This window comes from Clostridium sp. Cult3, assembly GCF_021655115.1.
Classification (GTDB): domain Bacteria; phylum Bacillota; class Clostridia; order Tissierellales; family Tepidimicrobiaceae; genus PPXY01.
In genome coordinates, this window is the sequence record NZ_PPXY01000009.1 from 1 (window position 1) to 57,671 (window position 57,671).

Consider the following 57,671-nt stretch of genomic DNA (forward strand, 5'->3'; position numbering starts at 1 on the left):
TAAATAAGCAAGACCATAGGCAACAGGTACACGGATGACAACTGTGGTAATCAGTGAAATCCACATAGGAGTAATAGTATCACCTGCACCACGCATAACTCCAGACAAACATTGGGTTATAGCCATTGCAATATAGCCCAAGGCAAGAATTCTCATCATATGCATACTTAGGTCAACCAATTCTTTTGTATTGGTAAAAACACCCATAAGATGTTTGCCAAAGATTAAGATCAATATCGTTATAGTAGTAGAAACTCCAACAGCAATTTTAATGCCATCTTTAGTTCCCTTTTCTACTCTATCAAATTTTTTAGCTCCTACATTTTGTCCAGTATAGGTGGTCATTGCACTTCCAAAAGAAAAGTTTGGCATCATAGCAAATCCATCTACCCGCATGATAATTACATTTGCAGCGATAACCATTTCTCCAAAACTATTAGTTAGAGATTGTACAACGATCATTGCAAGGGAAAATATAGCTTGAGTTAAGCCTGAAGGCAGTCCTAGCTTTATAAGTTTATAAGAATATTCTTTTTTTAATTTTAGCATTTCCCAGTTTAAAGTAAAGTTACTTTTCATATTGAGCAATTTCATAATACAAAGTATTGCTGATATTGATTGTGCTATAACAGTTGCTAAGGCAACGCCTGGAACTCCCATATTAAATCTTGCAACAAACAAAATATCAAGTCCTACATTTAAAGCTGTAGAAATTAGTAGAAAAATAAGCGCTGATAAAGAATCTCCAAGGCCTCTCAAAACACCAGCTAAAATATTATAATAAGCAAGACCAGCAATCCCAACAAAATATATAATAAGGTAATCTGTACACCAGTCTATAATAGAGCTCGGTGTGTTAAGAAAAGAGAGTAATGGGCGAGTGACAGTAGGCCCGATAATCATTATAATTGCTGATGAAATAGCAGTAAGTGTAATACATGTACCGATGGTACGGGAAAGTTTTTCCTTATCTTTAGCTCCAAAGTATTGGGATACCATTATACCAGCACCTACAGAAATTCCTACAAATAATACGAGTAATAGATTTAATATAGGACCTGCACTGCCAACTGCAGCAAGAGCATTATCTCCTATATACTTCCCAACAATAATTGAATCTGCAGTATTATAGAGTTGTTGAGCAATATTACCAATCAACATAGGTATTGCAAATTCAACAATACGTTTCCAAGGTGGCCCCTCAGTTAAATCCTTGGGAGCAAATAGTTCTTTAAATTTTGCCATAAACATTCCCCCTAAATAATTTAATATTTTGTATAATTTAAATATGCTCATACCTATATATTGTACTCTTTAAGAAGAAACTAATCAAGATTAAAAGATATATAGTAAGAATAGGTAATAGTTTACATATGGGACAAAAGACCTATGTGTGATATAATATTAGGTACATAGATGCTATAAGGAAGGTGCAAATATGCCTTTATCAAAAGTAGGTTATTCTGAAAACAATAAAACAGATAGGCTGTCTAATGCTAATGATCATCCCGTAGAAATATTAACAGATGAACAATTGAAATCATTTGAAAAGTTTATTGACATCCCAATGATTCTTTTCAATGAAAAAGAGATACTATATTTGAATGATTTTTGCAAGAGGATGTTGGGTTATGAAGAACTATTAAAAGGTAAAACCTTAGATATATTCGACAGTTTTGAGAAAGAATTTATCGAGAATACACATCATATTTTAGAGGATGGTACGTATCGTATAAGGGATGAAATTTCTATACTTAATAAAGATAATGAAAAGTTGTGGGTTGAACTTATAGGAAGGACTGTTATATATAATTGCCAAAAATGTATTTTTGCAAGTCTAAAGGATATTTCTGATGTAAAACAACTTAAATCAAATCTATCCAGAATTACTAAAGTTAGGGCTTTGATGTTAGAAACTACTAGGTTTGCATTGAAGATAGAAGATATAAGTGAATTATTTCAACTTATTTTAAGAAATGCATTATATTCCATTGAAAATGGGACAATAGGAACAATATTAATAAAAAAGGGCGACTATTTTACTGTGGCTTCCCAAATAGGATTTTCTAGGGATATTAAAGATTTTCAATTGCCAATTGAAGAGGCATTTCTATATAGAGCAACTAATGGCAGAATGGATGAAATTGCAAATATTCCAGATTTGGTGCCCTATAGAAGATATTATCCCATTGAAACAAAGCATGGAGAAAAAAAGTATATTAAATCAACCCTTACAGCTCCAATCTATATAAATGGCAGTTTGTTCGGCATGATTAATATAGATTCCATTGAAACTAACGCTTTTGATGGAGAAGATGTTAAATCTATGGAATTTATACGAAATTATATTGAAATAATAATAACTAATTATCTACTATATGAAGAGAAATCTCACCTAGCAAGGTATGATCAATTAACTAATGTTTGCAATCGATCTTATTTTGAAGATCAAGTCAAAAATATAATAGATAAAGCTTTATGCTATAAAGAAACCTTTAATTTAGTTATTTGGGATATAAATAATTTAAAGACTATTAACGATTCTTTTGGACATTTAACGGGAGATGAGGTTATTAAAAAATTTATTTATGAACTTAAAAACAATATTAGAAAGACCGATATTATTGGAAGATATGGTGGGGATGAATTTGTAGGTGTTTTTTTTGAAAGTGATATGAAGAGTCTTGATAAAAGATTTCAGAATCTCCTTCTACATATGGAAAACAATCCACTACGTATCAATGGGAAAGAAATAATATGTGGGTTTAGCTATGGTATAGCAAGTTTTCCTAAAGAGGGAATTTGTCTTAAAGATTTGGTTAGAGTTGCAGATGAAAGAATGTATATTTTCAAGAAAAATTATAAAAAACGAATAGGTAAATAATGAAAAAGGATGACTAGTCTAGGCCAATCATCCTTTTTCATTATTATTTAAAGTAAGATGAAATTTTGTATATCATGAATATATCGCTGATGCCGCTTAAAATCATCCCTAAACCAATAACTATGGAAAAGGCTGGAGATATGGCAGAAGGATTCATTACTCCATAAAACCCAAATCCAATGGCTATAATTCCAAATATAGCAGATACCCACCATTTTTTGTAGTCCATACCCTTTAAGTTAAATGCGTGTTGGAAATTAATTGCTCCATGGAAGAATAGGAAGAATCCTAATATAGCACCGAGTATAGATACTATGGTTTCTGGTTTTATTAAAAAGAACAATCCAATTAATAAAGTGATGATACCCGTTCCAAGATCGAATCTCTCAATTCGTTGAGAGGTTTCGGATTTTATATGAGCGAGTATTTTAGAAATGCCAAATAGAGCTATAATTATACCCAAGATAATAACTATTAGTCTATTGGTGGTATCAGGGCGAATCATAAACATAAGGCCAAATACAATGTATATTATCGCCATGATGATAAAATTTAATTTAGCTTGTTTTAGTATACTATTCATAGCATGACCCCCTACTTATATTATCTTATACTTATATATTATAAATACCCATTTATCTATCATAAATCTACAAATAATAAATAAGTATTTATCGAATAAAATAATAAATCACTTAAATTGTTTTTTGAATAAATATATTTGTGCTATACTAAGCTAGTAGAACAAAAAATTTGGAGGATATGTATAATGAATAATAAAAAAGATGACAGTTTATCCATAGGAATAGGGGTGGGATTGGCTTTAGGTACAGTATTTGGTATTTTAACGAATAATATTGGTACAGGGGTAGGTATTGGATTAGCTATTGTATAGCTATGGGAAGTAGTTCAGGCAACAATAATTAGAGAGAAAGATAGTAGCATGAAATTAAATAATATTAGGAGGCGAAGTTTGTATGAAAGAAGAAGAAAAGAAAGTAAACTTTTCTAAAGTTGTGAGAGTACTATCAATACCTTTATTAGCTTTTATTTTGTGGTATATATTTTTACCAGCGATCAACTTACATTCTTTTGAATTTTGGATTTATTTGATAATTAATCTATTATTTACAGTAGTTATACTAATTACCTTTGATAAGAAGTATTATAAATTATTTATAGTACCGGGGATTTTATTGGCATTACTAATTGTGTTAAAATTGTCATCAACAGTGATATTTCATTCAACAAAGTATGCAAATTTAATAAATAGGGAAAATAGTTCTTTTGAAGAAGATATAAAGGAAGCCTCCTTTGAGCAAGTCCCTACAGTTGATAGGGATACAGCCCAAAGATTAGGTAGTAGAAAGATGGGAGAAATGTTGGATTTAGTCTCTCAATACAATGTATCTGATGCTTATACTCAAATTAACTACAATGATAAGCCGGTAAGAGTTACACCTCTTGAATACAATGGATTTTTAAAGTGGATAGGCAACAAAAATGAAGGTATACCTAATTATATTATAGTGGATATGATAGATGGAAAAGTAGAGCTAACCAAACTTGAAAACAATATTAAGTATTCTAAGTCAGATAAATTTTCAAGGGATATCTATAGACATTTAAGGCTAAAATATCCTAGGGATATGTTTTTTGAAGTTAACTTTGAAATTGATGAGGAGGGAGTTCCTTATTGGGTGGCACCAGTATATCACAATACCATTGGCTGGTTTGGTGGATTTGATGTAAAGGAAGTAATACTAACCAATGCAACAAATGGTGAAACGAAAAAATACGGTATAGAAGATGTGCCAAAATGGGTTGACAGGATCTATGATGCAGAGGAAATAATCAGGCAGCTTAATTGGAATGGTGGACTTCAATCGGGATTTTTCAACTCTTTATTTGCTCAAAAAGGTGTGTTGCAAACAACAGAAGGGTACAATTATTTAGCTATAGATGATGATGTTTATCTGTATACAGGTATGACCTCTGTAGGTGCTGATGAATCTAATGTTGGATTTGTACTCGTAAACATGAGAACAAAGGGTACTAAATTTTACAAGATGTCATCGGCGGAAGAATTTTCAGCTATGGAAAGTGCTGAGGGAGCGGTGCAAGAAAAAGGATATATATCAACTTTCCCAATTCTATTAAATATAGGTAATAAACCAACTTATTTTATGTCCTTAAAAGATGAGGCAGGGCTAGTTAAAATGTATGCATTAGTTGATGCTGGGAATTATCAGCAGGTGTCAATTGGTACAACGGTAAACAATGTGGTTAGTACTCATTTAGGCAAGGATGTAAGCAATCTTCCAGCTGAAGAAGAGGAAGAACCAACGGAGTTATTAAATATAGAGGGAAAAATCATGGGTATTGAATCCGTGGTTATAGATGGAGATACTCATTACTACTTCCTATTAGATAATAGGGATAAAATATTTATAGCTAATATTGGAGTATCGGAAAAGTTGCCATTTATAAAGATTGATGATGAAGTTAGTATTGAATACTATGAGAAAAACAATTTAAATCAAGTAACGAAAATAGAATTAAGATAAATAGGTTTGCCTCAAAGTGATTATCAATAATCATTTTGAGGCAAACCTTAATAAGGATAATTTAGTTTAATTTTAATATAGATCTTACTGCGTCGTGAATTTCCTGATAGCTGGTGCATCTACATAGATTAGACTGTAGCCATTCTTCAATAGTATACTCATCTGCATCGGGATGATGTATGGAAAGACTGTGGCATACCATGATAAATCCTGATGTACAATACCCACATTGAAAACCCCAGTTTTCTACAAAAGCCTTTTGAATGGGGGTATTATTTAGTCCTTCTATGGTGGTGATTTTTTTACCTATGGTTTCTACTGTAAGCATAAGACAGGATTTAACAGGCCAATCATCTATTAAGACAGTACAGGCACCACAGTCTCCATTTTCACAGCCAGGTTTTGCACCAGTTAATCCTAAGCCATTTCTAAGGGTATATAATAATGTGTCTGAAGGCTTGACAACAACCTCTCTATCTTCTCCATTGATATTTAAAACTAAAGTAGTATTGCCTGAAATATTGAGCATTTATATGACCTCCTGAAAATTTTCTAAGGTTTCATTTAGCATAGTGTGGAGCAGAAATTTTCTATATTCAGACGAACCTCCCAGGTCATCTAATATTTCATAGGGAATATTTTTAATAAGCTTTTTAATCCTTTCGTCCTTGGGAAGGGATTTATCATTTAGGATATCTTCTAGTATATTAGATCTAAAGGGAAATTCACATAGACCACTAAAGGCTATATTAATTTTACCTTGATCTACCAGTGCTACTAAGGTAATTAGTGGATAATCTATTTTTTCGTTTTTAGTCCTTTTCACATGTATCGATGGAAGATTTAAGTATTTTTCATCAATAATGGCTTGAACTATCAATTCCTCCTTGGAAATTTTCAATTCCTTAAAAAACACATCCATTATGGGAATTGTTCTACTGCCCTTTATTCCTTCTAGAACTATATTCGCATTGGCCACCATAAGGGGGAGCATTGCCTCCTTGTATATGATGGTTCCTGCTAAATTTCCTCCTAGGGTGATTTTGTCCTGTATAGTATGGTCAGAAATTCTATTAACTGCTAGGCTAAGTAGGGGAAATTGGTTTTGGGTAGCAATATGGGTAAGGGTTAGGGCAGAGCCAATGGTCAGTTTATTGTTTTCCAATACATGGATATTACATTCTGGAATAGCCTTTATGTCTATCACAGCTTCAGCGTGGACATTGTGAACTCTTGCCATACTGATAAATTCAGTACCACCACCATAGTAGATAGGGGATTTTCCTAAGGAATCCAATTGGGCATATAAACTAACTGCTTCAGCTAAAGTATTTGGTTTATAATAATCAAAATCAAAGGGAATCATACTTACCTCCAGTTTTAGTTTTCCATATGGTTTCAGGGGATATGGGTAGTATATCAAGATCAGCCTGGGAAGCAATAGATATTGCATTGGCAAAGGCTGCTGGTATTCCAATAATCCCATGTTCTGCTAAACCTCGAGCTCCAAAGGGGGCATCTATTTGTTCTGTTTCTAGAAATTCTACTAGATATTCTGGTTGTTCTCCAAAATGGATTAGTTTATAAGTTCTAAGGGAGGAGTTTTCCAATTTACCTTGGGAATTGTAAAGGAATTCTTCTCTAGTGGCTAAACCTAATCCCATGCTCATGCCACCCATCAGTAATCCCCTTGCTGCACAAGGATTGATTAATTTCCCTACATCTACAACAGTAGCTGCTTTCAATAATCTATAATCGTATTTTACTGGATCATATTCTATTTCTACAGCTTGAGCCCCTACGGTTATGGATGGTCCTGTTCTCCCTTGACCAGTTTCTGGGTTTAAGGGGATTAAATGTTTCATTATGTAATTGCCATGGCCTATAATCTCCCCGCCAATGGAAGGGCCATCGGGGTATTTATATCCATGAGCTATATCCTTAAAATGGATAAATATACTAGGATCATCCCTAAAAAATACTTTTTGATTTGCCACTTCTAAATCATCAGGAGCACATCTAAGCACTATAGAACCTATGGATTTAATCTGTTTTATAATGGAATTACAAGCTCTTATGGCAGCAGTTCCTGCCATAAAGGTTGTCATACTGGCCACGGTTTTCCAATGTTTTGGACTAACTTGAGTATTCACCTCCATTAAGGGGTGCACCTTGTTTATATCCATCTTCATCTTCTCTGCTACTATTTGACATATGGTGGTTTTCATTCCAGGACCAATTTCTACTGCACCAAAGTTTACATCTACACCACCATCGGAGTTTAATTTTAATATTACTCCAGACATAGCATCTGGTGCAGAATTAGAGGTTTTCCAAAAACAAGCCATACCTTTAGCTTTTATGGTGCCATCGATATTTTGTATTATTTGACCTTCTTCCCAATTGATGAGGGTTTTTAGCTTATTTATACAGTTTGATATATTCCCAGTATTGCTGAAAGTCACTTTAGTTTGTGTAGGCGTTGTATTTCCTTCTTTTATGGCATTTTTTAGCCTAAGCTCTAAGGGATCCATATCTAATGCTATTGCTAGCTTATCTATGGATCTTTCTACAGGAAAGGCAGCAGATACATGGCCAAATCCTCTATAGGAGGTTACATATATATGATTTGTGTATACAGCTAAGGCATCGCAGTAAACATTTTCTATATTGTAGGGACCAGTACAGGAACTGGCAATGGCCTTAGCCATACGAGGCCCTGTGTCGGAATAGGCGCCACAATCTACCAAGTAAGTGGCTTCTAATGCTTTTATTATTCCATCCTTAGTAGCTCCTATCTTAATCTTTGCGTCTACACCTATTTTAGATGGAGAACTAAATATATCCTGTTCTCTGGTATTGGCAATTCTAACCTTGCGACCACCTACAGCTAAAGAGGCAATATAGGCTATAAATTCTAGTTGAACTGTAGCTTTACCACCAAAGGCGCCACCTACCAAGGGAGTTCGTACTATTATTTTACTTTTAGAAATCCCAAATACTTTACTTAACTCTTCTTTTACTGCAAAGGGGGCTTGGGATGAAGTATTTATTATAACTTCTCCGCTAGGTAGTATTTCTGCTGTGGCATTTCTAGTTTCCATAGCTATATGGTCCGATTGGGGTAGGGAATAACTATGTTCTAAAACTATATAGGATCCACTAAAGGCTTTATCAACATCTCCTTTTCTGATTTTAGTGGAACCTGCAATATTAGTGTTCAGTTGTGGATTAGCTTCTACACTGGGATGATGATATTGGCTTAATTTTTCGTGTACCAATATTGAATCTTCTCTTAAAGCATCTTGAACAGAATTAACAACTGGTAATGGATCATATATTACATCAATTAGTTTTGTAGCATAGGCTGCTTCCTGCTCTGTATTTGCAATAACTACAGCCACAGGTTCACCGAAATACCTTACCTTATCTTTTGCAATAGGAGGTCTATCTTCTATAATAGAACCAGTTAATATGGGGAGAAATTCTCCAGTAATTATTGCCTGGACTCCACTATACCTTTCTGCTTTTCTTGTATCAATGGATTTTATGATTGCATGGGCATGGGTACTAGTTAATATCTTTGCATGTAAAGTATCTACTGTAATATGATCTCCATTATATTTTGCACGTCCAGTAACCTTATTCCAGGATTCTTTTTTAGGTATGCTTACTCCAATTTGTGGTACATAGTCCATAAAAATTCCTCCAATACATTTGATTAAAGATAGTTTGCCCAAAGGAAATTTGATTAATCAAATAAATTCTTCATAAAAATAACCATAGCTTATTCTATTAATAAACTATGGTCGAAAGGTTTTAGTAATTCTTTTAGTATTATTGGATTTTTAATGTTTTTATCCAGCCACAATTCTTCCTTATCCCTAGGTAATATTACAGGCATCCTATGATGGATGGATTTCATCTCTATATTGGCTTCTGTTGTAAGTATGGTAAAAGCATGGTATCTAACTCCATTATCATCAGTAAATATATCATATAGTCCAGCTATTGAAAAGATATCCTCCCCTTTGAGGGAGATTTTTCTCTTTATCTTATCTTCTCCTACCTTTTCCCATTCGAAAAAACTTGTTGCTGGTATTAGACATCTCCTATTATAGAATGGGTATTGAAAGGTAGGCTTTATATCTACCGTTTCGCTTCTTGCGTTTATTATAGGCTTTTTTGTAAAGCTCGGCATAAATCCCCATTTTACCATTCTGAGTTCTTTATTTTTCCTATTTATGATTATTGGAGATAGATCTGTTGGGAAGATTTCATCTTTGGGATTGAATGTATCTATTCCTTTTATTGCCTTATATCTATCTAGTAAACTATCTATATCCATATCCAATGAAAATCTACCGCACATAGTTTTCATCCTTTCATCATTTAGTTATACATCTTGTATAAATATATTATATAATGATGATAGATTGTTTGCTAGTACAATATGGTAGTATATGTGAAGATGGAGGATATAATTAATGGTATAGGTTCCCAGATGGGAAAGGTAAAGGAGACAATTGGAAGGTGATAAAATGAATATGAAGAAAATTTTAGCTTTGATGGGTAGTTCGAGGATCAACAAAAACACCGATAGATTATTAGATCTAACGCTTAAAGGTGCTGAGGATAAGGGACATAAAATAAATAAGGTGTATATTTCTAGAGAAAATATTTCTCCCTGTACTGGATGTAACTACTGTGGCAGCAAAGGTAAATGTGTCATAAAAGATGATATGGTAGAAATATATGATTATATCGATAATAGCGATATTTTTATATTGGCATCGCCTTTATACTTTAATACCGTAAATGGGATTACCAAAAATCTAATTGATAGATGCCAGAGATACTGGTCTATTAAGTATCAATTGGGAAAGGACTATAAAAGGCAATCTAAAAGGGTGGGTATATTTCTAGCTGTTGGAGGGGCTAGCTATTCCCAGGAGCATTTTCAGGCTACTGTCCCCACTATTGATCTATTTTTTAAGGCTATAAATGCAGAATACAAGGGTAATTATTTTATTTCGGGAACGGATGATACTCCTATATGGGAGAGGGAAGATATAAGAGAAGAATTATATGAAATAGGTTTCAATATAGATAATCTTAAGAATTTTTATATCCATAGATAGAATTTCTTTTCCTACATAGGAAGGAAAAACATAATATTTGTAGAATATTTTATATATAGTAATAAATTTATAAGGGGGAATTTTATGCAATATAGGAATTTTACCAAAGATAATATTAAAGTATCAGCTCTTGGTTTTGGGTGTATGCGCTTTCCCATACTAGATAATGATTCTAGCAAGATAGATGAATACAAAGCCATAGAAATGCTTAGATATGCCATAGATAATGGTGTGAACTATATTGACACAGCTTACCCTTACCATCAAGGAAATAGTGAATACTTAGTAGGTAAAGCTTTAAAGGATGGATATAGGGAGAAAGTACATCTTGCTACAAAGCTACCGGTTTGGTTGACTGATAGCTATGAGGATTTCAATAAATATTTAGATGAGCAATTAGAAAAACTTGATACCGACCATATCGATTTCTATTTACTACACGGATTAAATAAGGAACGTTGGGACAAGATTAAAGGTCTAGAGATTTTGAAATTTGCTGATGAAGCTAAAAAAAGTGGCAGGATTAAATACATTGGGTTCTCCTTTCATGATGAGCTAGAAGTGTTTAAGGGGATTATCGATTCCTATGATTGGGATTTTTGTCAGATACAATTAAACTATATAGATAGGGATTATCAAGCTGGAGAAAAAGGTTTGAGATATGCTTATGAAAAGGGTATATCTGTAGTCATAATGGAGCCAATAAAAGGTGGAAAGTTATCAAACCCATCTGATGAAATTCAATCCATATGGGATTTAAGTGATGTGAAGAGAACTCCTTCTGAATGGGCTCTTAGATGGGTGTTAAATCACGAGGAAGTGTCAGTTTTACTAAGCGGTATGACTACCCTTGATCAAGTTAAGGAAAATATAAAAACTGTTTCTGATGCTAGGGCTAATTCTTTAAGCAAAGAAGAGATGCAACTAATAGATAGGGTTACAGATATTTATAATGAAAAGATAAAAGTTGGATGTACTGGCTGTGAATATTGTCTTCCTTGTGAACAAGATGTTAGGATTCCAGATATCTTTCAAATATACAATGATCTACACGTATTTGGAACAGAAGAGAATTCCAAAAGGATATATAGATCTTTTATAGAAAAGGAAGTAGATGCTTCTAGATGTATAGAATGTGGGAAATGTGAATCCGCCTGTCCACAAAACATTGAAATAAGAGAATACCTAAAGGAAGCTCATAAAGCTTTAACTAAGTGAGATTAGGAATAGTATTTAGGGATTCAAGTAAAGGAATATACGGTGTAGAAGAGATAGTTAAACCCCTTTGGAAGTGTTTTTCACCCTATTATGTTCAAATTAATATAATATATTGAACAATATAATAATGGTGGTGAAAAGCATGAATGAAAATAGATGTTTGACTTTAGGGATGAGAGCGCCAGATTTTCAAGCCCAGTCTACCTTTGGTCCTTTGAGATTATCTGATTATATGGGAAAGTGGGTGGTGCTTTTTTCTCATCCAGGAGATTTTACTCCTGTGTGAACTACTGAGTTTATTGCTTTTGCAGAGCAATATAATTCTTTCGTTGAAAGAAACACTCAACTGATAGGTATAAGTTTAGATAGCAATTCCTCACATCTAGCTTGGGTTTACAATATATATCAAAACACTGGGATTCATATTCCTTTTCCAATTGTAGCAGATAAGGATATGAGTATAGCCAATATGTATGGTATGATTGCCCCAGATATTAGTACCAATACTACGGTGAGAAATGTATTTATCCTAGATGAGAGGCAGATCATAAGGGCTATTCTTGTATATCCATTGTCTACTGGAAGATACATTCCAGAGATAATTAGACTGCTTACTGCATTGCAGACTGTAGATAGGGAAAGAGTGGCTACACCAGCAGATTGGTTCCCAGGAGATCCAGTAGTAGTACCAGCACCACAAACCTACGAAGAACTTTTACGAAGAGTAAGTGGTGAAGAAGGTTATTGTTGTATAGATTGGTATTTATGTTATAAAAACATATAGTCTTTATATTTTCTAAACACCTTTAAAAGGTGTTTTTTCTTTGTAAATAGAGGTCTCTTTATTACACTATATTAGGTAGTATATCAGCTAATGATATACCCCTAGGGTTCCAGTATCTATGTTTAAAATCCAATACTTTATAGGGTTTATTGAAACTATCTATTAATTGAAAGAAATTATGATCTAACCAAGGTGGCGTCCAAGCTCCAGAACGGGCAATGTGTATAATGGAAATATTAGGTGGGTTACATATTTTATCTGTATCTATATATCTTATATCAAATTTGTCGTTTATTTCTTTAAATTGGCTGCTATTTTCAAAGGAAAAAGGGCTTAAAAGAATGTAGGCTGTTTTTATAATGGAATCGTCTAAAAGCTTCCCTAACCAGTTGGCGCAATTTACTTCAAATTGGAGGGACATTATTCCTCCATAGCCTAGATCAGTGTGGGCATCAAAAGAGTAGATAGTATCACATGAAAATTTTTTTGCTATATAATAGCTGAATTTATGGGAATCAGATACATATAGTTTAGCATTTTTTTGTATATGAAATTTTAAGGATAAGGTTGCTAGAAAACGTTGCATAAGTTCAACATCCATTATTATGGAGGATTCTAAATCCTCTCCTTTTTCCTTATATTGAAAATATCTTTGATACCATATGAAATCCTTATTTCTACTATTTTCAATATAGGAGCCAGACCAATCCTTTTTTAAAGGTACAAAATAGTCCCAGTCAATACTCAAGATATTGACCATCTATAATCCCTCCTATAATCCTATTATATCACTAAAGTATTAAACAAAAGAAGGGAAAAGCAAATTTTTGTAGAATGTTAGAATATAAGGAGTATATGAAATCATGAATAGATTTCAGATTCATTCAGAATAAAATAGGACATATACCTGAAGGATTAATAAGAAATACCAGGCTTGGTGGTGAATATTATTATGACAAAAATGATAAAACTAAATAGGATTTAATAAGATGAAATATTTTGTTAATCTTATTTATTGATTCTACAAATAAAAGATATGGAAAGAAGGGAAATCATGTATAGTCCAACTTATGGTAAGGTAACATATGAGGAAATGATAGATATAATTAAAAATTTTATAAATAAAGCTCCTCAAAGTACCTACAATATTTCCGTAGGTACCGATAGCCAAAACTTTGATTATACAAAGATAGTAGTAGTTGTAGCAATCCATAGAATAGGCAACGGAGGGATATTTTTTTATGATATAAAAAATGTCAAAAGGATAACCAATATTAGTCAAAAGCTATTTTATGAGACTAGCAACAGTTTATCCGTAGCTATGAGGTTATCGGAGGCATTGGAAAAGGAAGGTATAGATTTTGGTATAAGTATCCACGTAGATGCTGGGAAGAATGGCCAATCATCTAAGCTAATACCAGAAATAGTAGGATGGATAAAGGCCTGTGGATTTGGTTGTGAAACCAAGCCAAATTCTTATGCTGCCTCATCTATAGCAGATAAGTATACAAAGTAGGAAAAATTGTCTACTATGCCTAAAATATTCATGCAAAGCTATCAAAAAGGTGTTAAAATATTATTTATTAGTGCCATATTATCTAAGACTAAATATAACAACTATTGGAGGAGATATATGTGAAAAAAATTAGCACTAGAATCATAATAATAGTTTTAATCTGTTCTATATCCATGGCTGGAATAGTGGGGGCCACTAGCATGTATAGGAGTATGAAGGTTATAGAACATGAAGCTAAAGAGAATCTTGTTGAGAAGGCGCAAGTATATGGTGGAAATATAGATAATAGACTAGTTATATATGAGTCCACGAACAATAGTATTTACCAGTTAGTTGATGCAATTATCGATGTAAACAAGCTAGGGGAAGAGGATTATTTGGAGTATTATATTGATAATATCTTGGATCCTACCATTAGAAGAACTATCACAGAAGTTGAAGATTGTATCGGAATTTCTGTAGCTTTTGATCATCGATTTACAGGAAAAACCGAGGGTGCTTGGTGGAAGGTGAATGAAAAGGGACATATAGAGCGTACAGCACAAAGCGATGTATCTAAGAAGGACAAGGATGATCCATCGGCAAAATGGTATTATGATGCCCAAAAGGCAAAGGGAGGAACTTGGAGTGATCCTTATATAAATGATGCAGGGTTAAATGTAATTACTTATTCAACACCTTTATTAATCAATTCTATCTCCATTGGAGTAGTAGGAATAGATCTAAATGTAGAAGGAATTAAAAGGGATGTTGAAAATGTAAAATTATATGACACAGGCTATGCTTTCTTACTTAGTAAGGATTTTGATTATCTAATCCATCCCACATTGGATAGCAGTAGTAATTTCAAAACCATAAACGATGGAAAGTATAATGAAATAGCAGAAAAAATACAAAAAGAACACTCAGGTATAATTGAGACGGATTTTGGTGGAGAAAAAAAGCTCATGGCTTTTGAAAAATTAATGGATGGAAAGATTTTAATCTTAACTGTTCCAAAACCAGAGATATTAAAGAATATGTACAACACCATATATATTATCCTTTTGGTTATGGCTATAGCAGCTATAATATCTATATTTGCTTCTTTGACGGCTGGCAGAAGAATTTCTAAACCTATAAGTATGGTCACTGATATACTAAACACTACAGCTAAATTAGATTTAAGGGATATAGAGGAGACAGGGGAGATAAAGCATATATTAAACAGAGGAGATGAGATAGGTTCAATTTTGAGAGCAACGGCTATGGTGAGGGAAGAGCTGAGGCTTATGATCAAAACCATAGAAGAAGCCACTTTAAATGTTGTAGAAAATACAAATCATCTAAATCAGGCAACTACTGAGACTAGTCAATCCATCAACGATGTAGCTCGAACTGTAGAGGAATTGGCTCAGGCTACTATGGGACAAGCGGAAGATGCGGAAAATGGTGCCACTAAATTGATAAAATTGGCTAAGGAAATAGCTAATGCAGTAGCTAATGGAGAAATAGCTACAGATAATTCTATGGAAGCGGGAAGGATGACGAGAGAGGGAAGTAAGGCTTTAAATAATATGGCAGAAAGAATCAGTATAACAGATAAATCTACTGCTATTGTATCTGAAAACATCAATTCCTTACTGGATAAGTCTAAATCTATAGGCAATATATTGAATTCCATAAAGGATATTTCTGAACAAACGAATCTATTAGCGTTAAATGCAGCTATTGAAGCAGCTAGGGCAGGAGAGGCTGGTAGTGGATTTGCGGTGGTAGCAGAGGAGATTAGGAAACTATCGGAACAAACAGGACATGCTACTGAAAACATAGAGGATATATTAAAATCTATTCAACATGAGATTGAAATAACTAAGGAAAATATGGATGTTTCAGAAGATGCTATGAAAGATGTAAACAATTCTTTACAAATTTCTAACAAAGCTTTTGAGGATATATATTCTACTACTATGAAGGCCATCAAGGCTATAAAGGAATTAAGTGAAGGATTAGAACAAATAGATGAGGATAAAGAAGGCGTAATAATGTCTATAGAAAGTATATCTTCTGTAACAGAAGAAACAGCTGCATCAACGGAGGAATTATCTGCTTCTATGGAGGAACAGGCAGCTACTATGGAAACCATATCTAACAATACGGATAATTTAGTTAAGACTATAAATAATTTGAATGAATTGATAGATAGATTTAAAATATAAATAAACCAGGGCTTAAGCCCTGGTTTATGCAAATGCAATAGCATATCGCCTGTTCAAGGTGGAATATTTTATCTGATCTAATATATGGAATTTATCGATACTCTTTTCTCCAAATTTATCCTTTACTATTTCCTCAATGGATACAGGTTCATAGTCATTATGATCTACGGCTACGTTAAAGTATTTCTGTTTTTGATACTTTGAAGGTATTAGTTTTCTATGGTGATGACCGTGAATATTTATAGTATCTTCTGGTATCTTCTTAATTGGCTTGTGGGTTAATAGAAAACGATGGTTATCTAAGAAGAATTCCATTTTATTATATATTTTTACTCCTTTTTCTTCTAATAGTTTTTTATATCTAAATTTGAAATCATGATTTCCTTTGATTAATATTTTTTCTCCGTTCAAATTTTTCAATAGAAATCTCAGAAATAATCGACTCCCTGCAAAAAAATCTCCTAATATAATTACTAGATCATCATTTTTTATTCTGTTGTTCCAGTTGGAGATCAGAGCCTCGTTCATATCTTTAATATTTTCAAAAGGTCTGTTCCAGAACCATACTGCAAACCAATGGCCAAAGTGGGTGTCTGATATAAAGAAAATATTTTGCAATTTATTAAAACCTCCCTTAAATATAACGTTTTAATATTATAAACTAATTGATAATCATTTTCAAGGCTTTCTTAAAATTATTTATATCAAATAAACTATTAAATTTCTAAAGAAATTCAAAAAGAAAAGAGGATTATTAAATCTAATGTAGAAAACTGTATAATAGGGACAATTATTAAAGGAGGGGTGGGTTTGCAAAGTCTCGTGATGGTTTTCCTACTTATTATACTTATGTTTGTCATTGATTATCCCAAAGTATTTATCCCAATTTTATTAATAATAGGTAGCATATTATTTATTAAGATAAAATTGGATAGGGACCAAATATTGAAAGAAGAAAGAGAAATAGCTCAGGCAAAAGACAGAGCATGGGAAAAATATTTTAATATTAAATCCAAAATAACTTTTCCAGTTGAAACCCATATCGTCCAATATAGAGGAGGAGATGCCAACATAGTAAAGGGAAATCTTCAGATGTGGGTACAGGAAGGTAAGCTATGCTTCTTTCCTTTTATTACTGCAATAAACGAATCTATGGATATACAAGATGTTGGGCTATTTAAGATACTAATTGATGATATTGAGCATTATTTTATGAATCCAGATCAAGAGACTGTTCTAAACTATTATCATGAAGGTAAAAACTATTCCATGATTTTTGCAAATAGGGATTACAAAATATTTAAAAAGCTACTACCAGAAAAAGCCTATTCTTCTGGGGAAGGGGAGATATTATGAAACGGTTTTGACATAAAACAGTTGTTGAAGTTTAATAAGGGTATGTTAGGGAATATATAGTTTATAGTTATGTAAAGGGGTGGATGGAATTGATTTTAATCATAGCCTTAAACCCTTCAATTGACAGGAGGTATTTTATCAACGATTTTGAGGCAGGCAAAAGTTATTCTGCTTATGAGGTGGAATATACGCCTGGAGGGAATGGATTAAATACGGCAAAGATTATCAAATCCTTCAATGAACCCATAAAAGTAACGGGCTTTTGTGGAGGTAGAAGCGGTGAATATGTGAAAGAAACCTTAGATCATATGGGTATAGAACACGATTTTATTACCATTAATGATGAGACTAGAAGTCGTATTGCTGTTCTATCGGATTATGGGGTACAGACGGAGATCGTAGAGAAAAGTCCCTCCATATCTGGGGAAGAGGTGCTCAAGCTTTATGAATTGTATAAGAATATGATACAAGATGCAGAAATAATCTGTGCCTCGGGAGAATTACCTAGGGGTCTGCCGGTAGATATTTATAGGGATTTAATATTGATGGCTAAGGATCAAGGTAAGAAGTTTATTTTAGATACTAGTGGGGAGGCTTTGAAGCTTGGTATAAAAGCATCACCTTTTTTGATAAAGCCCAGCAGGAATGAATTGGAAGAGTTGATGGGTTTTATAATGACTTCTGAGGCAGAAATGGTTAAGGCAGCAAGATATATTACGGAAAACGGTGTAGAAATAGCAGTTATTTCCTTAGGAAAAAATGGAGCCATTGTCCTCTATGGAGATTATTATTATAGGGTTAATGTTCCAAGTATTAAAGCTGTAAATCCAGCGGGAGCTGGAGATGCTATGATGGCAGGCCTTGCTGTTTCTCTGTTTAGGGATTACGATTTTGAATATGTGTTAAGGATAGGGGCTGCTTGTGGTGCTGCCAACGCTATGGAATCGGAGATGGGAAAAATTGATATGGCCCTTATGAAAAGTATAATGAATGAAATAGAAATTGAAAAAAGGTTGATATGGTAGAATCCAAATTTTAAGATTAAAATTTGGATTCTATTGATATAATATAGGATTTTTTTATATTTTTAAATACATATTCACCATGTTCTGCTATTAAAAATTCCTTAAGGAATTCTTTCAAGATTACCTTTTCCTCTTGAACATCTATATGGAATCTATCCATGAAAAAAGTTAATGCTTCATCAAAACTTAAGAAGTACTGAGAAAATTCGTATTCAATCTCCTTATAGTCATAAATGTATTCTAAATAATCTAACATTCTTAATGTATCAGCTAATGTACCCTTATGGGTTCTCTGTTTATGGATAGGTCTATCCAACCTTTTATATAGAATATCTCTTTTAAAATTTTCATCTTGATTCTCGAAAGAAGATATAATGAAACAATATTCATTGGTCAAATCCTTCATCTTTGCAATGCCTTCTATGGTTTTGGTACTGCCACCGCTAAATGCGGATATGGATATATCATGTCTATTGGTTTTTGCCCTATGGAAAGGGGAAATAATACAGTTTAGATTTTCTAACCCGTACTCTTGAGTTTTATCTACTAGAGAATGGATCATATGAAAAGAAGAATCTATAGCTGTTACATGAGCTCCTTCTTTCAATAAAGGTATGGCAAAAGCTCCTGTACCTGCCCCTATATCCAATGTTTTTTTACCCGCTAGGCTTCCTGTATACTTTTTTATTTCTTTTAAAAAGGCATAAGGGTAAGCGTTCTTTGGATGTTCCAAAGCATCATTATACCAATCTATTCTATCTTTGCTCCAGCTAAAGCTAGTAGTTTTTTTAAAAGGTACACCAAAGTCTTTAAGCATATCTATTATTTCCTGGTAAATATAATTCCTATTTTTCTCAGTAATCTCTATGACTAAAACATCATCCCTAGCTCTAATACTATTTAAAAAATGACAATCATAATCTTTTAAAACCCCTAATATTATTTTGTTGCTATCTAGTAGTTCAAATACCTTTGAAGTAAAGGGGTCTATATCCTGTTCCATGAAGCCTAACTCATCCATCACTATTAAATCCCTATTTTTCAAGCTTTTATCTAGAGTAGATGTAATGCCATATTTGAAATTATCTATAAATATCTCTTTTGAGAAGGTTCGTCTATCTACTTTGGCAATAGGATATTTTTCTATATAGTTGTATAGTGATCTTATGGTAAAGGTTTTTATGTGTTCTTCAATCCTCTTTTCTGTAATATACCCTCCTATGGAAAGATCAATTTCTTCAAGTATCTTCTTTAAAAGAGTAGATTTTCCTACACCAATTTTTCCTGTTAAGAAAAGATTATTCATATTTTACCACCCTTCTGGGACAGCAGGGACTGTTTTCCCTGTCCCAAAATTTAAATATTATAGTATATTTCTTTTATATCATATTCTATTCAAAAAATCACCTCCCCATAAGGAATAGCCTGCTTAAAATCCCCTAGATTGTAAATAACGTTTTGAAAGTAATCAATATCACACAAGGATGAAAGCTAATAATGGTAAGAAAATGAATTAAATGTTATAATTGTATGTAGTAAATTTTTAATTGCTATAGAAGGAAATATAGGAAAAGAGGCGATAAATATGCAAATAGTAAAATGCATATCAACCATAGAAGAATTTTCACCAGTGGAATTTGAAACCTTAAATATAGGTGTAGAGATACAGGAGTTTGTTGAACCAAATTTAAAAGATGATGAAATAGAAAATTTAGTATATGAATACGAAAAGCTACTAAAAAATTTTTCCCATACAAAATCTTTACATGGACCCTTTTTAGATCTAAAGCCAGCTAGTCCAGATAGGGATATTAGAAATATAAGTTACAAAAAATATCTTAGAACTTTAGAAATAGCTAGGGAATTAGATATGGATTATGTAATATTTCATAGTCAAATAAATCCATGGCTTAATGAACCCTATATTAAATCTTTAAATAATAATCAAAACAAGGATTTTTGGCATCATATATTAGAAGATATAAAAGGATTTAAAGGGCAGATCGTACTGGAAAATATATTTGAGGACGATCCGTTGATTTTAAAAGAACTTATAGAAACTATAGATTTTCCCAATATAAGGGTTTGTTTAGACATAGGCCATGCTAAGCTTAGAACCAGTAAGCCTTTAGAAAAATGGGTAAAAGAATTAGGTCAATATGTAGAATATGTTCATCTTCACTGGAACGAAGGATTATATGATGAGCATGTAAGACCAGAGGATGAGGATATTAGCTATGTTAAAGAATTGTTATCAAAATACAATACAAATCCTATAGTAGCATTGGAATATAAGGTAAATGATCTCAAAAGAGAAACTCAACGAATAAACAGATTATAATAATTTTTCGGGGAATTAGTATAGTGGAATGAAAGATTTTTATTGTAAGGTTTATAACTATGACGAATAATTTTGACTATTTTTTACTATTATAAATTTGTTTTATGATATAATATTAATATCATAGAGGATTGGGGGTATTAGAATGACCAATGAAGAATTCCAAAAAATAGTATTAGAAGAAATTAAGGCATTAAGGAAAGACGTCATAGAATTAAAGGAAGGGCAATCGGAATTAGAGCAGGGGCAATCGAAATTAGAGCAGGGGCAATCGAAATTAGAGCAAGGGCAATCGAAATTAGAGCAGGGACAAGAAGAGATAAGGAAGGATCTAAAGGCTGTAATCGAACAGACCGCTGATTTGACTGAATTTAGACAAGAAGTTAATGAAAAATTAGATACATTGATTGAAGAAAATGATATAATTAAAGAAATAAATGGTAGACATGAAGTAGATATTAGAAGGTTGAAAAGAAGAATAATATAATTAGATATTATCTAAGTAATTATACAATAGAAAGGAATACAATAATATATGTAAATTTATAAACTGTTGGCTTATATTGAAATAATCATAATAATAATGTGTATTGTTTTTCACAATATTTTATATAACGGAAATGGAGATGATTGTTGTTAATCATCTCTTTTTTACATTAAAAAACAGCATGGACAAATATATCCCACTGCTTTTTTGGTAGTTATCTATTTCCTAACAGCCCCTTTATTAAAGCCTTTTTTACTATATAATAAAAATGTACCGACAGTATTTACTATAGAGGTGATATTTTTGAAAAAAATCTTATTAATTAAGGATGATGAAAATATATCCTTTGGAATAAAGAAAAATGTTGTATTGCTTAAATAATGATATAATATTTAATGTAAACTAAAGGATATGTTATTTTTTTAGTTTCCTTTCTTATTGAATGGATTAGATAATAAGTTAAAAATAAGCAGTAGTACGCAAAATACAAAATTCTAAAAAATAAACAGAGGATGATATTATGGGGAAAATTCTTATTGTAGATGATGAAAATGAAATAGCTGATTTATTAGAATTTTATCTTTGTAATGAAGGATATGAAGTAACAAAAGCAAATAATGGTAAAGATGCAATTCATATAATAAATAATAGAGATGATATAGACTTAGCTTTACTAGATGTTATGCTTCCTGATATTGATGGCTTTACTATTTTAAAAAAAATAAGAAAAGATAGCTACATTCCTGTAATCATGGTAACTGCAAGAGTAGAGGATATTGACAAAATAAAAGGGCTTACCATTGGTGCAGATGATTATATTACAAAACCATTTAATCCACTGGAGCTAATTGCAAGAGTAAAGGCCCAACTTCGTCGAACAAAATCCTATAATAAAACACAGGAATCTGAATCTATAGATATTAATGGATTACATATTGATTTGCCATCTCATAAAGTAAGTGTATATGAAAAAGAAATAGATATTACCCCATTAGAATACGATATACTATTATATTTAGCTCAAAATAGAGGCAGGGTGATATCCTCCGAAGAATTGTTCACAAATATTTGGGATGAAAAGTATTTAGGAAATAACAATACTGTTATGGCTCATATTGCTAGATTAAGAGAAAAGATGTCAGAGGATGCCAGAAAACCAAAGTTTATTAAAACTGTTTGGGGGGTAGGCTATATCATTGAGTGAACATATGAGAAATAAAATTAAGAAAAGATGCTTTATTTGGTCTATATTATATACTATAGCAATAATATTCATGTTTTTTGTATTTAAATCAGTATTGGGTACAAGGATTTATTATGGAGATGAATTTTTTTATCCATTTTATCATTGGGCCAATAACAATAAGGCTTTTGTAGTATTTTTAACTTTAACACTTGGATATTTTACTATAATTTTAATCTATTTTAAAAAGACATTAAAGCATATGGATGAGATTTTAAATGCAATGGAAGAAATATATGCGAAAGATGATGAGCCAATATTTCTTTCTAGAGATTTAGAAGAAGTAAATGAGTATATGAATAAGATCAAATTTAATTTAAGAGAAAATGAGAGAATAGCCAGGGAATCAGAAAAAAGAAAAGAAGATTTAATAGTATACTTAGCCCATGATTTAAAGACACCATTGACATCAATTTTAGGCTATTTAAATATTCTTAAAGATGAAGATGATCTTAGTGAAAGATTTAAAAAGAAATATCTTCAGATTTGCCATGACAAGGCATTAAGGCTTGAAGAATTAATAAATGAATTTTTTGATATTACTCGCTATAATCTTAAGGATATAGTATTAGAAAAAAGTCTAGTAGATTTTAGTTTTATGATGGAACAAATAATATATGAATTTAAACCATTATTAAAAGAGAAGAATTTAAATATAAATAGTAGTATTGAATCGGAAATCAAATTAACTATTGATCCAAATAAAATTGAGAGAGTTATAGACAATATCATAAGAAATGCAATTAATTATTCATATGAAGATAGTAATATAGATATAGTAGTAAATAAGGACAAAGAGGATTTCGTAAACATTTTTGTTGCTAACAAAGGAGCTACAATACCAGCTGAAAAACTAGATCATATTTTTGAAGAATTCTTTAGAATAGATCCTTCAAGAGGTAGCAAAACAGGTTCTGCAGGCCTAGGTTTGGCAATTGCAAAATCCATAGTAGTAGCTCATAATGGAGAAATTGATATAAAAAGTGAAAATGAAACAACAAAAATGCTGGTAAAGCTCCCTATGTAAGATTTTAAAAAAATCGTAAGAAAATCGTAAGAATTTCTCTATAAAAAACGAAAGAACTATGTTTTAAATCTTGATATCATATTATTAAGATTTAAACATAGTTTTTATTATTTATGGGAGGTAAATTAAATGAAGAAAAAATTTGTTAGATTTATGGTATTTGTAATTATAATAGCTGCTTTTATTATGGATAGAGGCTATTTAGGAGCACTGCATATAGATGGAATAAGTAATTATTCAAGTAAATATATCTATGTAATGAATAGAGAAAACAAAAATATAGAATATGAAAAGAATTCTAATAGTAGGACATATCCAGCATCCCTAACAAAGATTATGACCACAATTGTGGCTCTTGAACATATCGAGAATTTATCCGATATAGCACCAGTAGATACAGATACATATCAAACTATGGTGGCTAAAAATTCATCTATGGCAGGCTTTTATGGCAAAGAAGCAGTAACATATAGAGATTTACTCTATGGTACCATGTTACCATCAGGAGGTGAGGCTGCCAATTCTCTTGCTATTCATGTGGCAGGAAGTATAGAGGCTTTTATTAAACTAATGAATGAAAAGGCTTTGGAGCTAGGAATGGAGAATACCCACTTTACCAATGTAGAAGGCCTGGACGATGATAAACAATATACTTCTGCACAGGATATGGCTAAATTATTGGATTATGCATTAGGAAACGGAGATTTTAGGGCAATTTTCACTAAAAAGGAATTTGTAACTACAAAAACTTTAGATCATCCAAATGGAATAAACTTAAAATCTACAGTATTATCCAAATTGGAGGGTATTCATCAAGAGGGGTTTGAAATCATAGGTGGAAAATCAGGAACCACTTCCAAGGCTGGACAATGCTGGGCAACTCTCGGAACAAAGAATAATCAGGAATATATATGTATAGTTATGGGTGCACCACTAAATGATATTAGCAATCCAGATATGAAACAGAGGGAAGACACTATTAAGTTATATGAGAGAATTAAATAATTATAGATATTGAAAAATTTTACAGAATAATTTAGTAGATGGAATAGTTGAGGGATTAGGCAATTATATTAAATAACAGAATTAATATATTATAGAATTTTTAATTAAGGCTATCTATCATAGCTATTAAGTGAATGATATTTATATATTAGTATTACTAAATTTGTAAAATCAAGAATTTAATATTATTAATTGAAAAACAGGGGTAGCATTTAAGCCTAGAAAAATGGATCCAAATGTAAGCTTTTCTATGGAATACAAGGGAATACCTAAAGAAGAAGCTAGGGAAAAGGGAAAAAAGTATTGAACTCCATTGGAATAGATGAGGACAAACAGTCTAGATATCCATCTAATTTATCAGGTGGAGAACAACAAAGGGCAGCCATAGGCAGAACCTTAGCCACAGGAGCAAAGGTAATCTTAGCTGATGAGCCTACAGGAAATCTAGATGATGAAAATGGCAGAAGTCTCAGTTCATGTATGGAGAATAAAGGATGGTACTATTGAAAATGTAAAATAAAATAAATAATTGCCTGTCTATATTTATATTATGATATAATATTATAACTAGGAAATTGAAGTTGGGGGGTATTAATATGACCAATGAAGAATTTCAAAAAATAGTGTTAGAGGAACTTAAAAAATTAAATGAAAAAGTAGACAATTTGGAACAAGGCCAAGCAAAACTAGGGCAGAGCCAAGTAAAACTGGAGCAGAGTCAAACAAAACTGGAACAAGGCCAAGCAAAACTAGAGCAGAGTCAAACAAAACTGGAACAAGGGCAAGCAAAACTAGAGCAGAGTCAAATAAAACTGGAACAAGGCCAAGCAAAACTGGAACAGAGCCAAACAAAACTAGAACAGGGGCAAGAAAAACTAAAACAAGGGCAAGGTAATTTAGAACAAGGACAAGAAGATATAAGAAAAGACCTAAAATCAATAATTGAACAAACTGCAGATTTAACTGAATTTAGGGAAGAGATTAATGCAAAAGTAGATAGAGTAATAGAGGAGCTAAATACAATTGAAATAGTTACATCAAAAAATTGGAATGATATAGCAAGGCTAAAGTCAATAAAATAGGTAGTTTGAAAAAGAACCCATATTCAGAGGGTTCTTTTTGTGTTCTACATACTAAATATGGATTGCTTCCTATTCAATAAAGCCTACATATAACTCCACAAGCCATCCTCTTCCCAGCATTTCCAGCAGGTTGTGTTCTATAATCATCAGGATTCTGATGAATTATTACCGACTTTCCAATAACATCCCTGGGTTTAAACTTATCTGTAAAAAAACTCATTCTAGCGTAACCATTATTTGAAAATATTACAGGAAAATCTCCTGCGTGGTTTCCATGGGGTTGATTTGTCGGGTTGTAATGCTCCCCAGCAGATTGAAAAGGATTCTCCGGATCTGTAATTTCACAGATTCCTATCTCATGTATATGGAATCCGAAAGGACCTATAGGTTGTTTTCCATCTTTAGCAGGTTCATATAGGGGTAATCCCCATACTTCTACATATACTTCAGTACCGCCAGGTACATCATCAAAAAATATATTACCATACAAACTAGGAGCTAGATTGCCTCCTGTGATTTTAGCAAAAGCAGTAGTTTTAGTTTCATAAGGCATAGATTTATCCCCCCTCAAATACATATTATGCAAAAAGGGAAAAAAGGTGTAAAATATTTATAGATAATATGTTAAAATTTATATAGAGGTGATAGTATGAGGAATAATAAGATAGGTCTTGTCCTTGAAGGTGGCGGTATGAGGGGAGCATATACATCAGGGGTTCTTGCTGCTTTTATGGATGAAAATATTAAATTTCCATACGTAATAGGAGTATCAGCTGGTGCAAACAATGGAGCTAATTTTGTGGCAGAACAACGGGAGAGAAATAAGAAAGTATTTGTAGACTATGTAAATCACGAAGATTATTCTGGTTTTAAACACTGGGTAGCTGGTAGGAGTTTCTTTAATATGGACTTTCTATTTGACACATTGCCAAATGATTTGGTGCCTTTTGATTATGAAACCTTTTCAAAATCTTCAACGACTTTTAAGGTTTGTGTAACAGAATGCATGACGGGTCAGCCAGTGTATTTTGAAAAATCCCAGTTTGATGGGGGGGAGTTTATGAGAGATGTGTTGAGAGCATCTAGTAGTTTGCCGATTATATCCCAACCGGTAAGAATAAACGGAAAACTATATTTTGATGGTGGGATTACAGATTCTATACCATTGGAAAAATCCATAGAAGATGGGAATAAATACAATGTAGTGGTGTTAACTAGAAATGAAGGTTATCGAAAGGAGCCTCAAACATTAGGTTTATACTCTAGACATTATCTCAAACAATATCCTAAGATTTTGCATGCTATAGAAGCAAGACATATTAAATACAATATAACTTTGGAAAAGGTTAAGGATTTAGAAGAAGAAGGATTTGTCTATGCTTTTAGACCAATAGAGGATATATCGGTAGATAGATTAGAAAAGGATACTGAAAAACTAAATGAACTATATGAACAAGGCTATAGGGAAGCTATGGAACAAATGGACAAGTTTAAGAGTTGGTTGGATGGTACAGGCAAAGACAAAATAGAAATAATATAGTTTTAATCATACCCTATTCTTAATAGTCGTATATATTTAATATAGGCTTTAGGAATAGGGGGAAAAATGTGAAATTCAATATAGAAAGTATAGTAGTTTTAGAAAAACTGTTAAAACAGAATACTTTTGATGAAAAGGAATTCAATAGATTTGTTAGGACGAAGGGGATTAAAGGTTTTTTAGAACATGAACACTCTATGAACAAATATACTAGTATTAACGATGTAAGGAAGGAAATAAAAAGAATAACAAAATCTAAAGAATACAAGGATAGATATGGATTTCACAAAATAAAAGATAATATACTCCAACTAAGTGAGGATATCCAGTATATAAAAGAAAAGGAGAAGTTTATAATAGACGAAGCAATAGAAGCAGTATATAAAATAGTACCTAGGGATATGTCTATTGATACTAATATATATCTATATGTTGGAGGAGACGATGGAGGTTTTACAGTCAATAGGAACAGGATATATATTAATTATGGTAAATATATTGGAAATGTGGATGAATTTATTAAGATTATTAGTCATGAATTATATCATAGTAGAAATATCCAGTTAAGAGACAGATTCATTTTTTTACTAGAAACATTGCTAAGCCCTAATGGAATTACCCACGAAATCATGTCAAAGATAATAGAGGAAGGTATTGCCTGTTTAGTACAGCATGGACCTATATTAAAAGCAGATGATCCTACTGGAACCTTAACTCAAAGAGGCTTGTTGTTATTGAAGGGAGAGTTTGAGTTATTAAATCAGATTATATTGAAGGGACAAGATGGAATACAGAATAAAAAAAGTATGGAAAGATTGAATATCTATATAATAGGATACCATATTATAACTACTGTTTATAATGGGGAAGGAGTATTAATTTTAGATGATTGGACAAGAAAATTAAAATATAGAAGGATTATTGAAACTTATATAGAAATATGTAATAGGAATAGTGTTCCATCTGGTTTTAGCTGTGAAGCTAAAGACATATTAATAAATACAAGGGAGGGATTTCGTGCTAGATAAGGTGTTTGAAAAATATAAGGAGAACTTTAAGTATTTTGTTATCTTTTTTATATTATCTGTAGCTATGGCATTAGTAACGAAAAGCTCTAACATAACCGCCTTACAATCCACTGAATTAGATATAAACTACAATTTTAAGGAATTTCTTAATGCTAAAAATATAGTCATGGTGATTGTATTCACTTTGTTAGAGGTATATATAGCTACCTATGGGTTATTGTTGTCTAGAAAAGCCATTAAAGAGGAACCAATACATATGAGAGATTCCTTAACTGAGGTATTTTTTTTCTATCCAAGAATTTTAGGCTTGAGCATCATTTTTATTGTTATACTAATACTATCATCCTTACTTATTGGAGGCTTTATAAGGTTAACAACAAGCTTTGGATTTATAATGTTTAATATGATACTATATCTTATTTTAATAATTTTATTTGGGATATTTACGCATACTATTCAAAACTATCTAGTATATTATGATGAAAGTATAGGTTCTTCTATTAAAGGAGGTATTATAGTAGGCAAAAGGTATTTCTTTAGAATATTGGGTTTAATAATATTAGCGTCATTAATAGGTCAGTTGCCCAATATGAAATCGGCAAAGGCCAACTGGATGATATACGTTTTGGGAGTTTTCATACTAAGTATATTTAATATGTTTATTAATTTATATATAACTAATCTATGTAAAGTGAAAGGGCAAAGGGATTGAAAAAAATTTAACAAAAAGTAATAATAATTAGCTCCAATACTTTCCAACACCTATAAATATGTTATAATAGCAATAACAAACAAAAAAAGAGGTGGAGCCTATGATGAGGTTTTTTAAAAGGAACAAACCTGTAGAAATAGTATCTCCTATGTCGGGAAAGATAGTCCCATTAGAGCAGGTAGAAGACGAAGGTTTTTCTACTAAGCGTTTAGGAGATGGTATTGCCATTGAACCTATAGATGGTAAGGTAATAGCGCCTTTTGATGGAGAAATAACTAGTACATACAAGTCCAATCATTGTATAGTTATCAGATCAGAAGAAGGCATAGAACTACTTATACATCTGGGATTAGGAACTATTAAATTAAAGGGTGAAGGTTTTACTCAGCATGTAGCCCTTATGGAAAAGGTAAAAAAAGGAGATGTAATTCTAGAAGCGGATTTAGACGCATTAAAGGAAAAAGGCAAATCCCTTATTTCACCAATAGTGATAACTAATATGGGAAGAGTGGAAACCTTAGAAAAAGCTGAAGGAAATGTGGAAAAAGGCGTTTCAAATATAATGACTGTGACTTTGAAGAAAAGTAAATATTAGTGGGGATGAGGATAGGCAGGCCGATAAATACAATGGTCTGCTTTTGTTTTGCGCAAATTATGTCGGATGATGAAAAAATATTACACAATAACAAATAGATCATGAAAAAATATTACAACTATATTATAATGAAATTAACATAATAAACATGGGGGAGTTAAATGTCAAAATCTATACTAATCAAGATGAAACAGGGAATGAATAGTTTCAGACCTTCGGAACAAAAGATTGCAAAGTATATAATAGATAACCCAAAAGAGGCTGGGGAATTATCCGTTATGGAAATGGCAAAAATGAGCGATACTAGTGTAGCTAGTGTAATTAGGCTCTGCAAAACACTAGGGTTAAAAGGATATCAGGATTTAAAGATTGCCATATCAATTGGTGCAATGGAGGATAGGAAAAAGGACAAGGTTCTTCATGAAGAGATCAATGCTGACGATTCTCCTAAGATCATATTGGATAAGATGGCAGCTGGAAGTATTCAGGCTATTGAAGAAACTAGGGAGGTTTTAAGTATTCCAAATCTAGAAGCGGCTATAGATGCAATTGATAAGGCGAATAGCATACATGTATTTAGTGTAGGTGCCTCATCTATTGTTGGATTGGATGCTCAATATAAGTTTTCACGAATCAATATGCCTACCTTTATGTATTTTGACCATCATATTCAGATAACATCAGCAGTACATTTAACGAAAAAAGATGTAGCTATAGGAATATCTCACTCTGGTAGAACTAAAGAAGTAATAGATGTGTTGAAGATCGCCAAGGATAGAAATGCTACTACTATAGCCATAACCCAATATGGAAAGTCCCCAATTCAGGAGGTGTCGGATATAGTTTTATATACCGCTAGTGTGGAGAACAACTTTAGATCTGGGGCTATGGCCTCTAGGATGGCTCAATTATTAGTTATCGATAGTTTGTTTATTGGGGTTGCATGTAGACGATATGATGATGTAATAGGATACTTGGAGTTAACACGAGAAGCCTTAGAAGATAAAAAATATTGATATTAATATAGAGATTGTGGAGGTAATATAGGTGAACTTAATAACAGAAAAATCTAATGATAGATCTAAGAACATAGATAAGAAATCGACTATTGAAGTATTAAAAATAATGAATGAAGAGGATAAATTGGTAGCTTATGCAGTAGAAAAGGAAATACCAAGTATTGCAAAGGCTGTAGATGAAATAATTAAATCATTTCAAGATGGTGGTAGATTGATCTATATTGGCGCTGGGACTAGTGGTAGGTTAGGAATATTAGACGCATCAGAATGTCCACCTACTTTTAGCACTGAAAAGGATCAAGTTGTAGGCATAATAGCAGGGGGAGAAAAAGCTTTTACCGAAGCTATAGAAGGTGCTGAGGATGATACCTCTGCAGGTATGAAGGATTTAGAAGATATAAACCTAACTAAATTGGATACAGTCGTAGGAATAACTGCTAGTGGGAATACCCCTTATGTATTAGGAGCTATAGAATATGCCAATAAAATAGGTGCAACTACTGTTGGATTGTGTTGTAACGATAATAGTAAATTACCTAAATTGGCAAGTATAGCTATAACTCCAATTGTTGGACCTGAAATAATAGCAGGCTCTACTCGGTTAAAATCAGGTACTGCCCAAAAAATGGTGCTTAATATGCTTTCTACAGCTTCCATGATAGGAATTGGCAAGGTATACAACAATTTAATGGTAGATTTAAACCCCTCTAACAATAAATTAGTAGATAGGTCTAAGAGAATCATTATGGAAGCTACAGGTGTAAAGGAAGATATAGCAGAGAAATACCTAGAATTATCGAAAAATAAACCTAAAATTGCAATAGTAATGATAGAGACAAAATGTAGCTATGATGAGGCAGTAGAGCTTCTTGATAAGTATGATGGGTCTATTTATAAAGCTATAAGGTATAAATTGTCTAATTAATTGAATTGAAAAAGTTTAATATCCTTTACTTGCCAATAGGGCACTAATATATATTATCCTATCGATAGATTGGCAGGGGAAGGATTTACATAAAGTTTGAAAGGGGGGAATTATTAATACAATTTATTATTAAAAGAAGGAGGTAAAAAAGATGAGTAACAAATTTTCAATTCTTGCAGAGGAAATAGTCAAAAATGTTGGCGGTGAAAGTAATGTCGCTGCTTTCGAAAATTGTATGACACGACTTAGAATTACACTTAAGGACATGTCCAAATTTAAGAAAAATACTTTAGAAAAAGTAGATGGAGTAATGGGAATTGTAGAGTCAGGTAATCAGATACAAGTAGTTGTTGGACCAGGAGTTGCAAATAAGGTAGCATCAGTGATTAGAGAAACTACAAATATATCCGTAGAAGATGTGGTAGACTTTGGAGATGCAGAAGGAGTTAAGGCACAGGTCAAAGAGCAATATAAAGCAGCACCAAGTGATTTTTTAGGCAAAATATCTAGTATCTTTATTCCTTTAATTCCAGCTTTCATAGGTTCAGGACTAATAATGGGTATTAACAATATCCTTATGAAGACTACAAATATTAATCCAAATATTACAGGACTATTAGGGGTGTTTTCTGGAGCTGTATTTGGCTATATGGCCATTATGGTAGGCATGAATGCCGCAAGAGTATTCGGTGCTTCTCCAGCAATTGGAGGGTTGATGGCAGGGATAACCATATCCCCTGGATTAGCAGGATTAACCATGTTTGGAAGAGAATTAGTACCAGGTCGAGGTGGAATAATAGCTGTATTATTAGTTGTTTGGTTTGCATCTATAATTGAAAAATGGCTAAGAAAAGCAATACATGAATCGGTAGAACTAATATTAACGCCATTACTAACAGTATTGATATCTGGATTTGTTGCTGTATTAATATTACAACCAATAGGCGGATTTATTTCAGATGCCATTGGAGCAGCAGCTACTGGAGCAATTGAGAAAGGTGGCCTATTTACAGGAGCCATACTAGGTGGAACTTTCTTGCCTTTGGTTATGACTGGACTACATCAAGGTCTAACCCCAATCCATGCAGATTTGCTACAAAACACTGGCGTAACCACCTTGTTACCAATCCTTGCAATGGCAGGGGCTGGGCAAGTAGGAGCAAGTATTGCTGTATTGGTTAAGACAAAGAATGAAAGATTAAAGAAAACAGTAAAATCCGCACTACCCGTTGGAATATTAGGAGTAGGAGAACCGCTAATATACGGTGTTACCTTACCATTAGGGAAACCTTTCCTTGGAGCTTGTATTGGTGGAGCCGTTGGAGGAGCCATAGTTGCACCTTTTAAAGTAGGGGCTATGGGAATGGGTATATCAGGCCTACCTTTGGCTATTATCATCGATCAAGGGAATGTAGGATATTATCTATTAGGAATACTAGGAGCCTATATAGGTGGATTTATTGCTACTTATCTAATAGGTTTTGAAGATCCGGTAGAATAAAATTAATCAAAAACTCAAGGTGCACTAGTGTACCTTGAGTTTTTAAATAAGGGGTGATTTTAAATGATAGGAATTTCTGCTTATGCAGGCTTGGAAATTGATATAGAAGAAATACTAAAGTATATTGAAGAAGCTCATCATATGGGTATAGATCTACTATTTACATCTGCTCATATACCTGAAGTAGGAGAAAGTTTTGAAGATGATTTCGAAAGAATATTGAACTTGTGCAATGAATTAGGTATTACGACTATTGTAGATATTTCAAAGGATTATTTTGAAAGTTTAGATTTAAATAGATATAAAATAGACTATATAAGACTAGATTTTGGTTTTACCTTAGAGGAAGCAGCATTGATGACAAAGGAGCAGGGCTATGGTATATCCGTTAATGCTACAACCTTTGATGAAGAACAGATAGAAGAGTTTATTAAATATGGTGGTAGATTAGATAAAATAAATGCTTGCCACAATTTTTATCCAAGAAGGGATACAGGCATATCAGAGGAATTGTTTATAGAAAAAAATCGCATATTTAAAGAGTATGGTATTAAAACCATGGCTTTCATTCCTACAAATTATAAAAGAAGGGGTCCCGTGTATGAAGGATTGCCCACTCTAGAAGAGCATAGGGATATGAATCCAATAGTATCAGCTCAGCATCTATTAATGCTAGGGGTAGATTTTATAGTAGTAGGAGATGCAATGGCTTCTATTGATGAATTGCAGGTTTTATCTTCTATTGAAGAAGATGTTACATTACTACCTGTAGAGCTTAAGGACAATATATCAGAAGTAGAGTTATCCTTATTAAGGCAAGTTCATACTAACAGAGTGGACCCAGGTGAATACGCAATTCGTTCTCAGGAATCTAGGCTTATAAAAGAAGGTATTATACCACCTAATAATAACAATATAATGAGGAAGAAATATTCTATAACAATAGATAACGAAGGATATAATAGATACGAAGGGGAATTGCAAATATTAAAAAAGGATTTGAATGCAGACCCTAGGGTAAATATAGTAGCAGATGGATACGAAGCTAGAATTCTAATAGAACTATTGCAACCGGGAGAAAAATTCAAATTTTATTTCTAGATATAAAATATATGTTATAATCTTATAAAACAAACTATAATTCTATACACGAGAGGAGAAGGAGCATGCTTAATTTTTTCAAAAAAAATAAAATAATAGAATTGGTATCACCTATGACAGGAAGGATAATACCAGTGGAAGAAGTGCCAGATAAGGTATTTTCAGATAAGATGATTGGAGATGGAATAGCTATAGAACCATCCGATGGAAAAATTGTATCTCCAGTAGATGGAACTGTTACTACTATATTCCCTACAAACCATGCTATTGGTTTAGTTACTAAAGAGGGTTTAGAAATACTTATACACATTGGACTGGATACTGTAGAATTAAATGGAGCAGGATTCAACCGATTAACTGAGGTAGATACTAGAGTGAAAAAGGGAGATCCATTGATGGAATTTGATCCTAAACTAGTGGTAGAGAAAGGTAAATCTCCGATCACACCTATAATAATCACCAATATGGATAAAGTAAAAAAACTCGAAAAGAATAGTGGAGGAGTTGAAAGAGGAAATCAAATAATATACACAGTGGAATTAAGCTGATGAAAAATAGATAAAATTTAAGTCCTATGGAATGTTAAGAATTGATAACGTTTGCCATAGGACTTGTTATTTTTTAATCCATTAATATGTGATATAATTTTAATGAACTGGATGTAACAAGGGGGTATTAAAATGGTTAAGTTTATCCATACAGGAGACTTACACCTTGGATTACAATTTAAAGATGTTTCCTTCCCAAGGGATATAGCAATGAAAAGAAGGGTAGAGCTATGGAATACTTTTCATCGCATAGTAGACAAGGCTATCAGTGATAAAGTAGACTTTCTTTTTATAGCAGGTGATCTATATGAGGAAGAATACTTTACCTTAGGGGATATTAAAAGGGTAAGGGATATTTTAAGCAGAGCGGAAGATGTAGAAATAATAATTGTAGCAGGAAATCATGATCCCCTTAGTAGGAACTCTTTATACAATAGGATTACATGGCCTGAAAATGTCACTATATTTAATTCTCCATATATAGAAGGCCGAGAATATCCGGATAAAAATGTTTGTGTTTATGGATATAGTTGGGATAGAGGAGAGATTAGAGAACAAATACTAGAAACAGTAAAAGATATAGATGAGGAAAAGATAAATATACTGCTCATCCATGGAGACATATTTGATAAGGATAGCGTCTATCTCCCCATAGATAAAAATCATTTGGAAAGCTTAGGCTTTGATTATATTGGACTAGGGCATATCCACAAACCCAATATCATATCCTCTAGGATGGCTTACTGTGGCAGCCCAGAGCCTTTGGACTTTGGAGAACAAGGAGAACATGGAATTATTCAAGGAACAATAGATAAGGGGATTGCCAACATAGATTTTATTCCATTTAGCAATAGAATGTTCTTGGAAAGGACTTTGAAGATAGATCCTGCCCTTGGATATGAGGATATAGTAAAGGAAATCAGAAATTGTGATGAAAAAATCAATCTTAGAAAAAATCTATATCGCATCAAGTTAGAAGGAGTTCTTAATAGAGAAATAGAACTTGATATTGAAGATATGGTAAACAGTTTGGAAGAAGATTTTTATTATATTGAACTGACAGATAATACAATATTAGATTATGATTTAGATAGCCTAGAAAGGGAGAACCAAGACAATATCATAGGATACTTCATAAAAGCTATGAAGGAAAAGGATTTAGAAGACAAAGTGGTTAGGGAGGCTTTATACGTTGGTTTAGAGGCCTTGATGAAAGGCAAGGTGGGATGATGATATTACAGGAATTAAATCTTGTTTCTTTTGGAAAATTCGAAAAGGAAATAATCCGACTTCAAAAAGGACTAAATATCATATATGGGGACAATGAATCGGGGAAAACTACAATACATAATTTTATAGATGGAATGTTCTATGGTTTTTTAAAGCCCTATGCCAAGAGGAGAAATTATCTAGATGAACACGACAAATATAGACCTTGGAATAGGGATGAATATTTAGGTACACTGAAATTTATCAAAGATGAAAAAATCTATAGAATCCAAAGGGATTTCAACAATGGTGAAGTATGGGTTTACGATGATTTGACAGGCAGAGATGTAACAGCCGATATAGACAATGGTGAAAAGATAAAAGTCCATCTACCAGGTATTTACTTTTTTGATTTCAACAATCTAGTTTATAAAAACACCATATCCATAAAACAATTGGGAAATCAAGTGGATTCTAATCTAGCTACGGAAGTTAAGGATAGATTAGCCAATATTAGTACTAGTTTAGATGATGATATTTCCGTAAAAAATGCCATAGAGGATTTAGACAAACAACTAGACCAGATTGGGACAATAAGGGCCTATACTAAACCCTATGGTAGAGCTGTAAAGGATTTAGAGAAGCTAAAAGCGGATAAAAAGGATTTAATATTGAAACAGGAAGAATATCATTCATACATGAGTCAATCTATTACTTTGGACAAGAAAATAGAAGAAGAAAGGGAAAATTTAAAAGAACTAAAAAGACTGTTGGAAAAAACTCAGTTATTAGAGAAGAAAACAAATTATGAAGATGGCCTAAAGATAAAAGAGGAATTAGTAAAAATAGATAAAAAGATAGAAGAACTAAAACCCTATTCAAATCTATCTTTTGACGATTATACCAAGGCATTAAAATTGGAAAGTAATATTGAACATGTATCCAGGGAAATTCAGGAATTAGGTATATTATTAGACGATATAGACAATGAATTAAAAGCTTTAGAATTAGAGGAACAGGAAGGAATTGTAGATGGCATTACAGCTGAAAAACTGTATGATGATGTGGAAATATTTGATGAAATGGAAGAGGAAAAAAACAACATTATCATGAACAGCAATCAAAATAGACTAGATATTTTAAATTCTCAATTAAAGGGTAAAATTGATAAAGATAATAGATTTAATAAAATCATAATCCTTTTAGTAGTTTTAGCTATAGGTGCTTTAGGTATGACATTTATTAATATTGTCTTAGCATTTTTGGCAATTCCTTTATTTGGCGTAGCCTTATATGCAAGAACTATTCGAAAAAAAATTCGAGAGGAAATAGATCAATTGGAAGGGGAAATTGAGAGAATATGTATTCAAGAGAAAGACCAAAATCAAAGGCTTAAAGATATAGAAAACCATCAAAGAGATATACTGTCTATATATAGTTGCAGTTCAAAATCCCAGTTAAAAAGATTACGGGAAGATATATACTTTAAACAGATGAATCACACCAATAGAGTAGATAAAGTCAATAGACTTAACAAAAACAGAAAAGATGCTGTAGTAAAGTTACGAGCAAAGAACAGGGATAAAAAAATTTGGATAGACGATAAGGATTTAATTCTATCTAGAAACAAATCTCAGACTATTGAGGAATTTAGCCACGGGTTAGAAAAAAAGGATTATCATGAAACATTGATTAAGGATAAGAAAAATAAGATTGATATTTTAGAAAAAACATTAGGAAACTTTAGTTTAGAGGAATTAAAGGAGACGGTAGGCGGCTATGAAAGAGAGTATTTTAAAGATGTAGAAGGGATAGATGTGGAAGAACTATCTAACAAGATATTAGAAGTAGAGGATTCTTTAACCCATCTTTCTAATACTAAGGCACGACTGGAAGAGAGAATTGATAATTTAAATCAACATGTTAAACGATTGATGGTTGTTGAAGAAGAAATAGCTAGGCTTAATAATTTAATCAAAGACTATGAGGATAGGATAAAGTCCATAGAAATAGCTAAAGATACCATAGACAGTATATCTAAGGAGATACATGATCAGTTTGCACCAGCTATTAATAAAAAGGTTAGTAAAATAATGGGGTTTATAACTGATGGCAAATATGATCAGGTAAAGATAAATGATGATTTAAATATTACCGTAGAAAACCCAGCTACTAAAGAGATAATAGATATTGGTAGCTTGAGCGGAGGCACTATAGACCAGCTGTATTTTGCTTTAAGGTTTAGCATTACATCCTCCATGGAAACTGAGGATCTTCCTTTGATATTGGATGATTGTTTTATTCAATATGATGATACTAGGCTTATAAACATACTAAAATATTTAAGCGATATAAGCAATAGAAAGCAGATTTTGCTCTTTACCTGCCAAAACAGGGAAAGGGAAATATTAGATGAATTAGGGTTAAAGTATAACTTAATCCAATTGACTTAATCCATTACATTAAGTCTTGTAAAACAGGCTATTAGTCATTAGGACCTTTAAGTTAAACTTTAACATCAATAGAGGTGATGCCTTTGATATATGCAATAGGAGACTTACATTTGGATTACTCCAAGAAAAAACCCATGGATATATTTGGGGAACAATGGGTTGATCATGAAGAGAAGATATTCAAAAATTGGAATAGTTTAATTGATGATGAAGATATAGTATTATTGCCTGGGGACATTTCCTGGGCGTTAAAGCTTGATGAAGCTTATGCCGATTTAAGGAGGATAGACCAATTACCTGGACAAAAGATAATTACAAAAGGCAATCATGATTACTGGTGGCAAGGACCGAAGAAACTAAAGGAATTGAACTTAGATTCTATAATTTTCTTACAAAATAGTAGCTTTACTTATGAAAATGTTGGCATTGGCGGAACTAGAGGGTGGATATCTGAAGATGTAGAAGATTTTAGCGAAAAAGATGAAAGGATATTTAATAGGGAGTTAAACAGGTTAAAACTATCCTTAGATTCTATTGATAAAAATGTAGATGTAAAAATAGCCATGTTGCATTATCCACCTTTTAATATGGATTCAACTCCCAATGGATTTGTAAACCTTATGGAAGAGTATCATGTGGATATATGTATATATGGTCATCTCCATGCAGAAGGTCATAACTATGTAATTGAAGATATGGTCCAAGGAATACAGTTTTACTGCGTTTCCAGTGATTATATAGATTTTATCCCAAGAAAAATAATTTTATGAGGAGGGTAATGAAATATGAGAGTGATTGTAAAAAAGGACTATGAAAGCATTAGCAAGGAAGCAGCAAATATAATAAAGGATGAAATGGTTAAAAATCCGAACATAGTATTGGGGCTAGCGACAGGAAGTACTCCAGTAGGTATGTATCAGGAGTTGATTAGATTTCATAAAGAAGAAGGATTGGATTTTTCTAATGTGACTACTTTTAATCTAGACGAATATGTAGGAATAGATGATGACCATCCAAATAGTTACCACTATTTTATGAAAGACGTGTTATTTGATCATATAAATATAAATATGGAAAATACCTTTGTGCCCGATGGAAAAGCTGAGGATCCTGAAAGCTATTGCAGAGAATACGATAGATTAATAGAAGAAAAAGGAGGCATAGATATCCAGATATTAGGCATTGGCGAAAATGGGCATATTGCCTTTAATGAACCTGATAAAAAATTAAATGTAGGTACTAGTATAGTAGATTTAACTCAGTCAACTATTGAAGCCAATTCCAGATTTTTTGATTCCATAGATGAAGTACCAAAAACAGCAATAACCATGGGAATTGGCAGTATTATGAAAGCCAAAAAGATAATTCTATTGGCCAATGGCAAGAAAAAGGCAAAAGTTATTAAGGAACTGTTAAAAGGCGAAAAAATAACTACAGATCTACCAGCCAGTATGTTGTTATTACATCCAGATGTTACTGTTATAGTTGATGAAGAAGCTTACAATGGCTAAATAGTGGTAAAGAAGGTGATATTATGAGAGTTATAATCAAAGATGTAAATATAATTACCCCTTTTGATATATTGTATGGTGGGGAAGTATTAATAGAGAATGGAAAGATAGCAGGAATTGGTAAAGATGAGGAACTAAGTGAAGTATCAACCGATAGGGTAATCCATGGAAAAGGACAATATTTAGCTCCAGGGCTTATAGATATCCATAATCATGGTAATTCTGGTTATGATGTAATGGATAGTACTGAAGAAGCGTTAGATAAGATGGCAGAATTTCATTTAAGAAATGGAGTAACTTCCTTTTTAGGTACGGTAATTACTTCATCTTATGAAAATATGATCAAGGCTTCTGAAAATATTGTTCAATATAAAAACAAGGAAGATAAATCTAAACTATTGGGAATTCATTTGGAGGGACCTTTTTTCTCAATTGATAAGAAGGGAGCACAGCCAGCTGAATATATTAAAACCCCAAATATGAAAGATATGAAGGAAATAGTCAAAATATCCAAGGGAAATCTTAAGATGGTATCTTTAGCGCCTGAAAAAGAAGGAGCCCTTGAAGTCGTATCTTTCCTAGTTTCAGAAGGGATAACTGTAGCTATGGCCCATAGCAATGGAACCTTTGATGAAACGAAAGGGGCAATAAATCATGGAGCAACTGTAGCTACCCATCTATACAATGGCATGAGAAGTTTTTCCCATAGGGAACCGGGAATCGTAGGGGCAGCCTTAACAGATGATAGAGTTTTTTGTGAGCTTATATATGATAGAATTCATCTACATGATGCTGCAGTTAAGATGGCTTTAAAGATGAAAGGAATCGATAAGATTATATTGGTTTCAGATGCTATGAGAGCAGCAGGTTTAGAAAATGGGGATTATGAATTAGGAGGCCAAAAGGTAATAGTCAAAGATGGTGCGGCAAGGTTAGAAGGTGGTAGTTTAGCTGGTTCTACCCTTAATTTAAGGGATGCAGTGTTTAATATGGTGCATTATTTAAATATACCAATTCATCATGCCATTAGAATGGCAAGCTTGACTCCTGCAAAAGCTATAGGAGTTGATAGAAATAAAGGTAGTATAGAAGTTGGAAAAGATGCAGATTTGATTTTATTAGATGGAAATATAAATATTGCTGCCTCTATAGTGGGAGGTAATCCAATATGGCTAAAGAGATAGAGGTAAAGGTTTTAAATATAGATTTAGATGAGATGGAAGATAGACTGATCAAATTAGGGGCTAATTTGATATCTAAAGAATATCAAATTAATACCATATTTGATTCCAAGGATAATTATATAAATGAAGATTTAAATAGTTATTTGAGGATAAGGGAGATAAAGGATCTATTAACTGAGGAAGTCCACATTAATTTGACTTTGAAACAAAATATAGGCAGTGAAGCCATTAGACAAAATATAGAAACTACTACAGAAATAGGGGATAAAAAAGCCATGATATCCATCCTTGAAAGTTTAAGATATGAAATAATAGGTGAAGGCTATAAATATAGAACTTCCTATGTCTACGAAAATATAAGATTTGATTTAGATAGATGGGATGAGAATACCTATCCTTATCCCTATATGGAAATAGAAGTAGAAAATGAAGAAGATTTGGAAAAGGCAATAGAACTACTTGAAATTGACAGAAAGAACATTTCTACCAAATCTATAATCCAGCTTAAAGAAAACTTGTAACCAAAATCTATATAATGAATAATATATAATAAAGTAGATTTTGAGGAGGTTTTTAGATGTTAAACGATTTATTACAAGGATTGACTCAAGGTGGCAGTAGTTCTATATTGTTGATATTTGTTTTGCTTCTACTATTTGGCGGTGGTTTTGATGGTGGGTTTGATGGCAATATACTATTTATATTCCTGATTATATTTTTAATAGGTGGGTTTTTCTAGCAAATAGATAGCTAATTAGCTATCTATTTGCTTTAATAAATTAATAATTAGGAAGTCTTTTCTCTGTCAGAATAGAACTTAAAAGAATATATTCCTGCCAATCCTACCAATCCGTATATTATTCTACTTAATACAGAACTAGAGCCACCAAAGATAGCAGCAACTAGATCAAATTGAAATAATCCAATTAATCCCCAATTTATTGCCCCTATTATGACTAAAGTTAATGCTAATGTATCCATGGACTCACTCCTTTTTATATTTTAAGAATATTATTCCAAGATAAAAAATAAATATTCAATAAAAGTAACAATAAATAGCCTCCTATCATAATATAAATTGAGAAGATAATCAAGAAGGAGGTTATTTAGATGGTAGAAGAGGCTAATGTTGCTGGAAGAAGAAATGGTTGTTTTGATGGTGTTTTAGGAGGAATGAATGATGAGTTATTGTTTTTCTTCCTATTGCTAGTAGTTTTGTTTAACAATGAATGCTGGTTTGACAGAAATGATGACTCACTATTATTTTTCTTCTTATTGCTAGTAATCATATTCTGCAATTGTGGTGTATTCTAATCCCGTATCCATTACGGGATTTTTTCTATTTTTAATGGAATAATAAGAATATACCATTTAAAGAGGAGGATAAATAATAGATGAAGGGATATAAATTTGCATTATTAATTATAGGATTTATATTAATAGCTAGTTCCTGTAGCCCCAAAACTTTAAAGAAACCCAATGTAGTAGAGGATGTTGAGAATGAAAAAATTAATGATGATGATTTAGAAACGGAAATCAACAATTCTAGTATCAAAGAAGATGAAAGATTGACGAAAAAAACATTAAAAAGCCCAAATATAGATTACATACTTACTGGAAAAGACCAGGAAGAAAAATCTAGCAAAATAAATATGAACTTAAGCAATTTCATAGTAAACAAAAGCTTTAACTCAAAAGATAAAAACAATTTTGATACAGACTTAATGTATAAGCGCTATCTTATGCCTGAGGACTATATACTTATTACTAAAGATAAAATAGATATATATATGGAGCCTACAACTAATGCTAATGTAGTAGCCTCCGCATACATTTATGAAAAATTAAAAGTGTCAAAGGAAGTAATAGGTCAATATAGAAAAGATGGAAATTCTGACAAATGGTATCTAGTCTCCTGGAGCAACAAAGATGGCTACCCTTTTCATGGATTTATCCCAGCAAGTTCAGGGGAATTGAGAAGCTTTAGATTCAGCGAGATGCATAACCAAATTCTAACTCTTGAAGAGGCTATAGCTACCAATAGGTATGGATATGTATCCAATTATAAGGATGTTAACGGTTCACCACCGTTAATAAATAACAAAGCTATGGATCAATATGGGACGCAAGCCTATCAATCAGCCCCTGCATATAGGAATCTAGAGGATAAAAGTCAATTTAGATATGTACCTGATGGGATGATGGTTTTTATTAAAGACGAGATCAAGGGATATTATAAAGTCAAAATAATTGACTATGAAGGTCAATACTGGATACCTAAAAAATATATATCATTGGACAATAATCTAGATACCCTATCTAAGGTAGTGGTAGTAGATATAAAAAACCAGAACCAAGGAGTATTTGAAAATAGAGGAGATAATTGGACACTGGTATCTTATGGATTGGCAACTACGGGAGTAGAGGGAAAAGCTAGCTATGTAACGCCGATAGGAAAGTTTAAGGTGTTGGATAAAAAAGAAAGGTTTTATTATCTTGGAGAAGGTAGCGATGAAATAGCTGGATATGCTCCTTATGGAGTTAGATTTGCCCAAGGAGCCTATATACATGGAATTCCAGTAGAATATATTAAGGAAAATGGAAAAAATATTGATCCAGGGATGAGGGAGTTTTTATTTACTATTGGCACTTTTCCTCGATCTCATAAATGCGTAAGAAACTATACTAGCCATGCAAAATTTCTTTTTGACTGGCTGGATGTAAATGATTCTGCTGTAATAGTGTTTAAATAAACATCTTAAGGCATGCCTTAAGATGTTTATTTAAAAAAATTTAAAAAAATCATTAAAAAGTATAGCACATTTAATTAAATGTGCTATAATATATACATACAAACAAGACAATAGGAGGTATAATATATGGGAGAGTTTAAGTATATCAAATGGTTTAATCAAATTGACAAAAATGATATACCCATAGTGGGAGGTAAAGGAGCCAATTTAGGAGAGCTTACTCAAAAGGGTCTAGATGTTCCGCCAGGATTTTGTGTAACTGCTGGGGCATACAACTATTTTATCGATAGTGAGAATTTAGGTAGTGAAATAAGAGCGAGTATTTCTAATCTAGACGTAGAAGATTCTATTGAGTTACAAAAGGCAAGTTCTCAAATACAAAAGACCATCAATGAAGCTAAAATACCTGAGGATTTAGCTGATGAAATCATATTAGCGTACAAACATCTTAACCAGCAAATAGGTGTACAAAATTCGGAAGTAGCTGTTAGATCCTCTGCTACAGCAGAAGATTTACCAGAGGCATCTTTTGCAGGACAACAGGATACCTATCTTCATATAAGTGGTGCGGAAGAATTATTAAACCATGTAAGAAAATGTTGGGCCTCCCTTTGGACGGCAAGAGCCATATATTATAGGGAGAATCATGGATTTGACCATTTTGAGGTTAGTCTATCGGCTGTAGTACAAAAAATGGTCAATAGTCAAAAGTCCGGTGTAATGTTTACCGCCAATCCAGTTAATAATGACACCGATGAAATTATGATAAATGCTAGCTGGGGTTTAGGAGAAGCAGTTGTATCTGGAGCTGTAACTCCTGATGAATATATAGTAAATAAAAAAGATAAGAAAATTATAGAAAAACATATTGCAGAAAAAACTGTGATGATAGTGAAAAAAGATGAAGGTGTAGGTACAGTTGAAGTAAATGTTGGCGACTTTATAGGACCTGAATATATCAATAAACAATGTCTAGAAGAGAAAGAAATATTACTGTTAGCTGAATATGGATTGAAAATTGAAGAATTGTACGGCAGTTTTCAGGATATAGAATGGGGTTTTGATAAGGATACCAATGAACTATATATACTACAATCAAGGCCCATAACTACCTTAAAAGGAGGGACTTCAGTGGAAAAGGTTAAAGAAGAGAAGGAATTAAAAATGTTGGTTAGAGGACTACCTGCCTCTCCAGGAATAGGTAGTGGAAAGGTGAAAAACATCAAGGATATATCGGAAATATCCAGGGTAGAAGAAGGAGATATATTGGTTACAGTAATGACCAATCCAGACATGGTTCCAGCTATGAGAAGGGCTAGTGCTGTGGTAACAGATGAAGGCGGTAGGACTTGCCATGCTGCGATAGTTTCTAGGGAATTAGGTATCCCATGTATAGTTGGTGCTAAGGAAGCCAGTCAAATGTTAGAAGAAGGTATGGAGATAACGGTAGATGCAACTAGGGGAGTAGTATATGAAGGTATAGTATTGCAAGAAGAGGAAAAGGAAGATAAAGATGTAGCAGTATCTTCAGGAGTTATAGATGAAAATCTTATCCATCAGTTGGCACCGATTACTGCAACCAAAATTTATATGAATTTAGGAGAACCATCTATAATCGGAAGGTATAAGAATTTACCTTTTGATGGAATAGGACTTATGAGAACGGAATTTATATTTTCCAACATGATAGGTGCTCACCCTATGTATTTAGTAAAAACTGGGCAAGGGCAACTTCTAATAGATAAGATGTCAGAAGGGATTATGATGGTAGCTCAGGAGATATATCCAAGACCTATAGTGGTTAGATTATCGGATTTCAGAACCAATGAGTTTAGAGGACTAAAAGGTGGAGATGAAGTAGAACCAATTGAAAACAATCCAATGATAGGTTGGAGAGGAGTATCTAGATATATATCTCCAGAATATGAAGAAGGTTTTAGACTAGAATGCAGAGCTTTGAAAAAGGTAAGAGAAGAATATGGATTGACTAATGTATGGGCAATGCTTCCATTTGTAAGAACAACTTGGGAACTTGAAAAAGTTAAAAAAATAATGGCAGAAGAAGGGCTAGTGCAAGACAATAGCTTTAAGATATGGATAATGGCAGAGGTACCGTCAGTAGTATTTGAAGCTGAAGAGTTTGCGCAAATGGTAGATGGATTTAGTATTGGAAGTAATGACTTAACTCAATTGGTAATGGGAGCAGATAGGGATTCAGGTATTCTAAACAATATGGGATATTTTGACGAGAGAAACGAAGCCGTTAAAAGAGCCATATCCATACTTATCAAAGCGGCCCACAAACATGGAAAGACTATATCTATCTGTGGACAAGGACCATCTCAATATCCAGAGTTTGCAGAGTTTTTAGTTCAAGAAGGGATTGATAGTATAAGTGTTAACCCAGATACAGTCGCCTATACGAGGAGATTGGTTGCTACTGTAGAACAGAGGATGATATTAAATAAAATAAGAAGCCTGTAACCAAAAATTATTAATAGACCTTCGAAAAGACCTTTGGAGTATTTCCAAAGGTCTTTTCTTTATATTATTGATGGATGATATAAAAAGCTTTATCAATAATATGTATTATTATTCTAATTTGTAAAATACTAAATATCAGAATAATAATATGGAGGTTTGCTATGACAAGGATAATGAGAACAATGGATGGAAATGAAGCTGCAGCCTATATTTCCTATGCTTTCACCGAGGTAGCAGCTATATACCCAATTACACCTTCTTCACCTATGGCAGAATTAGTCGATGCCTGGTCTAGTACTGGTAAAAAAAATATATTTGATCAGGAAGTTAAAGTAATGGAAATGCAATCGGAAGCAGGAGCTTCGGGCACTGTCCATGGAGCCCTACAGGGGGGAGCATTAACTACCACATATACATCTTCTCAAGGGCTTCTACTTATGATACCAAATATGTATAAGATGGCAGGTGAACTATTACCAGCTGTATTTCATGTAAGTGCTAGGGCTATTGCTACCCATGCTTTGAGTATTTTTGGTGACCATCAAGATGTAATGGCAACGAGACAAACAGGTTTTGCTATGCTCTGTTCCAACAGTGTACAGGAAGTAATGGATTTAGCAGGAGTAGCCCATCTTTCAGCTATAAAGGGAAGAGTACCTTTTCTACACTTTTTTGATGGATTCAGAACTAGCCATGAAATACAAAAAGTAGAGGTAATAGAATATGATGACTTAATGAAACTATTGGATTTTGATGCAGTAGAACAATTTAGAAATAGATCCCTAAACCCTGAGAGGCCTGTACTACGAGGTACAGCCCAAAACCCTGACATATATTTTCAGGGAAGGGAAGTGGCAAATCCCTTTTTTGAGAGAATACCAGATATAGTTGAAGAGTATATGGAGGAAATCAATAAGATTACCGGTAGGGATTATAAACTATTTAATTACTATGGTCATCCTAAAGCAGAAAATATCATAGTTGCTATGGGTTCAGTATGTGAAACCATAGAAGAAGTAGTAGATTATCTAATACACAGAGGAGAAAAGGTAGGTTTAATTAAAGTACATCTTTATAGGCCTTTTTCTAAGAAACATTTCCTACAAGTTCTACCTAGAACCGTAAAAAAGATTGGAGTACTAGACAGGACTAAGGAGCCAGGTTCCCTAGGAGAACCTCTATATCTAGATGTAAAATCCATATTTTACGATTTAGATATTAATCCTTTAATAGTGGGAGGTAGATATGGATTAGGACTTAAGGATACTACTCCTGCTCAGATTGTTGCAGTATTTGAAAATTTAAATAGGCCAAATCCCAAGGACCGATTTACTATAGGTATAGTTGATGATGTATCCCATACATCTTTGGAGTTAAAGGAGAAAATAGATAATTCTCCAAAGGATAATATCAAATGTAAATTCTGGGGATTGGGTTCCGATGGTACAGTAGGGGCAAATAAGATGGCCATTAAGATAATAGGTGACAATACGGATCTATATGCTCAAGGGTATTTTTCCTATGATAGTAAAAAATCTGGGGGGACTACGGTCTCTCATTTGCGATTTGGGAAAACCCCTATCAAATCTTCCTATTTGATATACGATGCAGATTATATTTCCTGTCACAATAAATCCTATATATACCATTATGATATATTGAAGGGTTTAAAAGATGGAGGAATATTCGTATTAAATTGTCCTTGGAAGGAAGAAGAGTTAGATACACATCTACCTAGTCAGCTAAAAAAACATATTAAAGAACACAATGTAGATTTCTATATTATAGATGCCGAAAAGCTTGCTCAGGATATAGGTTTAGGAAAAAGGATTAATATGATAATGCAAACAGCTTTCTTCAAACTAGTAGATGTGATGCCAATAGAGGAGGCAGTAGCTCATTTGAAAGAGTTTGTCCTTAAGACTTATGGTAGAAAGGGCGAGGAGATTGTGAAGTTGAACTATCAAGCAATTGATAAAGCCCTAGAGGGTTTAGTAAAAGTACATGTACCAGACAGTTGGGGAAATGAAGAATTAGCGGATGTAGAGATAAAAGATGAGCCAGAATTTATTAAAAGGATCCAAAAACCAATGGCGAGACTAGATGGAGATGATCTTCCAACCTCTGTTTTTGTTGGTATAGAAGATGGGACCTTCCCTCTAGGAGTTACTGCTTATGAAAAAAGGGGTATAGCAGTAATGGTACCTCAATGGCAAACGGAAAATTGTATTCAATGTAATCAATGTTCTTTTGTATGTCCTCATGCTGTAATTAGACCCTTCCTGTTAGATGAAGAGGAAAAGCAAAAGGCTCCTAGTACTTTTGAAACTAAAAGGGCAGTTGGAAAAGGGCTAGAAAACCTAGAATTTAGAATCCAAGTCAGTCCATTAGATTGTACAGGATGTGGCAATTGTGCTGATATTTGTCCAGCAAAGGATAAAGCCTTGGTAATGGTTGATGCAGATAAAGAGATAGAAAGACAGAAAGATAATTGGGAATATGCAGCAAATAATATTACCTACAAGGATAATCTAATGCCTAAAACTACCTTAAAAGGTAGTCAATTTGCAAAACCTTTGTTAGAATTCCATGGTGCTTGTGCTGGATGTGGGGAATCTGCATATTTGATATTGGCTACTCAACTATTTGGTGATAGGATGATGATTGCTAATGCTACAGGATGTTCATCAATATGGGGCGCTAGTGCACCGAGTATTCCCTATACAAAAAATCATAATGGAAAAGGGCCTAGTTGGGCCAACTCGCTTTTTGAAGACAATGCGGAATTTGGTCTAGGTATGCATTTGGCAGTAAAGCAGATTCGAGAAAAGCTGAGGGATTTGATGGAGAAAGGCATAAGATCAAACATTAGTGAGGAATGTAATGAAGTGTTTCAACAATGGATAGAAAATATGGATGATGGAGAAGAGTCAAAAAAGATATCTATTAAACTATTGAATACTCTAAATAATGATAGATATAAAGATAACGATATAGTAGTTGAAATATTAAAGAGAAAGGACTTTCTAGTTAAGAAAAGCCTATGGATTGTAGGGGGAGATGGTTGGGCATATGATATAGGTTATGGTGGATTAGATCATGTTTTGGCCAGTGGTGAAGACGTAAATATTTTAGTATTTGATACGGAAGTCTATTCCAATACGGGAGGTCAGTCCTCAAAAGCTACCCCTGCTGGTTCAGCAGCTAAATTTGCTTATTCAGGAAAGAAAACCAAGAAAAAGGATTTGGGCTTGATGGCCGCTACTTATGGATATGTATATATAGCTCAAATATCATTAGGCGCCAATATGAATCATACATTAAAAGCATTAGCAGAAGCAGAATCCTACAAAGGGCCTTCACTCATAATTGCCTATTCACCTTGTGTAAATCATGGTATAAGATTAGGCATGGGAAAATCCGTTGCAGAAGAGAAAAGAGCCGTAGAATCAGGTTATTGGCATCTATATCGATTTGACCCGAGACTAAAAGAGCAAGGAAAAAACCCATTTATATTGGATTCTAAAGAACCAAAGGATTCCTTTAAAGATTTTATCATGGGAGAGGTAAGATATTCTCAAAACAAAAACACTTTCCCAGAATTAGCTGAAGAATTGTATAAGAAAGCTGAAAAGGACGCAAAGGAACGATATCAACTTTACAAAAAGCTATCGGAAATGGAATAGGAGTAGATATTTCTACTCCTATTTTTGGTTTTCTTCCACCCATTCCTTTGCTCTTACGACCCCTTCTAAGGTTGGAATTGGTACTTGGGATTCAGGTTGCAATGTCTCGATATCATAATAAGCAGCATATCTTTGTTCTTCAATTGGAATGGATAGCTTTTTTTGTTTGTATTTGTTATCTACTTTTTTATCCAATAGAACTCCTCCTTGTATTTATTATTTACGTAATTGATGAAAATATGATAAACTAATATGGTAATAATATGTTTAATAGATTATAGGGAGATGATATTTTGAGCAGTGCAAGATTACTAAAAGATATAGAATTTATAGTAGAATTAGACAAGATGAAATCCATCCTTAGGCAGACTTCATTGATAGACAAATCTAAAAGGGAAAACGATGCAGAACACTCTTGGCATATATCCGTAATGGCCATGATTTTATCTGAATATGCCAATGAAGAAATAGATGTATGTAAGGTAATAAAGATGTTATTAATTCATGATCTAGTAGAGATATATGCTGGAGATACTTTCTGTTATGATGTAGAAGGCAATAAGGATAAAAAAGAAAGGGAACTGAAGGCTGCCGATAAGATATTTGGTATGCTTGATGAAGACAAAGGCATGGAATTAAGAAAACTTTGGGATGAATTTGAAGAAATGAATACCAAGGAAGCTTTGTTTGCTGCCTCTATGGATAGATTACAACCTTTTTTTAACAATTATTTTTCTGGCGGAGGAACCTGGAAAAAGTTTGATGTGTCTAAAAAAGAAATATATAAAAGAATAGCTCCGCTGAAGGAATCTTCCAATGAACTATGGGATTTTACGAAAAATATGATAGAAGATGCTTATGATAGAGGATACATAGTAAAAGAATAAACTAATATTAATAAAATGAAGGGGCGGTATTTAACCGCCCGAACACTTGATTAAAAGGCTGGAATAACTCCACCTTTATATTCTTCTTCGATGAATTTATTAACCTTTTCACTTTGTAATGCTTCCATTAATTTTACAAACCTCTCCTGTTTTTCTTCCCCTTCTCTTATAGCAATAATATTTGCATAGGGGGAATCCTTGTCTTCCAATATTAAGGAATCTTCAGTTGGAACAAGCCCTGCTTCTAAAGCGAAATTACCATTTATGATAGCCCCATCTACGTCTTTTAATATCCTTGGTAGGGATGCAGCTTCTAAAGGAGTGAATTTCAAGTTCTTTGGGTTTTGTTCTATATCCTTTTCCGTAGCTAGTATTCCCACCTCATCTTTTAATTTTATTAGGCCATGTTTTTCCAGTAATAAAAGGGCTCGGCCTCCATTAGTAACATCATTAGGTATAGCAATTTCACTACCATCTTTTAGTTCATCAATTGTACTAATTTTTGAAGAATAAAGTCCCATAGGCTCTATATGGACTCCACCAACGGATACTATTTTTATATCTTTTTCTTCTCTAAACTCATTCATATAGGGTTCGTGTTGGAAGAAGTTAGCATCTAGTTCTCCTTCAGCTAAAGCTAGGTTTGGTTTTATATAGTCAGTGAACTCTACTATTTTAATATTTATACCTTCCTTTTCTAGATCTTCCTGAATAAGCTCAATAATCTCCTTATGAGGCTTTGGAGACACCCCAATTCTTATTGTATTTAGGTCATTTTTTCCTTTACCACAACCAACTAGCAATGAAACAGTTAAGATAGTTATTAATATTAATGATACGATTTTTTTCAATTCAATTCCCCCTTGTTTTACTTTTATTTTTTATCAACTTTCATAGCTAATCTATTACCAAAATATTGTATACCTTGGACTAATAGTATTATGATGATTACTGAAACTATCATTATATCCGTTTGGAACCGGTATAGGCCAAATCTAATGGCTAAATCCCCTAATCCTCCACCGCCTATGGCTCCTGCCATAGCCGAATAACCTATTATATTTATAATGGTTAGAGTTATACCCATGATAAGAGATGGCATAGCCTCTGGGATTAGTACTTTAAATATGATCTGAGGTACTGTAGCTCCCATAGATAAGCTTAACTCAATTACTCCTTTATCTACTTCCTTTAAAGCACTTTCTATAACCCTGGCAACAAAGGGTGCTGCAGCCACGGATAAAGGCACTATAGTTGCAGTAGTACCTATGGTTTTACCTACAATTATTCTAGACAATGGAAATAATAAAATCATCAATATTAAAAAGGGAAAAGAGCGAAGAATATTGATAATGCTATCCAATATATTATTAAAGGCTGGCTTTTCCCATATACCATCCTTTTCAGTAATTACCAGTAAAACACCTAAAGGAAAGCCTAAAGCTAATGAAAATATGGTGGAGAAAACTACCATATACAATGTTTCCAATAATGAAGGAATAATCAATTCAGCCATTATATCACCTCCACATTTACATTTTGTTTATTTAGATAATCTATAGCTTTTTGTATTTCTTCATGGTCACCAGATAAGCCAAGAATCAAATTCCCTACGCTGGTGTTGACCAAATCATTGATATTGCCAGATAATATATTGACTTCTATATCAAATTGTCTTATCATTCTCGATACTACAGGTTCTCTAGCGCTATCTCCTAAAAAACTCAATCTGATGACTTTACCACCAAAGTCCACTGGCCTTATAAATTCCTCTTTCACATTAGAATTTAAACTATTGATAAAGGTTTTAGCGGTTTGAGTTTTAGGATGGCTAAACAATTCTAAGGCTGTATTGGTTTCTATGACTTGACCATTTTCCATAATTGCTACCTTATCACATATATCTCTAACTACTTCCATCTGATGGGTAATTAAAACTATGGTCAGTCCGAATTCCTTTCTAGTTCGATTTAGTAGTTTTAATATAGAATCCGTAGTTTTTGGGTCTAAAGCAGATGTAGCCTCATCGCTTAGTAATACTTTTGGATTATTGACCAGAGCTCGTGCTATGGCCACCCTTTGTTTTTGCCCACCACTTAACTCTGAAGGATATGAATTTTTTTTATCCGTTAGTTCAACAAAATCCAGCAGCTCGTTTACCCTTGATTCGATCATATGTTTATCCTGTTTTTCCAATTCTAGAGGAAATGCAATATTATCAAATACGGTTTTTTGGGATAATAAGTTGAAATGTTGAAATATCATACCTATTTCTTTTCTAGAATTACGGAGTTGATGTTTATTTAAAGTCATTATATCTATGCCGTCTATAATAATTTTACCTTCTGTAGGTTCTTCTAATCTATTTAGGCATCGGATCAAAGTAGACTTTCCTGCACCGCTTAATCCTATTATTCCAAATATTTCACCCTTATTAATATGTAGGCTAACATCCTTTACTGCCCATATTTCATTTTTTCCTGATATAAATTTTTTTGATAGATTCTCGATTGTAATCAATTACTGTCCCCCTTTGTACAGATAATTAGGCAATGTGATACTAAAATAAAAAAACCTCTTCAAAAGAAAGAGGTTACAAATCCTCTCTCATCTCTCGGTTTATATACCGCTGGATTTAGCACCTTGCTACAACAGGTTGCCGGGTTTCATAGGGCCAGTCCCTCCACCACTCTTGATAAGAGCATATTATTTAGATATTGATATCAATTATATTAGTGTTATCTTTTTTTGTCAAGGGTAATTTTATAAAACATGTTATTATCTTTTGATAATGTCATCTCATAATTATCTTTTGATTATGTCAAAATAATAATATGAAAAAAGAGGTGCATTATTTATTGACTGAAAAACAATTAAATAGGTATAGAATCATCCAAAATTTGATTGAGGGAAATCTTAAGCCTTGTGAAGCAGCTAAGGCTTTAGCCTTAAGTGAACGACAAATTTATCGCCTAAAAAAAGGAGTTGAAAGTGAAGGCGTGTCATTCCTTATCCACAAGAATACTAATAAGAAACCTCTCCATACTTTTGATGATGACTTTAAACAAAAAATAGTTAAACTTAAAAAAACTGATAAATACAAGGATGCTAATTTTAAACACTTTCAGGAGCTTCTCCTTGAACATGAAGACATTTCTATTAGCTATAATGCTCTTTATAATCTGCTTACCTCTAATGGTATTGTAAGCCCTAAGAAGAGGCGTAAATCTAAAAATCATCATATACGAAAGAGAAAATCTAGAAAGGGAATGTTAATCCAAATTGATGCTACTCCTTTTGAATGGTTTGACGATGACAATAAATATTCCCTTCATGGTGCTATTGATGATGCTTCTGGAGAAATTGTCGGGCTCTATATGACTAAAAATGAATGTCTACATGGATATTTGGAGATAACTAGACAAATGATTTTAAACCATGGTATTCCTGCTTGTGTTTATACAGATAGACATACAATATTTCGCTCCCCCAATGCTAGTAAAGTTTCTATAGAAGAACAGTTGGATGGCAAAATCATTAATGATACTCAATTCGGTAGAGCTATGAAAGAATTAGGTGTTGCAATCATTACTGCACGGTCGCCTCAAGCTAAAGGAAGAGTAGAGAGACTCTGGAACACTTTGCAAAGTAGATTACCTGTTGAATTTAAAATTGCAGGGATTACTAATGTTGAAGAAGCTAATGAATTTCTTCTTGGGTATATTTCTAAGTTTAATTCTATGTTTGCTGTAGATCCAGAGGAAATTCAATTAGCTTATCGTAAGATACCTGATGATCTAGTTTTGGATCACATTTTATGTGTTAAACAGACAAGAACCATTGATAATGGCAGTGTTTTTTCAATACACAATAGACATTTTCAGGTATTAAAAAACCCTGGATTGCCTGAAGTTCCCAAGAAATCAAAGATTACTGTCATAATCAGTACTTCAATAGGAATTAAAGCAGAATACCAGGGTAATGTTTATGAAGTAATTAACTTCATAAAGCCTAAAAAGAAGCATGAAACCAAGCAAGAATCCGTAAAGTCTAAATATACTCCTCCAGATGACCATTATTTCAAGTATGGCCACGATAAGTTTAAAAGGATTTATTTCGATGAAAGTTACGAAGAAGTAATTAGTGTCTTAGAAGAAATATTTTTAAGCAAATATGCTTAGTTTCTATGTTTTAACAGCCTTTGGGGCTAATTGGAAAACAAGCTAGTGAGATTTTAAATGTCAAGGGTACGTCTCTTGCCCTTGACATTTAAAATCGAACAGCTACAATATCAAAACCCCAAAGATGTTATTATTATATCCTACTACTGACATTTTTAAGCGATAATTAACATAATTTTTACTGACATTTTCAAAAGTTATTGACAGGGTAATTTTATAAAACATGTTATTCATACCTATTTTCTAGCATACTATGAATCTCCTCAGGAGTATGACCTTTTGCTTCGATTATAGGTACTGGAGGTTTTTCATAGCTTGCATCCCTAGTACCTAATACATCTAATCCTGAAACTATAATAGCCTTATATTCATCGGAGACAATATTACTTATATTATCATTTCTATACAGTGTATACACATCGTAACCACAGGATTTTAGATGTTCAATATAGGGCGTTAAGGTATTCTCTACTACGACTTTATTTTTCAAAATTATCACCTCCCATATAAAAATAGTATATCCTTATTCATTAAGAATATTTATCAGTTTTTTACCAGGAATAAATCCTGAAAGATAAAGACAAAATATTAACGTAGCCTAAATAATCAGAGGAAAGGAGATATATTATGGCATTAAAAAATACAGTTAATTTGGGAAATATTAATCAAATGGAGCTACAGTCCTTACGGGAAATAATAGGAGCCCATCAAACTATGGCAACCAAATTTGATTTCTATGCCAACCAATGTCAAGATCAGCAGATAAAACAGTTATTTAAGCAATCAGGTCAGGACTCAGGGACTACAGCTACTAATTTAATAAATTCATTAAAATAGGAGGGAAAATTATGCAAGAAAAAGATATGGTAAGTGACATATTAGCTGGGACAAAAGCTAGTATAGATAGCTATACAAAGGCTATAACCGAATGTGCAAATCAACAGCTTAGAAATACATTACAACAATTAAGGAATGAAGCAGAACAATTTCAATATCAGCTATTCCAGATAGCAGAACAAAAAGGTTATTATACACCAGCACCACCAGCCAATTCCAATGATATACAACAAGTGAAATCTGGATTGACCGGTGGCGGCATGACTATGAGATAGATAAATGGGACTCTATTTTGGAGTCCTTAATTTTTTGTCATCAAGATTCTAAAAAGTAATTGACACTTCCATTAATATATGGTATTTTTATTATGACAATTGGGCACCTTTAAACTGAACCAGAGAGTTCAGAAAGGAAAGCGTAATATATGGAATAGTTATGCCTTCCTTTAGGGAAGGCATTTTTTAACGCAATCCTTTAATTAGGCCCGGAGAGGCTAAAAGGAGGTAATATAATGATAAAATTAAGACATCTATTAGACCCTCAGGATTTTTCCATAGAGGAGCTGGAGAGGATATTTTCTCTAGCAGAATTAATAGTTGAAGATGAAGAAAAGTTTACAAATCTATGTGATGGAAAGATTCTTGCTACATTATTTTATGAACCTAGCACTAGGACTAGATTTAGCTTTGAAGCAGCTATGTTGAGACTTGGCGGTAAGGTAATTGGTTTTTCAGAGCCTGGCTCTAGTTCTGTTATGAAAGGGGAAAGTATCCCCGATACAATTCGAACGGTAGGATCTTATGTGGATATTATAGCTATGAGACATCCAAAAGAAGGAGCCCCAAGATATGCATCCTATTATTCGCCAGTTCCTATCATCAATGCAGGAGATGGCGGTCATCAACATCCCACTCAAACTTTAACCGATCTGTTTACCATTAGGGAAACTAAAGGGCAATTTTCCAATTTGACTATAGGACTCTGCGGAGACCTAAAATTTGGTCGTACGGTTCACTCTTTGATAAAGGCCATGTCTAGATACGAGAATGTAAAATTTATTCTGATTTCTCCCAATGAACTAAAAATACCTGAATATATAAAGACGGAAATATTAGATAAGAAGGCTATAGACTATATAGAGGTGGAAAGATTAGAAGAAGTAATACAGGAATTAGACATACTATATATGACAAGAGTACAAAAAGAACGATTTTTTAATGAAGCTGATTATATTAGGCTTAAGGATAGCTATATTTTAGATAAGGAAAAGCTAAAATTAGCAAAAAAGGATTTAGCTATTCTTCATCCACTTCCAAGGGTAAATGAAATAAGCTATGAAGTTGATAAGGATCCAAGGGCAAAATACTTTCAGCAAGTTAAATATGGAATGTATGTTAGGATGGCTCTTATTTCTAAATTGTTGGGGGTGATGTAAGTGTTATATATAGATAGTATTGCTAAGGGAATTGTAATTGATCATATAAAAGTAGGCTATGGATTTAGTATTTTTAAATATTTGGGATTAGATAAGGCAGACTTTACGGTAGCATTAATTATGAATGCACCTAGCAGAAAATATGGCAGGAAGGATTTAATAAAAATTGAAAACAATATCGATTTGGATTTAGCTATGTTGGGCTTTA

At 33.0% G+C, this 57,671-nt stretch carries 59 protein-coding genes and 1 riboswitch (1 of these 60 running past the window's edge); of the genes, 43 read left to right on the top strand and 16 right to left on the bottom strand.

Annotated features, from left to right (window positions below):
• Positions 1-1,245 (bottom strand): MATE family efflux transporter (locus C3E88_RS02035; protein ID WP_236908380.1); only part of this gene is annotated, 1,245 nt, incomplete at its 3' end.
• Between the two features lie 193 nt (positions 1,246-1,438).
• On the opposite strand from C3E88_RS02035, the gene C3E88_RS02040 reads away from it, so the two are divergent.
• Complete coding sequence (locus C3E88_RS02040; RefSeq protein ID WP_236908381.1) at positions 1,439-2,884, top strand: bifunctional diguanylate cyclase/phosphodiesterase; 1,446 nt, start codon at positions 1,439-1,441, stop codon at positions 2,882-2,884.
• Positions 2,885-2,927: 43 nt separating this feature from the next.
• Here C3E88_RS02040 and C3E88_RS02045 read toward each other — a convergent pair whose 3' ends face one another.
• Complete coding sequence (locus C3E88_RS02045) at positions 2,928-3,467, bottom strand: HdeD family acid-resistance protein (protein WP_236908382.1); 540 nt, start codon at positions 3,465-3,467, stop codon at positions 2,928-2,930.
• Positions 3,468-3,653: 186 nt separating this feature from the next.
• Between C3E88_RS02045 and C3E88_RS12255 the strand changes: the two genes are divergently transcribed.
• Positions 3,654-3,779 (top strand): septum formation initiator, encoded by a 126-nt coding sequence (locus C3E88_RS12255; protein WP_272878366.1) that lies wholly within the window; start codon positions 3,654-3,656, stop codon positions 3,777-3,779.
• A gap of 82 nt (positions 3,780-3,861) precedes the next feature.
• Positions 3,862-5,451 carry a hypothetical protein gene (locus tag C3E88_RS02050; RefSeq protein ID WP_236908383.1) on the top strand — a complete coding sequence of 530 codons (1,590 nt, stop codon included), beginning with the start codon at positions 3,862-3,864 and terminating at the stop codon, positions 5,449-5,451.
• 61 nt (positions 5,452-5,512) lie between these two features.
• Here C3E88_RS02050 and C3E88_RS02055 read toward each other — a convergent pair whose 3' ends face one another.
• The 4 genes from C3E88_RS02055 to C3E88_RS02070 all read right to left on the bottom strand — a co-directional run bounded on the left by C3E88_RS02055 (position 5,513) and on the right by C3E88_RS02070 (position 9,823).
• A complete protein-coding gene (locus C3E88_RS02055) occupies positions 5,513-5,980 on the bottom strand; it encodes a (2Fe-2S)-binding protein (RefSeq protein ID WP_236908384.1) in 468 nt (155 codons plus the stop codon).
• A complete protein-coding gene (locus C3E88_RS02060) occupies positions 5,981-6,817 on the bottom strand; it encodes an FAD binding domain-containing protein (RefSeq protein ID WP_236908385.1) in 837 nt (278 codons plus the stop codon).
• Positions 6,804-9,149, bottom strand: coding sequence for a xanthine dehydrogenase family protein molybdopterin-binding subunit (locus C3E88_RS02065; protein ID WP_236908386.1), 2,346 nt, complete (start codon positions 9,147-9,149; stop codon positions 6,804-6,806). Before C3E88_RS02065 ends, C3E88_RS02060 begins: the two co-directional genes overlap by 14 nt.
• A gap of 89 nt (positions 9,150-9,238) precedes the next feature.
• A complete protein-coding gene (locus C3E88_RS02070; RefSeq protein WP_236908387.1) occupies positions 9,239-9,823 on the bottom strand; it encodes an SOS response-associated peptidase in 585 nt (194 codons plus the stop codon).
• Positions 9,824-9,992: 169 nt separating this feature from the next.
• On the opposite strand from C3E88_RS02070, the gene C3E88_RS02075 reads away from it, so the two are divergent.
• From C3E88_RS02075 to C3E88_RS02085, 3 genes are all read left to right on the top strand, one after another.
• Positions 9,993-10,592, top strand: coding sequence for a flavodoxin family protein (locus C3E88_RS02075; RefSeq protein WP_236908388.1), 600 nt, complete (start codon positions 9,993-9,995; stop codon positions 10,590-10,592).
• A gap of 84 nt (positions 10,593-10,676) precedes the next feature.
• The gene (locus C3E88_RS02080) at positions 10,677-11,810 is read left to right on the top strand and encodes an aldo/keto reductase (RefSeq protein WP_236908389.1); all 1,134 of its coding nucleotides are present in this window, start codon (positions 10,677-10,679) and stop codon (positions 11,808-11,810) included.
• A gap of 127 nt (positions 11,811-11,937) precedes the next feature.
• Positions 11,938-12,594, top strand: a complete 657-nt coding sequence (locus C3E88_RS02085; protein ID WP_442870628.1) for a peroxiredoxin — start codon at positions 11,938-11,940, stop codon at positions 12,592-12,594.
• A gap of 61 nt (positions 12,595-12,655) precedes the next feature.
• Here the strand turns inward: C3E88_RS02085 and C3E88_RS02090 are convergent, their stop codons facing one another.
• Complete coding sequence (locus tag C3E88_RS02090) at positions 12,656-13,354, bottom strand: arginase (RefSeq protein ID WP_236908391.1); 699 nt, start codon at positions 13,352-13,354, stop codon at positions 12,656-12,658.
• 255 nt (positions 13,355-13,609) lie between these two features.
• Between C3E88_RS02090 and C3E88_RS02095 the strand changes: the two genes are divergently transcribed.
• Together C3E88_RS02095 and C3E88_RS12400 are read left to right on the top strand one after the other, a co-directional pair.
• Positions 13,610-14,110, top strand: coding sequence for a ribonuclease H-like YkuK family protein (locus C3E88_RS02095; RefSeq protein WP_336513052.1), 501 nt, complete (start codon positions 13,610-13,612; stop codon positions 14,108-14,110).
• 119 nt (positions 14,111-14,229) lie between these two features.
• A complete protein-coding gene (locus C3E88_RS12400; protein ID WP_236908392.1) occupies positions 14,230-16,308 on the top strand; it encodes a methyl-accepting chemotaxis protein in 2,079 nt (692 codons plus the stop codon).
• 24 nt (positions 16,309-16,332) lie between these two features.
• On the opposite strand, the gene C3E88_RS02105 is transcribed toward C3E88_RS12400, so the two are convergent.
• The gene (locus C3E88_RS02105; RefSeq protein WP_236908393.1) at positions 16,333-16,926 is read right to left on the bottom strand and encodes a metallophosphoesterase; all 594 of its coding nucleotides are present in this window, start codon (positions 16,924-16,926) and stop codon (positions 16,333-16,335) included.
• Between the two features lie 192 nt (positions 16,927-17,118).
• On the opposite strand from C3E88_RS02105, the gene C3E88_RS02110 reads away from it, so the two are divergent.
• Positions 17,119-17,664 (top strand): hypothetical protein, encoded by a 546-nt coding sequence (locus tag C3E88_RS02110; RefSeq protein WP_236908394.1) that lies wholly within the window; start codon positions 17,119-17,121, stop codon positions 17,662-17,664.
• A gap of 83 nt (positions 17,665-17,747) precedes the next feature.
• Positions 17,748-18,689, top strand: a complete 942-nt coding sequence (locus C3E88_RS02115; RefSeq protein WP_236908395.1) for a 1-phosphofructokinase family hexose kinase — start codon at positions 17,748-17,750, stop codon at positions 18,687-18,689.
• A 16-nt stretch (positions 18,690-18,705) separates the two neighbouring features.
• On the opposite strand, the gene C3E88_RS02120 is transcribed toward C3E88_RS02115, so the two are convergent.
• Positions 18,706-19,995 carry a nucleoside-triphosphatase gene (locus C3E88_RS02120; RefSeq protein ID WP_236908396.1) on the bottom strand — a complete coding sequence of 430 codons (1,290 nt, stop codon included), beginning with the start codon at positions 19,993-19,995 and terminating at the stop codon, positions 18,706-18,708.
• A 279-nt stretch (positions 19,996-20,274) separates the two neighbouring features.
• Between C3E88_RS02120 and C3E88_RS02125 the strand changes: the two genes are divergently transcribed.
• From C3E88_RS02125 to C3E88_RS02155, 7 genes are all read left to right on the top strand, one after another.
• On the top strand, positions 20,275-21,030 hold the full coding sequence (locus C3E88_RS02125) for a sugar phosphate isomerase/epimerase family protein (RefSeq protein ID WP_236908397.1): 756 nt from the start codon (positions 20,275-20,277) through the stop codon (positions 21,028-21,030).
• 145 nt (positions 21,031-21,175) lie between these two features.
• A complete protein-coding gene (locus tag C3E88_RS02130; RefSeq protein ID WP_236908398.1) occupies positions 21,176-21,517 on the top strand; it encodes a hypothetical protein in 342 nt (113 codons plus the stop codon).
• A gap of 517 nt (positions 21,518-22,034) precedes the next feature.
• Entirely contained in the window at positions 22,035-22,721 is a 687-nt protein-coding gene (vanR, locus tag C3E88_RS02135) for a VanR-ABDEGLN family response regulator transcription factor (RefSeq protein ID WP_236908445.1), read from the top strand.
• A 4-nt stretch (positions 22,722-22,725) separates the two neighbouring features.
• On the top strand, positions 22,726-23,787 hold the full coding sequence (locus C3E88_RS02140) for a sensor histidine kinase (protein WP_236908399.1): 1,062 nt from the start codon (positions 22,726-22,728) through the stop codon (positions 23,785-23,787).
• Positions 23,788-23,916: 129 nt separating this feature from the next.
• Positions 23,917-24,792: a D-alanyl-D-alanine carboxypeptidase family protein gene (locus C3E88_RS02145; RefSeq protein ID WP_236908400.1), complete on the top strand. Its 876-nt coding sequence runs from the start codon at positions 23,917-23,919 to the stop codon at positions 24,790-24,792.
• Positions 24,793-25,095: 303 nt separating this feature from the next.
• A complete protein-coding gene (locus C3E88_RS02150) occupies positions 25,096-25,299 on the top strand; it encodes an ATP-binding cassette domain-containing protein (protein ID WP_236908401.1) in 204 nt (67 codons plus the stop codon).
• An 89-nt stretch (positions 25,300-25,388) separates the two neighbouring features.
• Positions 25,389-25,874 carry a hypothetical protein gene (locus tag C3E88_RS02155; RefSeq protein WP_236908402.1) on the top strand — a complete coding sequence of 162 codons (486 nt, stop codon included), beginning with the start codon at positions 25,389-25,391 and terminating at the stop codon, positions 25,872-25,874.
• 73 nt (positions 25,875-25,947) lie between these two features.
• Here the strand turns inward: C3E88_RS02155 and C3E88_RS02160 are convergent, their stop codons facing one another.
• On the bottom strand, positions 25,948-26,427 hold the full coding sequence (locus C3E88_RS02160; RefSeq protein WP_236908403.1) for a superoxide dismutase family protein: 480 nt from the start codon (positions 26,425-26,427) through the stop codon (positions 25,948-25,950).
• 96 nt (positions 26,428-26,523) lie between these two features.
• Between C3E88_RS02160 and C3E88_RS02165 the strand changes: the two genes are divergently transcribed.
• The 16 genes from C3E88_RS02165 (at position 26,524) to C3E88_RS02240 (ending at position 41,939) form a co-directional block, all read left to right on the top strand.
• Positions 26,524-27,414, top strand: a complete 891-nt coding sequence (locus tag C3E88_RS02165; RefSeq protein ID WP_236908404.1) for a patatin-like phospholipase family protein — start codon at positions 26,524-26,526, stop codon at positions 27,412-27,414.
• A 68-nt stretch (positions 27,415-27,482) separates the two neighbouring features.
• Complete coding sequence (locus C3E88_RS02170; RefSeq protein WP_236908405.1) at positions 27,483-28,442, top strand: DUF5700 domain-containing putative Zn-dependent protease; 960 nt, start codon at positions 27,483-27,485, stop codon at positions 28,440-28,442.
• Complete coding sequence (locus C3E88_RS02175) at positions 28,432-29,154, top strand: hypothetical protein (RefSeq protein WP_236908406.1); 723 nt, start codon at positions 28,432-28,434, stop codon at positions 29,152-29,154. Before C3E88_RS02170 ends, C3E88_RS02175 begins: the two co-directional genes overlap by 11 nt.
• A 100-nt stretch (positions 29,155-29,254) precedes the next feature.
• The gene (locus tag C3E88_RS02180) at positions 29,255-29,749 is read left to right on the top strand and encodes a PTS sugar transporter subunit IIA (protein WP_236908407.1); all 495 of its coding nucleotides are present in this window, start codon (positions 29,255-29,257) and stop codon (positions 29,747-29,749) included.
• 161 nt (positions 29,750-29,910) lie between these two features.
• Complete coding sequence (locus tag C3E88_RS02185) at positions 29,911-30,765, top strand: MurR/RpiR family transcriptional regulator (RefSeq protein ID WP_236908408.1); 855 nt, start codon at positions 29,911-29,913, stop codon at positions 30,763-30,765.
• A gap of 31 nt (positions 30,766-30,796) precedes the next feature.
• Positions 30,797-31,693 (top strand): N-acetylmuramic acid 6-phosphate etherase, encoded by an 897-nt coding sequence (gene murQ, locus C3E88_RS02190; RefSeq protein ID WP_236908409.1) that lies wholly within the window; start codon positions 30,797-30,799, stop codon positions 31,691-31,693.
• A 151-nt stretch (positions 31,694-31,844) separates the two neighbouring features.
• Positions 31,845-33,194: a PTS transporter subunit EIIC gene (locus tag C3E88_RS02195; RefSeq protein ID WP_236908410.1), complete on the top strand. Its 1,350-nt coding sequence runs from the start codon at positions 31,845-31,847 to the stop codon at positions 33,192-33,194.
• A gap of 63 nt (positions 33,195-33,257) precedes the next feature.
• Positions 33,258-34,295, top strand: coding sequence for a MupG family TIM beta-alpha barrel fold protein (locus C3E88_RS02200; protein ID WP_236908411.1), 1,038 nt, complete (start codon positions 33,258-33,260; stop codon positions 34,293-34,295).
• Positions 34,296-34,360: 65 nt separating this feature from the next.
• Complete coding sequence (locus C3E88_RS02205) at positions 34,361-34,843, top strand: PTS sugar transporter subunit IIA (protein WP_236908412.1); 483 nt, start codon at positions 34,361-34,363, stop codon at positions 34,841-34,843.
• A gap of 132 nt (positions 34,844-34,975) precedes the next feature.
• A complete protein-coding gene (locus C3E88_RS02210) occupies positions 34,976-36,073 on the top strand; it encodes a metallophosphoesterase family protein (RefSeq protein WP_236908413.1) in 1,098 nt (365 codons plus the stop codon).
• Positions 36,073-38,505 (top strand): ATP-binding protein, encoded by a 2,433-nt coding sequence (locus C3E88_RS02215; protein ID WP_236908414.1) that lies wholly within the window; start codon positions 36,073-36,075, stop codon positions 38,503-38,505. Before C3E88_RS02210 ends, C3E88_RS02215 begins: the two co-directional genes overlap by 1 nt.
• Positions 38,506-38,582: 77 nt before the next feature.
• Complete coding sequence (locus C3E88_RS02220) at positions 38,583-39,275, top strand: metallophosphoesterase (protein ID WP_272878371.1); 693 nt, start codon at positions 38,583-38,585, stop codon at positions 39,273-39,275.
• Positions 39,276-39,290: 15 nt separating this feature from the next.
• Complete coding sequence (nagB, locus tag C3E88_RS02225; RefSeq protein ID WP_236908416.1) at positions 39,291-40,016, top strand: glucosamine-6-phosphate deaminase; 726 nt, start codon at positions 39,291-39,293, stop codon at positions 40,014-40,016.
• 23 nt (positions 40,017-40,039) lie between these two features.
• The gene (gene nagA, locus C3E88_RS02230; RefSeq protein ID WP_236908417.1) at positions 40,040-41,200 is read left to right on the top strand and encodes an N-acetylglucosamine-6-phosphate deacetylase; all 1,161 of its coding nucleotides are present in this window, start codon (positions 40,040-40,042) and stop codon (positions 41,198-41,200) included.
• On the top strand, positions 41,185-41,721 hold the full coding sequence (locus C3E88_RS02235; RefSeq protein ID WP_236908418.1) for a class IV adenylate cyclase: 537 nt from the start codon (positions 41,185-41,187) through the stop codon (positions 41,719-41,721). The genes nagA and C3E88_RS02235 overlap by 16 nt, the downstream gene beginning before the upstream one ends.
• Before the next feature lie 56 nt (positions 41,722-41,777).
• On the top strand, positions 41,778-41,939 hold the full coding sequence (locus C3E88_RS02240; RefSeq protein WP_236908419.1) for a hypothetical protein: 162 nt from the start codon (positions 41,778-41,780) through the stop codon (positions 41,937-41,939).
• Positions 41,940-41,986: 47 nt separating this feature from the next.
• Here the strand turns inward: C3E88_RS02240 and C3E88_RS02245 are convergent, their stop codons facing one another.
• A complete protein-coding gene (locus C3E88_RS02245; RefSeq protein WP_236908420.1) occupies positions 41,987-42,181 on the bottom strand; it encodes a DUF378 domain-containing protein in 195 nt (64 codons plus the stop codon).
• 129 nt (positions 42,182-42,310) lie between these two features.
• Between C3E88_RS02245 and C3E88_RS02250 the strand changes: the two genes are divergently transcribed.
• The 4 genes from C3E88_RS02250 (at position 42,311) to nifJ (ending at position 50,123) form a co-directional block, all read left to right on the top strand.
• Positions 42,311-42,514 (top strand): hypothetical protein, encoded by a 204-nt coding sequence (locus C3E88_RS02250; protein WP_236908421.1) that lies wholly within the window; start codon positions 42,311-42,313, stop codon positions 42,512-42,514.
• A gap of 80 nt (positions 42,515-42,594) precedes the next feature.
• A complete protein-coding gene (locus C3E88_RS02255) occupies positions 42,595-43,953 on the top strand; it encodes a L,D-transpeptidase (protein WP_236908422.1) in 1,359 nt (452 codons plus the stop codon).
• A 126-nt stretch (positions 43,954-44,079) separates the two neighbouring features.
• Positions 44,080-46,437: a phosphoenolpyruvate synthase gene (gene ppsA, locus C3E88_RS02260; RefSeq protein WP_236908423.1), complete on the top strand. Its 2,358-nt coding sequence runs from the start codon at positions 44,080-44,082 to the stop codon at positions 46,435-46,437.
• Positions 46,438-46,598: 161 nt separating this feature from the next.
• On the top strand, positions 46,599-50,123 hold the full coding sequence (gene nifJ / locus C3E88_RS02265) for a pyruvate:ferredoxin (flavodoxin) oxidoreductase (protein ID WP_236908424.1): 3,525 nt from the start codon (positions 46,599-46,601) through the stop codon (positions 50,121-50,123).
• Between the two features lie 18 nt (positions 50,124-50,141).
• Here the strand turns inward: nifJ and C3E88_RS02270 are convergent, their stop codons facing one another.
• Positions 50,142-50,318 (bottom strand): CDIF630_02480 family spore surface protein, encoded by a 177-nt coding sequence (locus C3E88_RS02270; RefSeq protein ID WP_236908425.1) that lies wholly within the window; start codon positions 50,316-50,318, stop codon positions 50,142-50,144.
• A 98-nt stretch (positions 50,319-50,416) separates the two neighbouring features.
• Here C3E88_RS02270 and C3E88_RS02275 point away from each other — a divergent pair, with 98 nt between their 5' ends.
• On the top strand, positions 50,417-51,010 hold the full coding sequence (locus C3E88_RS02275) for an HD domain-containing protein (RefSeq protein WP_236908426.1): 594 nt from the start codon (positions 50,417-50,419) through the stop codon (positions 51,008-51,010).
• Positions 51,011-51,060: 50 nt separating this feature from the next.
• Here the strand turns inward: C3E88_RS02275 and C3E88_RS02280 are convergent, their stop codons facing one another.
• The 3 genes from C3E88_RS02280 to C3E88_RS02290 are packed head-to-tail and all read right to left on the bottom strand — an operon-like array spanning position 51,061 to position 53,530.
• On the bottom strand, positions 51,061-51,867 hold the full coding sequence (locus tag C3E88_RS02280; protein ID WP_336513053.1) for a MetQ/NlpA family ABC transporter substrate-binding protein: 807 nt from the start codon (positions 51,865-51,867) through the stop codon (positions 51,061-51,063).
• Between the two features lie 17 nt (positions 51,868-51,884).
• Entirely contained in the window at positions 51,885-52,526 is a 642-nt protein-coding gene (locus C3E88_RS02285; RefSeq protein WP_236908428.1) for a methionine ABC transporter permease, read from the bottom strand.
• The gene (locus C3E88_RS02290; protein WP_236908429.1) at positions 52,526-53,530 is read right to left on the bottom strand and encodes a methionine ABC transporter ATP-binding protein; all 1,005 of its coding nucleotides are present in this window, start codon (positions 53,528-53,530) and stop codon (positions 52,526-52,528) included. The genes C3E88_RS02285 and C3E88_RS02290 overlap by 1 nt, the downstream gene beginning before the upstream one ends.
• 84 nt (positions 53,531-53,614) lie before the next feature.
• A riboswitch (SAM riboswitch) is annotated at positions 53,615-53,712 on the bottom strand.
• A gap of 132 nt (positions 53,713-53,844) precedes the next feature.
• Here C3E88_RS02290 and C3E88_RS02295 point away from each other — a divergent pair.
• Positions 53,845-55,191, top strand: coding sequence for an ISNCY family transposase (locus C3E88_RS02295; RefSeq protein ID WP_236908430.1), 1,347 nt, complete (start codon positions 53,845-53,847; stop codon positions 55,189-55,191).
• Between the two features lie 226 nt (positions 55,192-55,417).
• Here C3E88_RS02295 and C3E88_RS02300 read toward each other — a convergent pair whose 3' ends face one another.
• Positions 55,418-55,681, bottom strand: a complete 264-nt coding sequence (locus C3E88_RS02300) for a YkuS family protein (RefSeq protein ID WP_236908431.1) — start codon at positions 55,679-55,681, stop codon at positions 55,418-55,420.
• A gap of 137 nt (positions 55,682-55,818) precedes the next feature.
• Here C3E88_RS02300 and C3E88_RS02305 point away from each other — a divergent pair, with 137 nt between their 5' ends.
• The 4 genes from C3E88_RS02305 to C3E88_RS02320 all read left to right on the top strand — a co-directional run.
• Entirely contained in the window at positions 55,819-56,028 is a 210-nt protein-coding gene (locus C3E88_RS02305) for a hypothetical protein (RefSeq protein ID WP_236908432.1), read from the top strand.
• A gap of 11 nt (positions 56,029-56,039) precedes the next feature.
• Complete coding sequence (locus tag C3E88_RS02310; RefSeq protein WP_236908433.1) at positions 56,040-56,303, top strand: spore coat protein; 264 nt, start codon at positions 56,040-56,042, stop codon at positions 56,301-56,303.
• Between the two features lie 236 nt (positions 56,304-56,539).
• On the top strand, positions 56,540-57,463 hold the full coding sequence (gene pyrB / locus C3E88_RS02315; protein ID WP_236908434.1) for an aspartate carbamoyltransferase: 924 nt from the start codon (positions 56,540-56,542) through the stop codon (positions 57,461-57,463).
• Positions 57,464-57,671 carry the beginning of an aspartate carbamoyltransferase regulatory subunit gene (locus tag C3E88_RS02320; RefSeq protein ID WP_236908435.1) on the top strand. 221 nt of this gene lie beyond the right edge of the window, so the window shows 208 of its 429 coding nt (coding positions 1-208); its start codon is at positions 57,464-57,466; the stop codon falls past the right edge of the window.

What these genes read in the sequence shown, in the direction of transcription:
- C3E88_RS02040 (WP_236908381.1), top strand. Translation starts at nt 1,439, where the DNA reads ATGCCTTTATCAAAAGTAGGTTATTCTGAAAACAATAAAACAGATAGG.
- C3E88_RS02045 (WP_236908382.1), bottom strand. Translation starts at nt 3,467, where the DNA reads ATGAATAGTATACTAAAACAAGCTAAATTAAATTTTATCATCATGGCG.
- C3E88_RS12255 (WP_272878366.1), top strand. Translation starts at nt 3,654, where the DNA reads ATGAATAATAAAAAAGATGACAGTTTATCCATAGGAATAGGGGTGGGA.
- C3E88_RS02050 (WP_236908383.1), top strand. Translation starts at nt 3,862, where the DNA reads ATGAAAGAAGAAGAAAAGAAAGTAAACTTTTCTAAAGTTGTGAGAGTA.
- C3E88_RS02055 (WP_236908384.1), bottom strand. Translation starts at nt 5,980, where the DNA reads ATGCTCAATATTTCAGGCAATACTACTTTAGTTTTAAATATCAATGGA.
- C3E88_RS02060 (WP_236908385.1), bottom strand. Translation starts at nt 6,817, where the DNA reads ATGATTCCCTTTGATTTTGATTATTATAAACCAAATACTTTAGCTGAA.
- C3E88_RS02065 (WP_236908386.1), bottom strand. Translation starts at nt 9,149, where the DNA reads ATGGACTATGTACCACAAATTGGAGTAAGCATACCTAAAAAAGAATCC.
- C3E88_RS02070 (WP_236908387.1), bottom strand. Translation starts at nt 9,823, where the DNA reads ATGTGCGGTAGATTTTCATTGGATATGGATATAGATAGTTTACTAGAT.
- C3E88_RS02075 (WP_236908388.1), top strand. Translation starts at nt 9,993, where the DNA reads ATGAATATGAAGAAAATTTTAGCTTTGATGGGTAGTTCGAGGATCAAC.
- C3E88_RS02080 (WP_236908389.1), top strand. Translation starts at nt 10,677, where the DNA reads ATGCAATATAGGAATTTTACCAAAGATAATATTAAAGTATCAGCTCTT.
- C3E88_RS02090 (WP_236908391.1), bottom strand. Translation starts at nt 13,354, where the DNA reads ATGGTCAATATCTTGAGTATTGACTGGGACTATTTTGTACCTTTAAAA.
- C3E88_RS02115 (WP_236908395.1), top strand. Translation starts at nt 17,748, where the DNA reads ATGGAATTGATTTTAATCATAGCCTTAAACCCTTCAATTGACAGGAGG.
- C3E88_RS02120 (WP_236908396.1), bottom strand. Translation starts at nt 19,995, where the DNA reads ATGAATAATCTTTTCTTAACAGGAAAAATTGGTGTAGGAAAATCTACT.
- C3E88_RS02125 (WP_236908397.1), top strand. Translation starts at nt 20,275, where the DNA reads ATGCAAATAGTAAAATGCATATCAACCATAGAAGAATTTTCACCAGTG.
- C3E88_RS02130 (WP_236908398.1), top strand. Translation starts at nt 21,176, where the DNA reads ATGACCAATGAAGAATTCCAAAAAATAGTATTAGAAGAAATTAAGGCA.
- C3E88_RS02140 (WP_236908399.1), top strand. Translation starts at nt 22,726, where the DNA reads ATGAGAAATAAAATTAAGAAAAGATGCTTTATTTGGTCTATATTATAT.
- C3E88_RS02145 (WP_236908400.1), top strand. Translation starts at nt 23,917, where the DNA reads ATGAAGAAAAAATTTGTTAGATTTATGGTATTTGTAATTATAATAGCT.
- C3E88_RS02155 (WP_236908402.1), top strand. Translation starts at nt 25,389, where the DNA reads ATGACCAATGAAGAATTTCAAAAAATAGTGTTAGAGGAACTTAAAAAA.
- C3E88_RS02160 (WP_236908403.1), bottom strand. Translation starts at nt 26,427, where the DNA reads ATGCCTTATGAAACTAAAACTACTGCTTTTGCTAAAATCACAGGAGGC.
- C3E88_RS02165 (WP_236908404.1), top strand. Translation starts at nt 26,524, where the DNA reads ATGAGGAATAATAAGATAGGTCTTGTCCTTGAAGGTGGCGGTATGAGG.
- C3E88_RS02180 (WP_236908407.1), top strand. Translation starts at nt 29,255, where the DNA reads ATGATGAGGTTTTTTAAAAGGAACAAACCTGTAGAAATAGTATCTCCT.
- C3E88_RS02185 (WP_236908408.1), top strand. Translation starts at nt 29,911, where the DNA reads ATGTCAAAATCTATACTAATCAAGATGAAACAGGGAATGAATAGTTTC.
- C3E88_RS02195 (WP_236908410.1), top strand. Translation starts at nt 31,845, where the DNA reads ATGAGTAACAAATTTTCAATTCTTGCAGAGGAAATAGTCAAAAATGTT.
- C3E88_RS02200 (WP_236908411.1), top strand. Translation starts at nt 33,258, where the DNA reads ATGATAGGAATTTCTGCTTATGCAGGCTTGGAAATTGATATAGAAGAA.
- C3E88_RS02205 (WP_236908412.1), top strand. Translation starts at nt 34,361, where the DNA reads ATGCTTAATTTTTTCAAAAAAAATAAAATAATAGAATTGGTATCACCT.
- C3E88_RS02210 (WP_236908413.1), top strand. Translation starts at nt 34,976, where the DNA reads ATGGTTAAGTTTATCCATACAGGAGACTTACACCTTGGATTACAATTT.
- C3E88_RS02215 (WP_236908414.1), top strand. Translation starts at nt 36,073, where the DNA reads ATGATATTACAGGAATTAAATCTTGTTTCTTTTGGAAAATTCGAAAAG.
- C3E88_RS02220 (WP_272878371.1), top strand. Translation starts at nt 38,583, where the DNA reads ATGCCTTTGATATATGCAATAGGAGACTTACATTTGGATTACTCCAAG.
- nagB (WP_236908416.1), top strand. Translation starts at nt 39,291, where the DNA reads ATGAGAGTGATTGTAAAAAAGGACTATGAAAGCATTAGCAAGGAAGCA.
- nagA (WP_236908417.1), top strand. Translation starts at nt 40,040, where the DNA reads ATGAGAGTTATAATCAAAGATGTAAATATAATTACCCCTTTTGATATA.
- C3E88_RS02235 (WP_236908418.1), top strand. Translation starts at nt 41,185, where the DNA reads ATGGCTAAAGAGATAGAGGTAAAGGTTTTAAATATAGATTTAGATGAG.
- C3E88_RS02240 (WP_236908419.1), top strand. Translation starts at nt 41,778, where the DNA reads ATGTTAAACGATTTATTACAAGGATTGACTCAAGGTGGCAGTAGTTCT.
- C3E88_RS02245 (WP_236908420.1), bottom strand. Translation starts at nt 42,181, where the DNA reads ATGGATACATTAGCATTAACTTTAGTCATAATAGGGGCAATAAATTGG.
- C3E88_RS02250 (WP_236908421.1), top strand. Translation starts at nt 42,311, where the DNA reads ATGGTAGAAGAGGCTAATGTTGCTGGAAGAAGAAATGGTTGTTTTGAT.
- C3E88_RS02255 (WP_236908422.1), top strand. Translation starts at nt 42,595, where the DNA reads ATGAAGGGATATAAATTTGCATTATTAATTATAGGATTTATATTAATA.
- ppsA (WP_236908423.1), top strand. Translation starts at nt 44,080, where the DNA reads ATGGGAGAGTTTAAGTATATCAAATGGTTTAATCAAATTGACAAAAAT.
- nifJ (WP_236908424.1), top strand. Translation starts at nt 46,599, where the DNA reads ATGACAAGGATAATGAGAACAATGGATGGAAATGAAGCTGCAGCCTAT.
- C3E88_RS02285 (WP_236908428.1), bottom strand. Translation starts at nt 52,526, where the DNA reads ATGGCTGAATTGATTATTCCTTCATTATTGGAAACATTGTATATGGTA.
- C3E88_RS02295 (WP_236908430.1), top strand. Translation starts at nt 53,845, where the DNA reads ATGAAAAAAGAGGTGCATTATTTATTGACTGAAAAACAATTAAATAGG.
- C3E88_RS02305 (WP_236908432.1), top strand. Translation starts at nt 55,819, where the DNA reads ATGGCATTAAAAAATACAGTTAATTTGGGAAATATTAATCAAATGGAG.
- C3E88_RS02310 (WP_236908433.1), top strand. Translation starts at nt 56,040, where the DNA reads ATGCAAGAAAAAGATATGGTAAGTGACATATTAGCTGGGACAAAAGCT.
- pyrB (WP_236908434.1), top strand. Translation starts at nt 56,540, where the DNA reads ATGATAAAATTAAGACATCTATTAGACCCTCAGGATTTTTCCATAGAG.